The sequence below is a fragment of the Micrococcus sp. KRD128 genome (genome assembly GCF_017168395.1).
GTDB classification, from domain to species: Bacteria; Actinomycetota; Actinomycetes; order Actinomycetales; family Micrococcaceae; genus Micrococcus; species Micrococcus luteus.
The window spans coordinates 33,431-90,041 of the sequence record NZ_JABFAX010000016.1 but is presented as its reverse complement, the minus strand read 5'-3'; the positions used below and the strand labels follow the sequence as shown (position 1 = coordinate 90,041).

At 74.6% G+C, this 56,611-nt stretch carries 47 protein-coding genes and 1 pseudogene; 38 read left to right on the top strand and 10 right to left on the bottom strand.

What is annotated here, in order from left to right; translation table 11 throughout:
* A pseudogene (locus J1M44_RS11770) lies at window positions 1-276 on the bottom strand (hypothetical protein); the annotation flags it as partial.
* Between the two features lie 78 nt (window positions 277-354).
* On the opposite strand from J1M44_RS11770, the gene hisS reads away from it, so the two are divergent.
* Complete coding sequence (gene hisS / locus J1M44_RS08605; protein WP_060775688.1) at window positions 355-1,731, top strand: histidine--tRNA ligase; 1,377 nt, start codon at window positions 355-357, stop codon at window positions 1,729-1,731.
* A 59-nt stretch (window positions 1,732-1,790) separates the two neighbouring features.
* On the opposite strand, the gene J1M44_RS08600 is transcribed toward hisS, so the two are convergent.
* Window positions 1,791-3,080: an APC family permease gene (locus J1M44_RS08600; RefSeq protein ID WP_098471746.1), complete on the bottom strand. Its 1,290-nt coding sequence runs from the start codon at window positions 3,078-3,080 to the stop codon at window positions 1,791-1,793.
* Window positions 3,081-3,225: 145 nt separating this feature from the next.
* Between J1M44_RS08600 and aspS the strand changes: the two genes are divergently transcribed.
* Window positions 3,226-5,040 (top strand): aspartate--tRNA ligase, encoded by a 1,815-nt coding sequence (gene aspS / locus J1M44_RS08595; protein WP_144823954.1) that lies wholly within the window; start codon window positions 3,226-3,228, stop codon window positions 5,038-5,040.
* Window positions 5,041-5,179: 139 nt separating this feature from the next.
* Here the strand turns inward: aspS and dtd are convergent, their stop codons facing one another.
* The 3 genes from dtd to J1M44_RS08580 all read right to left on the bottom strand — a co-directional run bounded on the left by dtd (window position 5,180) and on the right by J1M44_RS08580 (window position 8,262).
* Window positions 5,180-5,632 carry a D-aminoacyl-tRNA deacylase gene (gene dtd / locus J1M44_RS08590; protein WP_002857049.1) on the bottom strand — a complete coding sequence of 151 codons (453 nt, stop codon included), beginning with the start codon at window positions 5,630-5,632 and terminating at the stop codon, window positions 5,180-5,182.
* A 159-nt stretch (window positions 5,633-5,791) separates the two neighbouring features.
* Window positions 5,792-7,531: a choice-of-anchor I family protein gene (locus J1M44_RS08585; protein ID WP_144823955.1), complete on the bottom strand. Its 1,740-nt coding sequence runs from the start codon at window positions 7,529-7,531 to the stop codon at window positions 5,792-5,794.
* 140 nt (window positions 7,532-7,671) lie between these two features.
* Window positions 7,672-8,262 (bottom strand): DUF1697 domain-containing protein, encoded by a 591-nt coding sequence (locus J1M44_RS08580; protein WP_206480847.1) that lies wholly within the window; start codon window positions 8,260-8,262, stop codon window positions 7,672-7,674.
* Between the two features lie 52 nt (window positions 8,263-8,314).
* On the opposite strand from J1M44_RS08580, the gene J1M44_RS08575 reads away from it, so the two are divergent.
* The 25 genes from J1M44_RS08575 to J1M44_RS08455 all read left to right on the top strand — a co-directional run bounded on the left by J1M44_RS08575 (window position 8,315) and on the right by J1M44_RS08455 (window position 36,524).
* On the top strand, window positions 8,315-9,712 hold the full coding sequence (locus J1M44_RS08575; RefSeq protein ID WP_144823957.1) for a replication-associated recombination protein A: 1,398 nt from the start codon (window positions 8,315-8,317) through the stop codon (window positions 9,710-9,712).
* 303 nt (window positions 9,713-10,015) lie between these two features.
* Window positions 10,016-10,642, top strand: coding sequence for a 30S ribosomal protein S4 (gene rpsD, locus J1M44_RS08570; RefSeq protein ID WP_002857042.1), 627 nt, complete (start codon window positions 10,016-10,018; stop codon window positions 10,640-10,642).
* A gap of 184 nt (window positions 10,643-10,826) precedes the next feature.
* Window positions 10,827-11,216 (top strand): hypothetical protein, encoded by a 390-nt coding sequence (locus tag J1M44_RS08565; RefSeq protein ID WP_002857041.1) that lies wholly within the window; start codon window positions 10,827-10,829, stop codon window positions 11,214-11,216.
* Window positions 11,213-13,924: an alanine--tRNA ligase gene (gene alaS / locus J1M44_RS08560; protein WP_144823958.1), complete on the top strand. Its 2,712-nt coding sequence runs from the start codon at window positions 11,213-11,215 to the stop codon at window positions 13,922-13,924. Before J1M44_RS08565 ends, alaS begins: the two co-directional genes overlap by 4 nt.
* Complete coding sequence (gene ruvX, locus J1M44_RS08555) at window positions 13,884-14,453, top strand: Holliday junction resolvase RuvX (protein WP_144823960.1); 570 nt, start codon at window positions 13,884-13,886, stop codon at window positions 14,451-14,453. Before alaS ends, ruvX begins: the two co-directional genes overlap by 41 nt.
* Window positions 14,450-15,718, top strand: a complete 1,269-nt coding sequence (mltG, locus tag J1M44_RS08550) for an endolytic transglycosylase MltG (protein ID WP_002857038.1) — start codon at window positions 14,450-14,452, stop codon at window positions 15,716-15,718. The genes ruvX and mltG overlap by 4 nt, the downstream gene beginning before the upstream one ends.
* A complete protein-coding gene (locus J1M44_RS08545; protein ID WP_206480881.1) occupies window positions 15,718-16,641 on the top strand; it encodes a shikimate dehydrogenase family protein in 924 nt (307 codons plus the stop codon). The genes mltG and J1M44_RS08545 overlap by 1 nt, the downstream gene beginning before the upstream one ends.
* Window positions 16,642-16,720: 79 nt before the next feature.
* Window positions 16,721-17,956 (top strand): chorismate synthase, encoded by a 1,236-nt coding sequence (gene aroC / locus J1M44_RS08540; protein WP_144824169.1) that lies wholly within the window; start codon window positions 16,721-16,723, stop codon window positions 17,954-17,956.
* On the top strand, window positions 17,953-18,657 hold the full coding sequence (locus J1M44_RS08535; RefSeq protein ID WP_144823961.1) for a shikimate kinase: 705 nt from the start codon (window positions 17,953-17,955) through the stop codon (window positions 18,655-18,657). Before aroC ends, J1M44_RS08535 begins: the two co-directional genes overlap by 4 nt.
* Window positions 18,654-19,823 (top strand): 3-dehydroquinate synthase, encoded by a 1,170-nt coding sequence (gene aroB, locus J1M44_RS08530; RefSeq protein ID WP_002857032.1) that lies wholly within the window; start codon window positions 18,654-18,656, stop codon window positions 19,821-19,823. The genes J1M44_RS08535 and aroB overlap by 4 nt, the downstream gene beginning before the upstream one ends.
* Window positions 19,824-19,941: 118 nt before the next feature.
* On the top strand, window positions 19,942-20,505 hold the full coding sequence (gene efp, locus J1M44_RS08525) for an elongation factor P (protein WP_002857030.1): 564 nt from the start codon (window positions 19,942-19,944) through the stop codon (window positions 20,503-20,505).
* The gene (gene nusB, locus J1M44_RS08520; RefSeq protein WP_049159157.1) at window positions 20,498-20,950 is read left to right on the top strand and encodes a transcription antitermination factor NusB; all 453 of its coding nucleotides are present in this window, start codon (window positions 20,498-20,500) and stop codon (window positions 20,948-20,950) included. The genes efp and nusB overlap by 8 nt, the downstream gene beginning before the upstream one ends.
* Window positions 20,951-21,119: 169 nt before the next feature.
* The gene (gene pyrR / locus J1M44_RS08515; RefSeq protein WP_002857026.1) at window positions 21,120-21,728 is read left to right on the top strand and encodes a bifunctional pyr operon transcriptional regulator/uracil phosphoribosyltransferase PyrR; all 609 of its coding nucleotides are present in this window, start codon (window positions 21,120-21,122) and stop codon (window positions 21,726-21,728) included.
* Between the two features lie 3 nt (window positions 21,729-21,731).
* Window positions 21,732-22,715 (top strand): aspartate carbamoyltransferase catalytic subunit, encoded by a 984-nt coding sequence (locus J1M44_RS08510; protein ID WP_002857024.1) that lies wholly within the window; start codon window positions 21,732-21,734, stop codon window positions 22,713-22,715.
* Window positions 22,712-24,091 (top strand): dihydroorotase, encoded by a 1,380-nt coding sequence (locus J1M44_RS08505; protein ID WP_144823963.1) that lies wholly within the window; start codon window positions 22,712-22,714, stop codon window positions 24,089-24,091. The genes J1M44_RS08510 and J1M44_RS08505 overlap by 4 nt, the downstream gene beginning before the upstream one ends.
* The gene (locus J1M44_RS08500) at window positions 24,088-24,714 is read left to right on the top strand and encodes a PH-like domain-containing protein (protein WP_002857020.1); all 627 of its coding nucleotides are present in this window, start codon (window positions 24,088-24,090) and stop codon (window positions 24,712-24,714) included. Before J1M44_RS08505 ends, J1M44_RS08500 begins: the two co-directional genes overlap by 4 nt.
* Window positions 24,711-25,895, top strand: a complete 1,185-nt coding sequence (gene carA / locus J1M44_RS08495; protein ID WP_144823965.1) for a glutamine-hydrolyzing carbamoyl-phosphate synthase small subunit — start codon at window positions 24,711-24,713, stop codon at window positions 25,893-25,895. The genes J1M44_RS08500 and carA overlap by 4 nt, the downstream gene beginning before the upstream one ends.
* A gap of 3 nt (window positions 25,896-25,898) precedes the next feature.
* Window positions 25,899-29,204, top strand: a complete 3,306-nt coding sequence (gene carB / locus J1M44_RS08490) for a carbamoyl-phosphate synthase large subunit (protein WP_144823966.1) — start codon at window positions 25,899-25,901, stop codon at window positions 29,202-29,204.
* A complete protein-coding gene (pyrF, locus tag J1M44_RS08485; protein WP_144823968.1) occupies window positions 29,201-30,088 on the top strand; it encodes an orotidine-5'-phosphate decarboxylase in 888 nt (295 codons plus the stop codon). Before carB ends, pyrF begins: the two co-directional genes overlap by 4 nt.
* A gap of 138 nt (window positions 30,089-30,226) precedes the next feature.
* Complete coding sequence (gene mihF / locus J1M44_RS08480) at window positions 30,227-30,541, top strand: integration host factor, actinobacterial type (RefSeq protein ID WP_036334906.1); 315 nt, start codon at window positions 30,227-30,229, stop codon at window positions 30,539-30,541.
* Between the two features lie 71 nt (window positions 30,542-30,612).
* Complete coding sequence (gene gmk, locus J1M44_RS08475) at window positions 30,613-31,263, top strand: guanylate kinase (protein ID WP_049159167.1); 651 nt, start codon at window positions 30,613-30,615, stop codon at window positions 31,261-31,263.
* A gap of 66 nt (window positions 31,264-31,329) precedes the next feature.
* A complete protein-coding gene (rpoZ, locus tag J1M44_RS11965) occupies window positions 31,330-31,770 on the top strand; it encodes a DNA-directed RNA polymerase subunit omega (RefSeq protein WP_049159169.1) in 441 nt (146 codons plus the stop codon).
* A gap of 7 nt (window positions 31,771-31,777) precedes the next feature.
* Entirely contained in the window at window positions 31,778-33,070 is a 1,293-nt protein-coding gene (coaBC, locus tag J1M44_RS08465) for a bifunctional phosphopantothenoylcysteine decarboxylase/phosphopantothenate--cysteine ligase CoaBC (protein ID WP_144823969.1), read from the top strand.
* Window positions 33,071-33,085: 15 nt separating this feature from the next.
* Complete coding sequence (gene metK / locus J1M44_RS08460; RefSeq protein ID WP_081091314.1) at window positions 33,086-34,348, top strand: methionine adenosyltransferase; 1,263 nt, start codon at window positions 33,086-33,088, stop codon at window positions 34,346-34,348.
* Between the two features lie 61 nt (window positions 34,349-34,409).
* The gene (locus tag J1M44_RS08455; protein WP_241252942.1) at window positions 34,410-36,524 is read left to right on the top strand and encodes a primosomal protein N' family DNA-binding protein; all 2,115 of its coding nucleotides are present in this window, start codon (window positions 34,410-34,412) and stop codon (window positions 36,522-36,524) included.
* An 8-nt stretch (window positions 36,525-36,532) separates the two neighbouring features.
* On the opposite strand, the gene J1M44_RS08450 is transcribed toward J1M44_RS08455, so the two are convergent.
* Complete coding sequence (locus J1M44_RS08450) at window positions 36,533-37,588, bottom strand: alpha/beta fold hydrolase (RefSeq protein WP_144823971.1); 1,056 nt, start codon at window positions 37,586-37,588, stop codon at window positions 36,533-36,535.
* A 292-nt stretch (window positions 37,589-37,880) separates the two neighbouring features.
* On the opposite strand from J1M44_RS08450, the gene J1M44_RS08445 reads away from it, so the two are divergent.
* The 6 genes from J1M44_RS08445 to holA all read left to right on the top strand — a co-directional run bounded on the left by J1M44_RS08445 (window position 37,881) and on the right by holA (window position 47,506).
* The gene (locus J1M44_RS08445; protein WP_144823972.1) at window positions 37,881-39,206 is read left to right on the top strand and encodes a YkvI family membrane protein; all 1,326 of its coding nucleotides are present in this window, start codon (window positions 37,881-37,883) and stop codon (window positions 39,204-39,206) included.
* 157 nt (window positions 39,207-39,363) lie between these two features.
* Complete coding sequence (gene leuS / locus J1M44_RS08440; RefSeq protein WP_041103717.1) at window positions 39,364-41,871, top strand: leucine--tRNA ligase; 2,508 nt, start codon at window positions 39,364-39,366, stop codon at window positions 41,869-41,871.
* A gap of 46 nt (window positions 41,872-41,917) precedes the next feature.
* Window positions 41,918-42,892 (top strand): DegV family protein, encoded by a 975-nt coding sequence (locus J1M44_RS08435; RefSeq protein WP_144823974.1) that lies wholly within the window; start codon window positions 41,918-41,920, stop codon window positions 42,890-42,892.
* A gap of 129 nt (window positions 42,893-43,021) precedes the next feature.
* Entirely contained in the window at window positions 43,022-43,879 is an 858-nt protein-coding gene (locus J1M44_RS08430; protein ID WP_144823975.1) for a ComEA family DNA-binding protein, read from the top strand.
* A 29-nt stretch (window positions 43,880-43,908) separates the two neighbouring features.
* Entirely contained in the window at window positions 43,909-46,476 is a 2,568-nt protein-coding gene (locus J1M44_RS08425) for a ComEC/Rec2 family competence protein (RefSeq protein ID WP_248072857.1), read from the top strand.
* A gap of 10 nt (window positions 46,477-46,486) precedes the next feature.
* Window positions 46,487-47,506, top strand: coding sequence for a DNA polymerase III subunit delta (gene holA, locus J1M44_RS08420; protein WP_002854701.1), 1,020 nt, complete (start codon window positions 46,487-46,489; stop codon window positions 47,504-47,506).
* 102 nt (window positions 47,507-47,608) lie between these two features.
* Here the strand turns inward: holA and rpsT are convergent, their stop codons facing one another.
* On the bottom strand, window positions 47,609-47,875 hold the full coding sequence (gene rpsT / locus J1M44_RS08415; protein WP_002854699.1) for a 30S ribosomal protein S20: 267 nt from the start codon (window positions 47,873-47,875) through the stop codon (window positions 47,609-47,611).
* 195 nt (window positions 47,876-48,070) lie between these two features.
* Window positions 48,071-48,733: a type II toxin-antitoxin system PemK/MazF family toxin gene (locus J1M44_RS08410; RefSeq protein WP_144823978.1), complete on the bottom strand. Its 663-nt coding sequence runs from the start codon at window positions 48,731-48,733 to the stop codon at window positions 48,071-48,073.
* A gap of 111 nt (window positions 48,734-48,844) precedes the next feature.
* Here J1M44_RS08410 and lepA point away from each other — a divergent pair, with 111 nt between their 5' ends.
* Both lepA and hemW read left to right on the top strand, forming a co-directional pair.
* Window positions 48,845-50,704 (top strand): translation elongation factor 4, encoded by a 1,860-nt coding sequence (gene lepA / locus J1M44_RS08405; RefSeq protein WP_144823979.1) that lies wholly within the window; start codon window positions 48,845-48,847, stop codon window positions 50,702-50,704.
* Window positions 50,705-51,985 (top strand): radical SAM family heme chaperone HemW, encoded by a 1,281-nt coding sequence (hemW, locus tag J1M44_RS08400; RefSeq protein WP_002854684.1) that lies wholly within the window; start codon window positions 50,705-50,707, stop codon window positions 51,983-51,985. It begins immediately after the preceding gene.
* A gap of 15 nt (window positions 51,986-52,000) precedes the next feature.
* Here the strand turns inward: hemW and J1M44_RS08395 are convergent, their stop codons facing one another.
* Both J1M44_RS08395 and J1M44_RS08390 read right to left on the bottom strand, forming a co-directional pair.
* Entirely contained in the window at window positions 52,001-52,420 is a 420-nt protein-coding gene (locus J1M44_RS08395) for a DUF4870 domain-containing protein (protein ID WP_002854682.1), read from the bottom strand.
* Window positions 52,421-52,514: 94 nt separating this feature from the next.
* The gene (locus tag J1M44_RS08390) at window positions 52,515-53,375 is read right to left on the bottom strand and encodes a DUF3097 family protein (RefSeq protein ID WP_126859983.1); all 861 of its coding nucleotides are present in this window, start codon (window positions 53,373-53,375) and stop codon (window positions 52,515-52,517) included.
* A 169-nt stretch (window positions 53,376-53,544) separates the two neighbouring features.
* Between J1M44_RS08390 and hrcA the strand changes: the two genes are divergently transcribed.
* From hrcA to J1M44_RS08375, 3 genes are all read left to right on the top strand, one after another.
* Window positions 53,545-54,558, top strand: coding sequence for a heat-inducible transcriptional repressor HrcA (hrcA, locus tag J1M44_RS08385; protein ID WP_144823981.1), 1,014 nt, complete (start codon window positions 53,545-53,547; stop codon window positions 54,556-54,558).
* A 75-nt stretch (window positions 54,559-54,633) separates the two neighbouring features.
* Window positions 54,634-55,767 carry a molecular chaperone DnaJ gene (gene dnaJ / locus J1M44_RS08380; RefSeq protein ID WP_144823983.1) on the top strand — a complete coding sequence of 378 codons (1,134 nt, stop codon included), beginning with the start codon at window positions 54,634-54,636 and terminating at the stop codon, window positions 55,765-55,767.
* Window positions 55,764-56,525, top strand: coding sequence for a 16S rRNA (uracil(1498)-N(3))-methyltransferase (locus J1M44_RS08375; RefSeq protein ID WP_144823985.1), 762 nt, complete (start codon window positions 55,764-55,766; stop codon window positions 56,523-56,525). Before dnaJ ends, J1M44_RS08375 begins: the two co-directional genes overlap by 4 nt.
* Window positions 56,526-56,611: the final 86 nt, after the last annotated feature.

Sequence of the window (56,611 nt, the reverse complement as noted above, 5' to 3'; positions counted from 1 at the left end):
GGCCGGGCTGGCCTTCTTCATGGCGGCCGGGGAGGGCGCGGCGGGCGCCTCGGCGGGCTGGGCGGAATCACCGTGCGCCGGCGCGTCGGGGACGGGCCGCGCCTCGGCGGCCTCGGCCGGCGCGGGGGTGGCCTCGGTGGTGGGGGACTGCTGGTCGTCGGGCTGCATGTGATTGGTCACCGCTGGAACTCTCCCTGACTGCGCCGGCGCGCAGTCGTCGAGGGATGCGGCCGGTCGGGATGGACACGAACAGGGCCAGCGTACCGGGCCGGACAGCGCCCGCGCCTAGACTGGGCCGGTGCGCCGGCGGGGGACCGTCGTGCGTCCCCGCCGTCGTCGTCTCGAAGGATCGCCATGTCCCGCAAGGCCTCCCTGTCCGGTTTCCACGAGTGGCTGCCCGCCGAGCGGCTCGTGGAGCAGCACGTGCTCGACACGCTGCGACGGACCTTCGAGCTGCACGGGTTCGCCGGCATCGAGACCCGTGCCGTGGAGACCCTGGGCCAGCTGCTGCGCAAGGGCGAGGTGGACAAGGAGGTCTACGCGGTCTCGCGCCTGGCCGAGGACGAGGAGGTCGCCGCGGGCCGGCGCGATCCCAGGGACCCGGCCGACCCCAAGCGCCTGGCCCTGCACTTCGACCTCACCGTGCCGTTCGCCCGCTACGTCGTGGAGAACGCCGGCCACCTCGCCTTCCCCTTCCGTCGCTACCAGATGCAGAAGGTCTGGCGCGGGGAGCGCCCCCAGGAGGGCCGCGCCCGCGAGTTCACCCAGGCGGACATCGACGTCGTCGGCGACGGCGCCCTCTCGCCCCGGTACGACGCCGACGTCGCACTGGTGATGGCCGAGGCGCTCGGCGCCCTGCCGATCGGCGACTTCCTCATCCGCGTGAACAACCGCAAGCTCGCCGAGGGCTTCTACCGGGGCATCGGCCTGGAGGACACCGCCGGCGTGCTGCGCAGCATCGACAAGCTGGAGAAGGTCGGCCCGGAGGAGGTCGCGCGGCTGCTCCAGGAGGAGGTCGGCGCGAGCCCCGAACAGGCTGCGCAGGCGCTGGCCCTGGCGGACATCCGTACGCCGGACGCCTCGTTCGTCGAGCGGGTCCGCGCCCTGGGGGTGACCCACGAGCTGCTCGAGGAGGGGCTGACCGAGCTGGCCGACGTCGTCGCCACCCTGCACCGCCGCGCCCCCGGGCGCGCCGTGGCGGACCTGTCCATCGCGCGCGGCCTGGACTACTACACGGGCACCGTCTACGAGACCGTCCTGGTGGGCCACGAGCAGCTCGGCTCGATCTGCTCGGGCGGCCGCTACGATGCGCTCGCGTCCAAGGGGAACCGCGTGTTCCCCGGTGTCGGACTGTCCATCGGCGTGACGCGGCTGGTGATGCGCATGCTGTCCCAGCAGATGGCCGTGGCCTCCCGCTCCGTGCCGACCGCGGTGTACGTGGCGCTGACGGCGGACGAGGACTGGTCCGAGGCCCAGGACGTCGCGGCCCTGCTGCGGGAGCGCGGCATCCCCGCGGAGGTCGCGGTGTCCGCGGAGAAGTTCGGCAAGCAGATCAAGTACGCGGACCGCCGCGGCATCCCGTTCGTGTGGTTCATGGGCCGGAACGACGCCGGCGCGCGGGTCCACGAGGTGAAGGACATCCGCTCCGGCGAGCAGCACGCCGCGGACCCGGCCGACTGGACCCCGCCGGCCGAGGACCTGCTGCCGCAGGTCGCCCGCGCGCAGGACTGAGCGGGCGGGCCGGTGCGTCGGCCCCGGCGCGCGACGCCGACACCCGTCCGCGCGTCGGGTCACCGGCGGCGGCGCCCAGCCCGCACGAACGCGCGCCCGCCCACCCCGATCAGGAACACGCCCGCCATCGCGGCCACGGACATCGGCGGCAGGCTGAAGGCGAGCAGCAGGCACAGGGCCAGGCCGAGCACGTTGACGGCGCGCGGGACGCGCAGCGGGCGCGGCCGGGCCGGGCGGCGGCCGTCGTCCCCGCGCAGGGTCAGGGCGGACAGGTTCGCCACCGCGTAGTAGACGAGCACGCCGAACGAGCTGAAGCCCACCACGGTGAGGATGTCCGTGGTGAGCAGGAGCAGGATCACGGCCACGGCCACCGTCAGCTGAGCCGTCCACGGCGTGCCGGTCCCCGCATGGACCCGTGCCAGGGGGCGGGGCAGGTCGGACTCGCGGGCCATGGCCAGGGCGGTGCGGGAGATGCCCGTCAGCAGGTTGAGCATGGCCCCGGCCGCGGCGAGGGCGGCGCCGGCCACGGCCACCCAGCCCCAGCCGGAGCCCAGGGCGGTCTCGAGCAGGTCGCGCACGGGCGCCGGGGACCGGGCCAGCCCGGAGGTCCCGAGGCCCGAGATCAGCGCCGTGGCGAGCAGCAGGTACAGCGCCACGGTCACGGCGAGGGCGATCAGGATGGCGCGCGGGATCGTGCGTGCGGGGTCGATGACCTCCTCGCCCATGGTGGCCACGCGCGCGTAGCCGGCGAACGCGAAGAACAGGACGCCCGCGCCCATGAGCACGCCCTGCACGGGGGAGCCGTCGCCGAGTGCCGCGGCCGAGCCCCCGGGGGCCTCGCGCGCCAGGCCCGCGCCGATGGCCAGGACGAGCACGGCGAGCACGGGCATGAGGATCGCCGTCGTCGCCTGCGCGGTCCGCGTCACGCCCGCCATCGCCACGCCGGTGAGCACGACGACGGCGGCCACGCCCGTCCACCGGGCCGCGGCGGCGTCGTCGGGGAAGAGGTACAGGCCGAGGGTGGCCGCCATCGCGGCCACCGACGCGGTCTTGCCCGTGACGAAGCCCCAGCCGGCGACGAAGCCGGCCCACGGGTGCAGCTGCCGCCGGCCGTAGACGTAGGCGCCGCCGGACTCGGGGTGGACGGTGGCCAGCTGCGCCGTGGACAGGGCGTTGCACAGGGCCGCGACGGCCGCGACCGCCAGGGCCGCGTACAGCAGGCCCGGGTGGCCGCCGGTGAGCGCGGCCGCCAGGCCGATCGCGGTGAACACGCCCGCGCCGATCATCGAGCCGAGGCCGATCGCGACGGCGTGGAGCAGGGTCAGGCGGCGCTGCAGGGCGGCGGTCATGACGGGGTCCTCCTGGGCTGGGGCAATGCGGGCGGGGCACTAGACTGACGGGAACGGCGCGCGCCCGCCCCGCAGGCGTATCACACGGCGTCGACCATCACATGAACCCCGCACATCGTCCGGCGAACGGACGGAGAGGATCCTCGTGCTGCGCACCCACTCCCTCGGCGAGCTCAACGCCTCGCTCATCGGCCAGACCGTCACCGTCACCGGCTGGGTGGCGCGGCGGCGCGACCACGGCGGCGTGGCCTTCGTGGACCTGCGCGACGCCTCGGGCTTCGCCCAGGTCGTGGTGCGGGACGAGGCGGACTTCGACCCGCTGCGCAACGAGTGGGTCCTGCAGGTCACCGGCACGGTCGAGCGCCGCCCCGAGGGCAATGAGAACCCGAACCTGCCCTCCGGTGAGATCGAGCTGATCGCGGAGACCGTGACGGTGCTCAACACCGCCGCCGCCCTGCCGTTCCAGGTGGACGAGCACGTGGAGGTCGGCGAGGAGGCCCGGCTGCGCCACCGCTACCTGGACCTGCGCCGCCCGCAGCCCTCGCGCATCATGCGCCTGCGCTCCGAGGTCAACCGGACGGCACGCGAGCTGCTGCACGGCGAGGGCTTCGTGGAGGTCGAGACCCCGACCCTCACGCGCTCGACGCCGGAGGGCGCCCGCGACTTCCTCGTCCCGGCCCGCCTGGCTCCCGGCTCCTGGTACGCCCTGCCGCAGTCGCCGCAGCTGTTCAAGCAGCTGCTGCAGGTGGGCGGGATCGAGAAGTACTACCAGATCGCCCGCTGCTACCGCGACGAGGACTTCCGTGCCGACCGTCAGCCCGAGTTCACCCAGCTGGACATCGAGGCCTCCTTCGTGGAGCAGGACGACGTGATCGCCCTCGGCGAGAAGATCGTCAAGGCCCTGTGGGCCCTCGTGGGCGTGGACGTGCCGACACCGATCCGCCGCATGACCTACGCCGAGGCGATGGAGAAGTACGGCTCGGACAAGCCGGACCTGCGCTTCGGCCTCGAGCTGACGGACCTGACCGAGTACTTCAAGGACACCCCGTTCCGCGTGTTCCAGAACGAGTACGTGGGCGCCGTCGTGATGCCGGGCGGCGCCTCCCAGGCCCGCCGCACCCTCGACGCGTGGCAGGAGTGGGCCAAGCAGCGCGGCGCCAAGGGCCTGGCCTACGTGCTCATCCAGGAGGACGGCGAGCTGACCGGCCCGGTGTCCAAGAACATCTCCGAGGAGGAGAAGGCCGGCCTGGCCGCCGCCGTGGGTGCGAACCCGGGCGACTGCGTGTTCTTCGCCGCCGGCAAGCCGAAGGAGTCCCGCGCGCTGCTGGGTGCGGCCCGCGTGGAGATCGGCCGTCGCTGCGGGCTGTTCACCGACGCCGGTGACGGCGTGGCCGCGAAGGACGCCGACTGGGCGTTCGTGTGGGTCGTGGACGCGCCGATGTTCGAGCCGGCGGCCGACGCCGTGGCCTCGGGCGACGTCGCCGTGGGCGCGGGCGCCTGGACCGCCGTGCACCACGCGTTCACCTCGCCCAAGCCGGAGTTCGCGGACACCTTCGACACCGACCCGGGCTCAGCCCTGGCCTACGCGTACGACATCGTGTGCAACGGCAACGAGATCGGCGGCGGCTCCATCCGCATCCACCGTCAGGACGTGCAGGAGCGTGTGTTCGAGGTCATGGGCCTGTCCTCGGAGGAGGCGAACGAGAAGTTCGGCTTCCTGCTCGAGGGCTTCAAGTACGGCGCCCCGCCGCACGGCGGCATCGCGTTCGGCTGGGACCGCGTGGTCGCCCTGCTGGCCGGCACCGACTCGATCCGCGAGGTCATCGCGTTCCCGAAGACCGGCGGCGGCTTCGACCCGCTGACGGCCGCCCCGGCGCCCATCACCGCCCAGCAGCGCAAGGAAGCCGGCGTCGACGCGCAGCCGGAGCCGACGAAGGCCGAGGCCGAGCCGGAGGCCTGATCCGGGCCCGCGGCGGGCCCGCCGTCGGAGCGGGCACGGGGGATCATCTGCGCAGACGACCCTTCCGGGCCTCACCCAAGGCGCCGGAAGGGTCGTTTCCGCAACAGATCGGTGGCAGAGGTCGTGCTGCGGCCCGGCCTCAGCCGTGCCGCGGGCCGGCCAGCTCGTCCGAGTCCACGATCAGCGTGAACGGCCCGGAGTTGGTGAGGGAGACGTCCATCATCGCGCCGAACACCCCGCGCTCCACGCGCACGCCCGAGGACTCCAGCTCGGCCATGAACCGCTCGTACAGCGGCTGCGCCTGCTCGCCCTTGGCGGAGCGGGTCCACGACGGGCGACGTCCCTTGCGGACGTCCCCGTAGAGGGTGAACTGGCTGACCACGAGCGCCGGGGCGCCGGCGTCGGTGAGGGACCGCTCGCCGTCGAGCATGCGGAGCCCGGCCACCTTGCGGGCCACCTGCTCTGCTACAGCCGCCGTGTCCGTGACCGACACTCCGAGCAGGATCACCAGTCCTTCACCCGCGAAGGAGCCGACGACCTCTCCGTCGACGGTCACGGACGCGGACTGGGCTCTCTGGCAGACGGCACGCATGCAGCCATCCTCACATGACCGCCCTCGTCCAGGGCGGGGCCTCTGACACGGACCGGGGAGGCGAGCGGTCGGAATGAGGACCGTGCCGGCGCTCATTCCGACCCCTCGGCTGCCCGGTCGGCCCGGGACCTCAGCTCAGCGTTCTCGCCGCCCGACGCCTCACTTCCACTTCGTGGGCTCCACCTCGTACACGGTGGTCGAACCGGAGACCTCGTTGGCCACGATCAGCAGGGCCGAGCCGGAGGGGGACTCGTGGGCCGGCACGAAGGCCAGGCCCTCGGCGCCCATGTCACCCAGGCCGACTGTGGCGTCGTCGCCCGCGGCATCCCCGTCACGGTCGTTGACGTAGTCCACGTAGGTGGCGTTCCGCGGGTCACTGATGTCAAAGACCATGACACCCCCCACGCGCTCCAGGCCCACGAACGCGTAGGTGCGGCCCTGGATCGTGCCCACCACCACGGACTCGGGCTCGGGGCCCTTGTCGTCCGAACGGGAGTCCCCGGACGGGGTCGCGTCGTTGTCCGCGTTGAACGCCCACTGCGGCAGCGCACCGGCGCCGACCATCCGGGCGATCTGCTCCTCGATCATGCCGGCGGAGTCGAACAGGCGGGTGCCGTCCGCGGTGTAGATGGAGAAGGATCGGCCGCCCAGCGTGGTCAGGGAGGAGTGGCAGCCGCGCACGGAGGCGTCGCCGAGGTCGGTGAGCACCTTCAGACGGCCCAGGGCGCCCTTCTTCTGCAGGGCCTGGGCGTCCGGGAACTCGGCGGCGCACAGGTCCAGGTCGCTGACGCGTTCGGAGTCGCTGTAGTCGCCCCACTCCCGCCCGTCACCCTCGTTGGCGGTGACGATCAGGTCCTGGCCGTGCCAGCGGTAGGTGTCGATGCCGTCGGGCATGGGCAGGCCGTAGACCGGCCAGTGGTGCAGCTCGATGCCGCCGTCCTTGTCCGAGACGTCCAGCACGCCCTCGGTGGACCAGTCGGTGGGCGTGAGCGCCCAGAGGTCCGTCAGGGTCGCGGACTTCAGGTCCACGACGGCGACGGCGTTGGCCTCCTGCACGGACACGTAGGCGGTGCGTCCAGTCGGGTCGATGCTGACGTACTCCGGCTCGAGGTTGCGAGCCACCCGGCCGGCCGGTTCGTGACCGGCGGGCACGGCCACATCGGGGCCGGAGACGCGCACGCCGGCGGGCAGGGCGGTGCCGGCGTCGTAGGCGCGGAAGTCCACGGTGCGCACCGCGTCCTGGGTCAGGCGGGAGAACTGCTGGGCGTTCTTCGGCACGGAGACCACGGAGATCGTGCCCTCCGGGTCCACCGAGAAGTCATCGGCCGGCTCGCCCTCGTTGGCGACCACCACGTGGGCACCGTTCGGGGAGAAGGCCAACGAGTCCGGCAGGGCGCCCACCCGCACGCCGCCGAGGTAGCGCAGGGTGGTGGTGTCGAAGAACACGACCCAGCCGTGGTCGGTCTTCTCGGCGGCCTCGACGGCGACGGCCATCACCCCGCCGGAGACGGCCACGGAGTTCACCGTGACGCCCTCGTCCGTGACGGATCCGTCCGCGGTGCGCAAGCCCTCGGTGGAGAGGGTCCGCTGGGCCACGGGGGCGGCGTCGGCGCCCAGGCGCATGATGTCGACGGCGCCGCGCTGCGCGTTCACCACGAACAGGCGGCCGGAGACCGCGTCGAAGGCCGGGATCTCGGCGGCGGACTCGCCGAACACGCCGGTCTCATGGGTGCCGGCGCGGGTGAGCTCGACGCCCTTGCCGGACGAGGCGTCGGCGACGGCGGCGCGCTGGGCCGCGGCCGAGTGCGGGGCGGGCGCGCTGAGGGAGGCCGGGGCCAGGAAGGCCGTGGACAGGGCCGCGGCCGTGACGGCCGTGGCGAGGCGTGCGAAGCGACGCATGGATGCTCCAGTCAGGGCAGGGAGGCGGAGGACGGGGTCACCCCATCGCACCGATGTGAACGGACCGTGACGTCCCGGCCAGCGCGCGGTGTCCCGCGGGTGTCGACGTCGCCGGACGCCCCGCGTGCTGTCCGCCGCGGTCAGGCCCCGGCCGGCAGCCCCGCGAGCACCCGCACCGTCGTGAGGTTCCGGGCCGTGCCGCGCACCCCGAGCGCCCGGTCGAGGCGGGCCGGGGTGAGCGGGGAGTCGGCGACCCCCGTGGCGCAGCGCGTCCACAGCAGCCGTCCCTCCAGCGCCGTGCGATCCGGCCCCGCGGGTCGGTCGTCCCCGTGGTCGAGCGCTGCCAGGGCGGCGGCCGCCTCGGGTGCGGGGTCGTCCTCGAGCACGGTGAGCTGGGTGCGCTTCGGCTCGCCGCCGGCCCAGGGGAGCGCGTCGTGCAGCTCCAGGGCGCGGCGGAGCGTGCCCACGTCCACGAGGACCACGGGGACGTCGAGGCCGCCCTCCTCACGCGCCCGTCGCGCGAACCCCTGCCGCACGCCCTCCGCGGCCGCGTCGGAGGACGCCCGGAACAGGACGTTGCCGCTGGCCAAGTGGGTGGTGACCGCCTCCCCGCCGGCTTCCTGGGCCCAGCGGATCAGCGTGTCCCTGCCGACACGGTTGCTCCGGCCCACGTTGATCCCGCGAAGCAGCAGGACGTGGGTGTGGTCGGTGCGCGGGGCGGCGGGGCTCATGCGGCCAGGATGCCACCCACGCCCCCGCGGGCCGAGGACTACCCTGGACCCGATGGACGACCTCTTCAGCGCCGCGCACACCGGGGCCGACGACGACGGCCCGGCCGGCACCGTGGCCGCCCCGCACCCCGGCGCACCGCTGGCCGTGCGCATGCGCCCGCGCACGCTGGATGACGTGCTGGGCCAGCGGCACCTGATGCGGCCGGGCTCCCCGCTGCGCAAGCTCGCCGAGCCCGATCCGGACTCCGCCGCGGGACCGAGCTCGGTTATCCTGTACGGGCCGCCGGGCATCGGGAAGACGACGCTCGCCCACGTGATCGCCCGCGCCCCCGGGCGCACGTTCACGGAACTGTCCGCCATCACGGCCGGCGTGAAGGACGTGCGGCAGGTGATGGAGCAGGCCCAGCGCGAACGCGACCTCTACGGCCGCACCACCGTCCTGTTCCTCGACGAGATCCACCGCTTCTCCAAGGCGCAGCAGGACGCGCTGCTGCCGGGCGTCGAGAACCGCTGGGTCGTGCTCGTGGCGGCGACCACGGAGAACCCGTCCTTCTCGGTGATCGCACCCCTGCTCTCCCGGTCGCTGCTGCTCACGCTGCGTCCGCTCACGGACGACGACATCGTCGGGCTGCTGGACCGTGCCGTGACCCAGGAGCGCGGGCTCAACGGGGCCGTGGTGCTCGAGGACGACGCGCGGGACTACCTGGTGCGGATGGCCGGCGGTGACGCGCGGCGGGCGCTCACGGTGCTGGAGGCCGCGGCCGGCGTCGCCCTGGACAAGGCGCGCGAGGCCGGCCGGGCGGGGGAGGGCGCCGTCGCGGTCACGGAGGAGGACGCCGCGCAGGCGATGGACCACCACGTCCAGCGCTACGACAAGGACGGCGACCAGCACTACGACGTGATCAGCGCCTTCATCAAGTCCATCCGCGGCTCGGACGTGGACGCGTCGATGCACTACCTCGCCCGGATGCTGGAGGCGGGGGAGGACCCCCGGTTCATCGCCCGGCGGCTGATCATCTCCGCGTCCGAGGACGTGGGCATGGCCGACCCGACCGCGCTGCAGACGGCCGTGGCCGCCGCCCAGGCCGTGCAGCTGATCGGCATGCCGGAGGGACGCATCATCCTGGCGCAGGCCGTGACGCATCTGGCCACCGCGCCGAAGTCCAATGCGAGCTACACCGCCGTGAACGAGGCGATCGCGGACGTGCGGGCCGGCCACACGGGCGCGGTGCCCGCGCACCTGCGGGACGCGCACTACCCCGGCGCGGCGGCCCTCGGCCACGGCCAGGGCTACGTCTACAGCCATGACGAGCCGCACGCCGTGGCGCGCCAGCAGTACGCCCCGGACCCGCTGGTGGGGAAGGACTACTACCGGCCCAAGGCCATCGGCCACGAGAAGCGGCTCGCCGAGCAGGTGGCCGCGCTGCGCCGGATCATCCGCGGTGAATGACGGCGGGCGCCCTCCCGCCCGCCAGAGTGTGGGCGCCGACCCGGCTCTGGTAGAGTGGTCCGCTGTCTGGCAGGCGCTGCGCCCCGGACGCATCCCCCTCGAACGGTTCACGGGACACCCGCGTGCCCGGGCGAGGGACGCGCAGCGCATCAGTGGATGACGGGCGGCGGCACGCCCCTCAGCTCTCCTCAGGATCGCGGGGAGGCCAGGTTCGAGTCCCCTTGACCCGTGCGCCCCGGCGCCCGGACGAGACCTCGAGACAAACCCGAACCGTGCCGCACGTCAAGGAAAGGCAGGTCCACCATGAGTGGCAACCTTCGCACCCGCCGCACCGTGCGGCACTCCCGCGCCCTGGGCATCGCGCTGACCCCCAAGGCCGAGAAGTACATGGAGCGTCGTCCGTACGGCCCCGGCCAGCACGGCCGCGCCCGCCGCAAGCAGGACTCGGACTACGCGGTGCGCCTCAAGGAGAAGCAGCGTCTGCGCGCCCAGTACAACATCCGCGAGGCCCAGATGCGCCGCTACTTCGAGGAGGCCAAGCGCACCGCCGGCCTGACCGGTGAGAACCTGGTCGAGCTCCTCGAGCAGCGCCTCGACGCCCTCGTGCTGCGCGCCGGCTTCGCCCGCACCATCCAGCAGGCCCGCCAGCTCGTCGTGCACCGCCACATCCTGGTGGACGGCAAGCGCGTGGACATCCCCTCGTTCCGCGTGAAGGAGGGCCAGATGATCCACGTGCACGAGCGCTCGGAGAAGATGGTCCCCTTCCAGCTGGCCGCCGCCGGCGCCCACCAGCAGGTCCTGCCCGCCACCCCGGGCTACCTGACCGTGGAGATCGACAAGCTGCGCGCCACCCTCACCCGTCGCCCGAAGCGCTCCGAGGTCCCCGTGACCTGCGAGGAGCAGCTCGTGGTCGAGTACTACGCGCGCTGATCCGCCCCGTCCGGGTCCCTCCCGGACGACGGCGCCCCGCGCGTCCCGCAGGCCCGGTCACCTCTCGGAGGTGACCGGGCCTGCGGCGTCCCCCGGGCCCGCCGCCGGGGATCGGCGCCGGGGATCGGCGCCGCGCCCGGTAAGGTGGGGCCGGAATCCCTGCCGTCCGAAGGAGGCCCCCGCCATGCTCCGCTCGCTGCTGCTCGTCGGCGCCGGCGCCGCATCCGGCTGGTTCGCACACCGCGCCCTCGGAGACCGTGCCCACCCGGCCACCGACGGGACCGACGCGCCGACGTCGGATCCCGGCTCCGCTGGGGGGCGCGCGGGGTTCTCCGCCCGCCTGGACCCGGAGCGTCTGGCCCGCCAGGCCGGTGAGGCCGCCGCCGACGCCGCCACGGCCGCCCTGCAGGACGGTGCGCGGCGCCTGGCCGACCGCGTGCGCGCCCAGGCCCCCTGGGCCGCCCCCTACCTGCCCCACACGGGGCCGATCATCGCCGGGGAGACCGTGGAGCCGCCGTCGCACGGCGCCGCCCGCCCCCAGACCACCACCACGCAGAAGGACACCCCCGCATGAAGTCCCAGGAGATCGCCCGCCGCTGGACCGCCTTCTTCGAGTCCAGGGGGCACCGCGTGGTGCCGTCGGCGTCGCTCGTCTCGCCGGATCCGTCGCTGCTGTTCACGGTGGCCGGCATGGTCCCGTTCATCCCGTACTTCCTGGGGGAGCAGACCCCGCCGAGCCCGCGCGTCGTCTCGGTGCAGAAGTGCATCCGCACCGCGGACATCGAGGAGGTCGGCAAGACCGTCCGCCACGGCACCTTCTTCCAGATGTGCGGCAACTTCTCCTTCGGCGACTACTTCAAGGAGACGGCCATCCCGATGGCCTGGGAGCTGCTGACGTCCTCGGTCGAGGACGGTGGCTTCGGCCTGGACCCCGAGCGCCTCTGGGTCACCGTGTACCGCGAGGACGACGAGGCCGAGCGCATCTGGCGCGAGGACGTGGGCGTCCGTCCCGAGCGCATCCAGCGCATGGGCAAGGACGACAACTACTGGAACACCGGCCAGCCCGGCCCGGGCGGCCCCTGCTCGGAGATCTTCTACGACCGCGGCCCCGCGTACGGCGTCGACGGCGGCCCGGCCGCGGACGACACCCGCTACATCGAGATCTGGAACCTCGTGTTCATGCAGTACCGCCTCTCCGCGGTGCGCTCGAAGGACGACTTCGACGTCGCCGGCGAGCTCGAGCACAAGAACATCGACACCGGTCTCGGCCTCGAGCGGCTCGCCATGATCCTCCAGGGTGTGGAGAACATGTACGAGACGGACCAGGTCCGCCCGGTGCTCGACCGCGCGGCGCAGCTGGCCGGCCGGGCCTACACCTCCACCGAGGACCCGGCCGACCCGCACTACGACGACGACGTCCGCCTGCGCATGGTGGCCGACCACGTGCGCTCGGCCCTGATGCTGATCAGCGACGGCGTGTGTCCCGGCAACGAGGGCCGCGGCTACGTGCTGCGCCGCCTCATCCGCCGCGTCGTCCGCGCCCTGCGCCTGATGGGCGTCACCGAGCCGGTGTTCCCCGAACTGCTGCCGGTCTCCCGGGACGCGATGAAGGGCACCTACCCGGTCGTGGCGGACGAGTTCGAGCGCATCTCCCGGATCGCCTACGCCGAGGAGAAGGCGTTCCTGCGGACCATCGCCGCGGGCACGGCCCGCCTCGACGCCGCGGTCGGCCAGGCTCGCTCGGCGGGCGGCGGCATCGCGGGCCCGGACGCGTTCGAGCTGCACGACACCTACGGCTTCCCGATCGAGCTGACGCTGGAGATCGCGGAGGAGGCCGGCGTCGCCGTGGACGAGGCCGGGTTCCGTGCCCTCATGGCCGAGCAGCGCGACCGCGCCCGCGCGGACGCCAAGGCCAAGAAGTCCGGCCACACGGACACGGCCGTGTACCAGCGCCTGCGCGCCGAGGGCCAGACCCATTTCACCGGCTACACCGAGCACACCACCGAGTCCGTGGTGCGCGGCCTGCTGCAGAACGGCGAGGAGGTCCCGTCCGCGGGCGCCGGCACGGAGCTCGAGCTCGTCCTGGACGCCACGCCGTTCTACGCGGAGTCCGGCGGCCAGGCCGCGGACACCGGCCTGATCACCGGCGACGGCTTCCGCCTCGAGGTGCTCGACGTGCAGGCCCCCGTGAAGGGGCTGTCCGTGCACAGGGTCAAGGTCCTCGACGGTGAGGTCGCCGCCGGCGCGCAGGCCCTCGGCGCGATCGACCTGCAGCGCCGCCTCGACGGCGAGAAGGCCCACTCCGGCACCCACCTGGTGCACGCCGCGCTGCACCAGATCCTCGGCCCCGAGGCCACCCAGTCCGGCTCCTTCAACAAGGAGGGCTACCTGCGCTTCGACTTCCGCTGGGCCGAGTCGCTGTCGGCCGGGGCCCGCTCCGAGGTCGAGGACGTGGTGAACATCGCCATCCGCGACGACCACACCGTGCTCACCCAGGAGATGAGCCTCGAGGAGGCGCGCGCACTCGGCGCGATGAGCCTGTTCGGCGAGAAGTACGGCGACCGGGTGCGCGTCGTGGAGATCGACGGCGCCTGGTCCCGCGAGCTGTGCGGCGGCACCCACGTGGGCCGCACCGCGCAGATCGGCTCGCTGACCCTGCTCGGCGAGCAGTCCGTGGGCTCGGGCAACCGCCGCGTCGAGGCGCTCGTCGGCCTGGACTCGTTCCGCCACCTCGCCGCGGAGCGCACCCTCGTCTCCGAGCTCTCGGAGATGTTCAAGGCCCCGGCCGAGGAGCTCAAGGACCGCATCGGCGCCACCCTGGACCGGCTCAAGGCGGCCGAGAAGCAGGTCGCGGAGCTGCGGGCCCAGGCGCTGCAGGCCCAGGCCGGCCAGCTCGCCGGGCAGGCCCAGGACGTCACGACCTCCGCCGGGACGGCGGTGCGGGTGCTGGCGCACCACGCCGGCGACGTGGCCGGGGACCAGCTGCGTTCCCTCGCGCTGGACCTGCGCGCCCGGATCGAGTCGGCCGGCGGCAACGCGGCGGGCACCCCCGTGCTCGTGGCCCTCACGGCCGAGGCCAAGGGCCGGCCCCTCGTGATCGTGGCGACCAACGAGGCCGCCCGCGCGGCCGGCCTCAAGGCGGGCGCCATGGTCAAGATCGCCACCGGCGTGCTCGGCGGCGGGGGCGGAGGCAAGGACGACGTCGCCCAGGGCGGCGGCCAGGACGTCACGCGCGTCGGGGATGCGCTCGACGCCGTCGTCGCCGCGGTGCGCGCGGCCTGAGGCGGACGTGAGCGCAGGTCAGGACGGGGCCGCCGTGGCGAGCGACGCCGTGCGCCGGGGGCGCACCCTCGGCGTCGACGTCGGCCGTGCCCGCGTGGGCGTCGCGTCGGCCGACCCCGACGGCCTGATCGCCACCCCCGTGGCCACCCTGCGGCGGGATGCGCGTCGACGTCGCGACGTGGACGAGCTCGTCGCCCACGCACGCGAGCTCGACGTCGTCGCCGTGTACGTCGGCCTGCCGGTGAATCTGCGGGGCGAGCACACGCCGTCCACGCAGGACGCCCTCGACTACGCGGACGCCGTCGCCGCCGCCCTGGTCGAGACGGGCCACCCCGTGCCGGTCCGGCTCGTCGACGAGCGGCTCAGCACGGTCTCCGCGCAGGCCGGACTGCGGGCCGCGGGCCGGTCCGTCAAGGACAGCCGCGGCGTGATCGACCAGGCGGCCGCCGTCGCGATCCTGCAGGCCGCCGTGGACGAGCAGCGCCGCACCGGACGCTGGGCCGGCCAGGACCGGGAGCAGATCCGGTGACCGGCGAGCACCAGCACGCTCGTGGTGAGGACCACTGGGACGATCTGCTCGGCGACGAGGCCGACGTCCACGACGACCTCGACGTGTTCGGCTTCGTCCACGACGAGGCGGACGAGGCCGATCTCGGCGCCCCGTCCCAGCCGGTCGACGCGGCCGGCCCACGCCGGCCTCGCAGGCTCCTGCGTCGCCGGGGCTCCGGGTCCCACCCGGCCCCGCGGGTCGACCGCGGCGCCGGTCGGCGGCGGACCGCGCTGGTGCTGGGCACCGTCCTCGTGGCGTTCGCCGTCGTGGTCGGGCTGATCGTGCGCGGCTTCCTGAGCGGCTCCGACCACACGGCCGTCGAGGGTGACGAGGTGACGTTCTCAGTGGAGCCGGGCGAGGACCTGGGCTCCGTGGCGGCCCGCCTGGACCGGGCCGGCATCGTCGGCTCCGCCCGTGCGTTCGAGCGCGCGGCCCGGGACACGCACAGCGGTCTCGTGCGTTCGGGGGACTTCGTGCTGCGCGAGCGGATGCCCGCGGCCGACGCCCTCGCGGTGCTCCAGGGCGCCACGGACGGCGCCGTCCACTACGTGCTCGTGGAGCGCGGCCGGCGACTCACCGAGGTGCTGGACGCGGTCGCCGAGGCCACGGGGCTGCCCCGCGAGGAGCTCGAGGCCGCCGCCCAGGACCCGACCCGCTACGGCGTCCCCGCGGAGGCGGGCACGCTCGAGGGCTGGCTCGACGCGGGGGAGTACCGCATCCCCGTCGACGCCACCGCCGAACAGGTGCTCGACGCCCTGATCCGGCCCACCCTCGCCGAGCTCGAGTCTCTCGACGTCCGCGACCCGGCCGAGCAGCGGCGCGTGCTCACGATCGCCTCCATCCTCGAGGCGGAGGCCCTGCCCCAGGACTACCGGCAGGTGGCCGGCGCCATCGAGAACCGCCTCGCCCCGGACAACACCGAGACGCACGGGCTCCTACAGATCGACGCGACCGTCACGTACGGCCTCGGCGTGCGCAGCCTCAGCTTCACCTCGGGCCAGCGCCAGGACGCCTCGAACCCCTACAACACGTACGTGCACCCGGGCCTGCCGCCGGGTCCGATCGGCATGCCCTCCGACGCGGCCGTCGAGGCCGCCCTCGACCCGGCCGAGACGGACGCCTACTACTGGGTGACCACGGACATCGGCACCGGCCACACCGAGTTCTCCCGCACCTATGAGGAGCACCAGCAGCACGTGCGCACCCTGCAGCGCTACTGCGCGTCCAATCCGGGGGTGTGCTGATGCGCCCCGTGCTGCACGCGGCGGTCCTGGGCCGGCCGATCGCCCACTCGCTCTCCCCGGTGCTGCACGCGGCCGCCTACCGGGTCCTGGGCCTCGACGTCGACTACGGCCGCCGGGACCTGGGCGAGGGCGAGGTGCTCGCCTTCGCGGCCGAGCACCTCGGCGCCCCGGGCGCGGCCGACGGCGGCGCGGCCGCGGCCCGCGGGCAGGACTGGCTCGGCTGCTCCGTCACCATGCCGCTGAAGCGGGCGGCCGTCGCCGCCGCCGGGCACGTCAGCGACCGCGTCCGGCTCCTGGGCACCGCGAACACCCTCGTGCGCGACCACCCCGCCGCCCCCGGGGTCGTCCACGCCGAGAACACGGACGTGGACGGCATCCTCGGCGCCCTCGCCGCGGCCGGCCTCGACCGTGCCGCCCGGGGCGGGACCGTCGGCGTCCTCGGGAACGGGGGGACCGCGACGGCGGCCGTCCTCGCCGCCGCCACGCTCGGCGCGGACTCGGTGTTCTTCGGCGTCCGCGCCGCCGCCCGCGCCGCCGAGGTGACGGCCCTGGCCGACGCGCTCGGGCTGCGCTGGGCGACCCTGACCCAGGCGGATCTGCTCCGGCGGGCGCCGGGGCTGCGTGCCGTCGTCGCCACCCTGCCGCCGCGCGCCGCGGACGCCCTGGCCGCACACGTGCCGGCCGAGGCCGCCCTGCCGCCCCTGCTGGACGCGGCCTACGACCCGTGGCCCTCCGTGCTGGCGGCGGCCTGGTCCCGGAAGGGCGGTCCGGTGGCGTCGGGGCTGTCCATGCTGCTGCATCAGGGCGTCGAGCAGGTCCGGCTGTTCACGGCCCGGCCCCGCGTCGCGGCCGGGATGCCCGAGCCGGACTGGGCGGCGGTGACGCGCGCCGCGGCGGACGCCCTGGGGCCGGCCGCCGGCTGAGCGCCGGACGGCGGATCCGGCGCGTCCCGTCCGGTCACACGTGGCGGCGCGGTGCCCCGTGCGTGAGAGACTGCACGCCATGGTGCGCTGGTTGACAGCGGGGGAGTCTCACGGCCCCGCGCTCACAGGAATCGTTGAGGGACTGCCGGCCGGGATCCCGGTCACGACGCAGGACGTGCAGGACGCGCTCGCGCGCCGCCGCCTGGGGTACGGCCGCGGCGCGCGCATGAAGTTCGAGCAGGACGCGGTGACGATCCTCGGCGGTGTCCGCCATGGCCGCACCCTCGGCTCGCCCGTGGCGATCCAGGTGGGCAACACGGAATGGCCCAAGTGGGAGAGGGTGATGGCCGCCGATCCCGTCCCCGCGGAGGAGCTCGACGGTCTGGCCCGCAACGCGGCGCTCACCCGCCCGCGGCCCGGCCACGCCGACCTGACCGGCATGCAGAAGTACGGCTTCGACGAGGCCCGCCCCCTCCTCGAGCGCGCCTCCGCCCGCGAGACCGCCGCACGCGTGGCCATGGGCACCGTCGCCCGCGCCTTCCTCGGTGAGCTCGGCGTGCGGATCGTCTCCCACACCGTGGCCTTCGGGGAGGCGGCCCTGCCGGCGGGCCACCCGTTCCCCGTCCCCGAGGACGAGGCCCGCCTCGACGCCGACCCGGTCCGCTGCATCGACCCGCAGACCTCGGCGGCGATGGTCGCCGAGGTCGACGACGCCCACCGCGCCGGGGAGACCCTCGGCGGCGTCGTGGAGGTGCTGGCGTACGGCGTGCCGATCGGCCTGGGCTCCCACGTGCACTGGGACCGCCGCCTCGACGCTCGGCTGGCCGGGGCGCTGATGGGCATCCAGGCGATCAAGGGCGTGCAGGTCGGCGACGGGTTCGCCACGGCCGCGCGACGCGGCTCCGCCGCCCACGACGGGATCGCCCGCGGCGCGGACGGTCGCCCCCGGCGCACGAGCGACCGGGCCGGCGGCATCGAGGCGGGCATGTCGACGGGCGAGCTGCTGCGCGTGAGCGCCGCGATGAAGCCGATCGCCACGGTGCCGCGCGCGCTGCCCACGGTCGACGTCGCCACGGGCGCGGAGGCCACGGCCCACCATCAGCGCTCCGACGTGGCGGCCGTGCCCGCCGCGGGCATCGTCGCCGAGGCCATGGTCGCCCTCGTCCTGGCCGACGCGATGCTCGAGAAGTTCGGCGGCGACTCCGTGGCCGAGACGCGCCGCAACCTCGAGGCGTTCCAGGCCGCGGTCCCCGCCCTGCCGGAGCCGGGCGCCGACGTCGTGACGGACGGCCCGATGGGCGACCCCCTGCCGTGACCGACACCCCCGGGACCGCGCCGGCCCCGGGACCGGACCCGAGCACGCGTCCCGTCCCCGGGCCCGTCACCGTGTGCCCGTGGGAGGGCATGACCGGCGCCCTCGAGGCGCGCCTGACGGCCGCGGTCACGGTGGCCGCCGCGGCCGACGAGGACCCGGATGCGCGCCCGGCCCGCCGGGTCGTCCTCGTCGGCCCGATGGGTGCCGGGAAGACGACGGTCGGCCGGGCCCTGGCCGCCGTGACCGGGCTGCCCTTCGTGGACTCCGACGAGCTGTTCACCCAGGTCCACGGCCCGATCCCCGAGTTCTTCGCCGAGCACGGCGAGGCCGCGTTCCGGGCGGAGGAGGCCCGCGTCATCGGCCACGTGCTCGGCCGTCCCGCCCCGTGCGTCCTCTCGTGCGGCGGCGGCGCCGTCCTGCATCCGGGCACCCGACGGGCGCTGGCCGAGTCGGATTCCGACGTCGTCTACCTCGCGGTCGGGGAGGCCGAGGCGCTGCGCCGCGTGGGCGGCGGCGCGGGCCGCCCCGTCCTGGCCGGCGACCCCGTGGGGACCTGGCGGCGCATCCTCGCCGAACGGGAGGGGCTGTACCGCGAGGTCGCCGACCTCGTGCTCGACACCACAGGCCTGACGGCCGCCGAGGCGGCCTGGCGTATCGTGGGGGACGCCCACCGCCCCCGAAGGAGTGAGTCACACCCATGACCGACAGTCAGCCGGACAGCACCGAGCAGGAGACCCCGGGGGCGGCGCCCGCGGCCGCTCCGGCCGCACCCGAGGACGTCACGGTCATCCCCGTGGCCGGCGGCCACGAGGCGGCCGTGCACGGCGGCTACGACGTGGTGGTGGGCCGGGGCCTGCTCGCGCGCCTGCCGGACATGCTCGGCCCGACCGTCCGACGCGTGCTGGTCATCCACCCGCGCGCCCTCCGGGCGACCGGCGACGTCGTCAAGAACGACCTCGAGGCCGTGGGCCTGACCGCCCTGACCGCCGAGATCCCGGACGCCGAGGAGGGCAAGCACCTGCAGGTGGCCGGGTTCTGCTGGCAGGTCCTCGGCCAGAACGACTTCACCCGGTCGGACGCGATCGTCTCCGTGGGCGGCGGCGCCGTGTCCGACCTGGCCGGCTTCGTGGCGGCCACGTGGCTGCGCGGCATCCGCGTCGTGCACATGCCCACCACCCTGCTGGGCATGGTGGACGCGGCGGTGGGCGGCAAGACCGGCATCAACACCGCCGAGGGCAAGAACCTGGTGGGGGCGTTCCACAATCCGGTCGGCGTGCTGGCCGACCTGGACACGCTGCTCACCCTGCCGGCCAACGAGCTGATCTCGGGCCTGGCCGAGGTCGTGAAGTGCGGCTTCATCGCCGACCCCGTGATCCTCGACCTCATCGAGGAGGACCCGGCCCAGGCCCAGAACCCGCACTCCGCGCGGCTGCGCGAGCTGATCGAGCGCTCGATCCGGGTGAAGGCGGACATCGTCTCCCGCGACCCCCGCGAGTCGGGCGCCCGCGAGGCGCTGAACTACGGCCACACGATGGGGCACGCGATCGAGCTCGCCGAGCGCTACCAGTGGCGCCACGGCGCCGCGGTGTCCGTGGGCCTGGTCTTCGCGGCCGAGCTGGCCCGGTCACTCGGCCGGCTCGACGACGCCACCGCGGACCGGCACTGGTCGGTGCTGACCGCCCTGGGCCTGCCCGTCTCCTACCGCGGGGACCGGTGGCAGACCCTGCTCGAGGGCATCCGCCGGGACAAGAAGAACCGCGGCGACCAGCTGCGCTTCGTCCTGCTGGACGGGCTCGCGCAGCCCACCACCGTGGACATCCCGGACGCGTCCCTGCTCTTCGCGGCGTACCAGGAGATCGCGGAGTGAGCCGCCGCTGACCCCGGCCCCGCGCGGGGCCTCCCGTAGACTGGCCCGCGCACATCCAAGACCCCACCCACTGCAGGCGGACCCGTGACGGTCCGCGAGACCGATCGGGAGCACACACGTGGCAACGAGCAACGACATCAAGAACGGCGCCGTCCTGAAGCTGGAGGGCCAGCTCTGGAACGTCACCGAGTTCCAGCACGTCAAGCCGGGCAAGGGCGGCGCGTTCGTCCGCACCAAGATGAAGAACATCACCACGGGCAAGGTCGTGGACAAGACCTTCAACGCCGGCGCCAAGGTCGAGTTCGCCACCGTGGACCGCTCCGACTACCAGTACCTCTACCAGGACGGCGCGGACTACGTGTTCATGGACGTCAAGGACTACGACCAGATCACCGTGCCCGGGGCCGTGGTCGGCGACGCCGCGAAGTACATGCTCGAGAACACCCAGGTGGTCATCGCCCTGCACGAGGGCACGCCCCTGTACCTGGAGATGCCGGCGTCCGTGGTCCTGGAGATCACCTACACCGAGCCGGGTCTGCAGGGGGACCGCTCGTCCGCCGGCACCAAGCCCGCCACCGTGGAGACCGGCGCCGAGATCCAGGTGCCGCTCTTCGTGGAGCAGGGCACCCGCGTCAAGGTCGACACCCGCACCGGCGACTACCTCGGCCGCGTCAATGACTGAGCGGGCCTCCGCCGGCTCCGCTGCCAAGCGGGGGACCACGGCGCGCAGCCGCTCCCGGCAGCGTGCGGTGGAGATCCTGTTCGAGGCCGAGCAGCGCGGCTCCACCGCGCTGGAGGGCATCCGCACCCGCCGCGAGAGCACCGATCTGCAGGTGAACGCCTACACCCAGCGGCTCGTGGAGGGCGTCATCGCGGACCAGGAGCGGCTCGACGAGGCCCTGAGCTCCTACTCCCGCGGCTGGTCCCTGGACCGCATGCCCGCCGTCGACCGGGCGATCCTGCGCGTGGGGGCCTGGGAGCTGCTGTTCCAGGACGATGTGCCGGACGCCGTCGCCATCTCGGAGGCCGTCGCCCTCGCCGCCCAGCTGTCCACGGACGACTCGCCCGAGTTCGTCAACGGTCTGCTCGGCCGCCTGCAGCAGGTCAAGCCGACACTGCTCGCCTGAGCCCCCGAGGGCTCCGTCACGAGGCCCGTCCCGCACCGCGTCATCCGCGCCGCGGGGCGGGCCTCGCTGGTAGAGTCGACGACGTCCCGCGCGGGGCCACAGCGGCGCCCGGGGACGAACCACGCATCCTTTAAGAGCCGTCCTGTGAGGCGGGGAAGGAGGCGCCGGCATGGGAACTGATCCCGCCGCACCTCGTGCTGCCCGGACCGTGCTGTCCGCGTCCGAGATCGACCGGGCGCTGACCCGGATCGCCCACGAGATCCTCGAGTCCAACAAGGGCGCCGAGGGTCTCGTCCTGATGGGGATCCCGCGCCGCGGGGCCCCCCTGGCCCGGCGACTCGGCGACCTGCTGGCCCGCATCGAACCGGCCTTCGACCCCACCGCCGCCGTCGGCGAGGTGGACGTCACCCTCTACCGGGACGACCTCCGCCGCGGCACGGCCCGCACCCCGATGCCCACCCGCCTGCCCGAGGTTCCCCTCGACGGCGCCGTCGTCGTGCTCGTGGACGACGTCCTCTTCTCCGGCCGCACCGTCCGGGCCGCCCTCGACGCGATCGCCGACCTGGGCCGCCCCGCCGCCGTGCGCCTGGCCGTCCTCGTGGACCGCGGGCACCGGGAGCTCCCCGTCCGCGCCGACTTCGTGGGCAAGAACCTGCCGACCTCCACCGCCGAGCGCGTCCAGGTCCGGCTCATGGAGGTCGACGGCCCCGAGGGCACCGGCGAGGTCACCGAGGACGCCGTGAGCATCGTCGACCGTGTCGCGACCCGGGAGGGCTGAGCCGTGCGCCACCTGCTGTCCACCGCCGACCTCTCCCGCGCCGACGCCCTCGCCGTCCTCGACACCGCCGAGGAGATGGCCGCCGTCAACCAGCGCGAGGTCAAGAAGCTGCCCGCCCTGCGCGGCCGCACCGTGGTGAACCTCTTCCTCGAGGACTCCACCCGCACCCGCATCTCCTTCGAGGCGGCCGCCAAGCGGCTCTCCGCGGACGTGATCAACTTCTCCGCGAAGGGATCGTCCGTCTCCAAGGGGGAGTCGCTCAAGGACACCGTCCAGACGCTCGAGGCCATCGGCGCGGACGCCATCGTGATGCGCCACTGGTCCTCCGGCGCGGCCCGCCAGCTGGCCGACTCCGGCTGGGTGCGCTCCGCCGTCGTGAACGCCGGCGACGGCACCCACGAGCACCCCACCCAGGCCCTCCTGGACGCCTTCACCCTGCGCCGGCGCCTCGCCGCGGCGACGGGAGAGGACCTGGTCGGCCGGGACCTGACCGGCATGCGCGTGGTGATCGTGGGCGACATCCTGCACTCGCGCGTGGCCCGGTCCAATGTGTGGCTGCTCAGCACGCTGGGCGCACAGGTCACCCTGGCCGCCCCGCCCACCCTGCTGCCCGTGGGCGTGGCCGCGTGGCCGTGCCAGGTCACCTACTCGCTCGACGAGGCCCTCGACGCCGGCCCCGACGCCGTCATGATGCTCCGCGTCCAGGCCGAGCGGATGGGCGGCGCCTTCTTCCCGTCCGCGGGGGAGTACACCCGGACCTGGGGGCTGACCGATGACCGCTTCGCCCGCCTCACCGCCGGCCGCGGTGCCCTGCTCGACGAGCCCGTGGTCATGCACCCCGGCCCGATGAACCGCGGCCTGGAGATCAGCCCGGCGGCGGCGGACTCGCCCCGCAACACCGCCCTCGAGCAGGTCGCCAACGGCGTGTCCGTCCGCATGGCGGTCCTGCACCTCGTCCTCAACCACGACCAGGAGGTCCGCCTGTGAGCGCCCCCAGCCCCGCCCCCCTGCTGCTGCGCAGCGCGCGCCTGACCACGGGCGAGACCGCCGACGTGCTCGTCGCCGAGGGCCGGATCGCCGCCCTCGGCCCGGACGCCGCGGCCCACGCCGCCGGCCTCGAGCCGAGCCCCGAGGAGGTCGACTGCGCCGGCCTGGTGCTGCTGCCCGGGCTCATCGACCTGCACACCCATCTGCGTCAGCCCGGCAAGGAGGATGCGGAGACGGTCGAGACCGGCACCCGCGCCGCCGCGATGGGCGGCTTCACCTCCGTCCACGCGATGGCCAACTCGACGCCGACGGCGGACACCGCGGGCGTGGTGGAGCAGGTGTGGCGGCTGGGCCGGGACGCGGGCTGGTGCGATGTGCACCCCGTGGGGGCGGTGACCGTGGGCCTGGCCGGCGAGGCCCTGGCCGACCTCGGCGCGATGGCCGACTCGCAGGCCCGCGTGCGCATGTTCTCGGACGACGGCATGTGCGTCCACGACGCCGTGCTGATGCGCCGGGCGCTCGAGTACGTGAAGTCCTTCGGCGGCTTCGTGGCCCAGCACGCGCAGGAGCCGAACCTCACCGCCGGCGCCCAGATGAACGAGTCCGAGCTCTCCGGCGTCCTCGGCCTGGCCGGCTGGCCCGCCGTGGCGGAGGAGGCCGTCATCGCCCGTGACGTGCTGCTGGCCCAGCATGTGGACTCCCGCCTGCACGTGTGCCACGTCTCCACGGCCGGCTCCGTCGAGCTGATCCGCTGGGCCAAGGCCCAGGGCGTGGCCGTGACCGCCGAGGTCACCCCGCACCACCTGCTGCTCACCGAGGAGCTCGTCCGCTCCTACGACCCCGTGTTCAAGGTCAACCCGCCGCTGCGCCGCGAGTCCGACGTCCTGGCCCTGCGCGCCGGCCTGGCCGACGGCACCATCGACACCGTGGGCACCGACCACGCCCCGCACACCGCCGAGACCAAGCAGTGCGAGTGGACGGTCGCGGCGATGGGCATGACGGGCCTCGAGACCGCCCTGTCCGTGGTGCAGCAGGCGATGGTGGACACCGGCCTGATGGACTGGGCCGGCGTCGCCCGCGTGATGTCCACGGCGCCGGCCCGGATCGCCGGCCTGACCGATCAGGGCCAGGCCGACGAGCGCGGTGTCCCACGCGTCGGTGCCGTGGCCAACCTCGTGCTCGTGGACCCGCAGGCCCGCCGCACGGTGGACCCCGAGCAGCACGTGACCAAGTCCCGCAACAGCCCGTACCGGGGCATGGAGCTGCCGGGCGCGGTGCGCCACACGGTCTATCGCGGTGCCCGCGTCGTCGCCGACGGCGCCCCCGCCCGGCCGTACCGCCACCCGGCCCTGACGGAGACGGGGGAGCGCGCGTGAGCATCACCCCTCTGGCCGCCGCCCTGGCGGCCCGACCCGTCCCGCCGCGGACCCCGACGAAGGACTACGCGGACGTGTGGCTGCCGGTGACCCTGGGCACCCTGGCCGTCGTCCTCGTGCTGCTCGGCCTGCTGGCCCTCGGGTGGCGGGCACGCCGCCGGGCGCAGGCCGGGATCCCGGCCCCGGCCCCCGTGCCGACGGCCCTCTACGACGCCGAGCCGACGCTGTCCGCGGAGGGCATGCACGTGGGCACGGTGCGCGGCGAGGACCGGCTGGATCGCGTGGCGGTGCACGGCCTGGGCCTGCGCTCGCGCGCGGTCCTCGAGGTCCACGACGCCGGCGCCCACCGCGGCCTGCTCGTGCTCCGCCCGCGGGCCGCCAACCTGTTCATCCCCGCGGACGACCTCGTCGAGGCCGGCCTGTCCGCCGGGATTGCCGGCAAGTTCGTCGAGCCGGGCGGGCTCGTCGCCTGGGGCTGGCGCCTCGGCGACGTCGAACTCACCTCCGCCTTCCGCCCCGACCGTCCCGAGGACCGCGACCGGCTCCTCGCCGCCCTGCAGACCATCATCGACCCCGCCCCGGCCGACCCGGCCGGCCGCGCAGGAGAAGGAGACCCCCGATGATCACCCCCACCGACGACCTGGCCCTGCTCGTCCTCGAGGACGGCACCGTCCACCGTGGCCGGGCCTACGGCGCCCGCGGCCGCACCCTGGGCGAGGCCGTGTTCACCACGGGCATGACCGGCTACCAGGAGACCCTCACCGACCCGTCCTACGCGGGGCAGATCATCGTGCAGACCTCCCCGCACATCGGCAACACCGGGGTCAACGACGCCGACCGCGAGTCGCGGGCGATCTTCGCCGCCGGCTACGTGGTCCGCGACGCGGCCCGGCGTCCGTCCAACTGGCGCGCCGAGCGCAGCCTCGACGAGGAGCTCGAGGCGTTCGGCGTCGTCGGGATCCGGGAGGTCGACACCCGGGCCATCACCCGTCGCCTGCGCACCGAGGGCTCGATGCGCGCCGGCGTGTTCTCCGGCGGGCACGCCGCCCGCCCGGAGGCCGAGCTGCTGGCGGAGGTGCGCGCCCAGGCGTCGATGGCCGGCGCCCGCCTCGCCGAGTCCGTCACCACGGAGGAGCCGTACGTCATCGAGCCGGCCGCGCACGGCTGGGAGGGCGAGCCGATCGCCGAGATCGCCGCCCTCGACCTCGGCATCAAGGCCGCCACGCCGCGGCACCTGGCCTCCCGCGGCATCCGCGTGCACGTGCTGCCCGCCGCCACGGACCTGGCCGGCATCCGCGCCGTGGACCCGGACGGCGTCTTCCTGTCCAACGGACCCGGCGACCCGGCCACCGCGGACGCCCAGGTGGAGCTGCTGCGCGAGGTCCTCGACGCCGGCCTGCCGTTCTTCGGCATCTGCTTCGGCAACCAGATCTTCGGCCGCGCGCTCGGCTTCGACACCTACAAGCTGAAGTTCGGCCACCGCGGCCCGAACCAGCCGGTGCTGGACAAGGCCACGGGCCGCGTGGCCATCACCTCCCAGAACCACGGCTTCGCCGTGGACGCCCCCCTCGGCGAGCCGATCGAGGCGCCGGAGTCGCGCTTCGGCCGCGTCGAGGTCTCCCACTGGTCCCTGAACGACCAGGTGGTCGAGGGCCTGCGCCTGCTCGACCGGCCCGCCTTCTCCGTGCAGTTCCACCCGGAGTCCGCGGCCGGCCCCAACGACACCCTCGACCTGTTCGACCGCTTCGTGCAGCTCCTCACCGAGCACCGCACCGCCACCACCCCCGCCACCGAAGGAGCCTGATCCATGCCCAAGCGCACCGACCTGAAGTCCGTCCTGGTCATCGGCTCCGGCCCCATCGTGATCGGTCAGGCGGCCGAGTTCGACTACTCCGGCACCCAGGCCATCCGCGTCCTCAAGGAGGAGGGCGTCCGCGTCGTCCTCGTCAACTCCAACCCGGCCACGATCATGACCGACCCGGAGCTGGCCGACGCCACCTACGTCGAGCCCATCACCCCGGCCGTGGTCGCCAAGATCATCGAGAAGGAGCGCCCGGACGCCCTGCTGCCCACCCTGGGCGGCCAGACGGCGCTGAACACCGCCATCGCCCTCGACAAGGACGGGGTGCTCGAGCGCTTCGGCGTCGAGCTGATCGGCGCGAACATCGAGGCCATCGAGCTCGGCGAGAACCGCGAGCTGTTCAAGGGCGTCGTGGAGCGCGCCGGCGGCGAGTCCGCCCGGTCCCACATCGTGCACACGATGGAGGAGGCCCTGGCCGCCGTCGAGGACCTGAAGTACCCCGTGGTGGTGCGCCCCTCGTTCACGATGGGCGGCCTCGGCTCCGGCATGGCCTACGACGAGGCCGACCTGTACCGCATCTGCGGCGCCGGCCTGCAGTACAGCCCGACCTCCGAGGTCCTGCTCGAGGAGTCCATCCTCGGCTGGAAGGAGTACGAGCTGGAGATGATGCGGGACAAGAACGACAACGTCGTCGTCGTCTGCTCCATCGAGAACGTGGACCCCGTGGGCGTGCACACCGGAGACTCCATCACCGTGGCCCCGGCCATGACGCTGACGGACCGCGAGTACCAGAAGCTGCGGGACATCTCGATCAACGTCATCCGCGAGGTCGGCGTGGACACCGGCGGCTGCAACATCCAGTTCGCGGTGAACCCCGTGGACGGCCGGGTCGTCGTGATCGAGATGAACCCGCGGGTGTCCCGCTCCTCGGCGCTGGCCTCGAAGGCCACCGGCTTCGCGATCGCCAAGATCGCCACCAAGCTGGCCCTGGGCTACACGATGGACGAGATCCCCAACGACATCACCCAGAAGACCCCGGCGTCCTTCGAGCCGGTCCTGGACTACGTGGTCGTGAAGGTCCCGCGCTTCGCGTTCGAGAAGTTCCCGGCGGCGGACCCCACGCTGACCACCACCATGAAGTCGGTCGGCGAGGCCATGGCCATCGGCCGCAACTTCACGGAGGCCCTGCAGAAGGCGCTGCGCTCGCTCGAGCAGAAGGGCTCGGAGCTCGCGTTCCCGCAGGACGCCGACTCGCAGGCCCTGCTCGCGGCGGCGCGCACGGCCACCACGGACCGGCTCTCCCAGACCCAGCAGGCGCTCTACGCCGGCGCCACGATCGAGGAGGCCTTCGACGCCACCGCGATCGACCCGTGGTTCCTGGACCAGTTCGTGCTCATCAACGAGGTCGCGGACGAGATCCGCGACGCCGAGGTCCTCGACGAGGCCCTGCTGCGCCGCGCCAAGCGGCACGGGTTCTCCGACGCCCAGATCGGCTCGCTGCGGCACATGGACGCGGCGGTGGTGCGCGGCGTGCGTCACGCCCTGGGTGTGCGCCCCGTCTACAAGACCGTGGACACCTGTGCCGCCGAGTTCGAGGCCTTCACCCCGTACCGGTACTCCAGCTACGACCTCGAGACCGAGGTAGCCCCGCACGAGGGCGAGTCGGTGATCATCCTCGGCTCGGGCCCGAACCGGATCGGCCAGGGCATCGAGTTCGACTACTCGTGCGTGCACGCCACCATGGCGCTGCGCGAGGCCGGCTACGAGACCGTGATGGTCAACTGCAACCCGGAGACCGTGTCCACGGACTACGACATCTCCGACCGCCTCTACTTCGAGCCGCTCACGCTCGAGGACGTCCTGGAGGTCATCGCGGCCGAGGAGGCCTCCGGCGGCGTGCGCGGCGTCTTCGTGCAGCTCGGCGGCCAGACCCCGCTCAAGCTGGCCCAGCAGCTCGCCGACGCCGGCGTGCCGATCCTGGGCACCTCGCCCGCGGCCATCGACCTGGCCGAGCACCGCGGCGAGTTCGCGCGCGTGCTCGAGCGCGCGGGCCTGGTGGCGCCGAAGAACGGCACGGCGGTCTCCTTCGACGACGCCAAGCGCGTGGCGGACGAGATCGGCTACCCCGTGCTCGTGCGCCCCTCCTACGTGCTCGGCGGCCGCGGCATGGAGATCGTGTACTCCGAGGAGGCGCTGGCCCACTACGTGGAGCACGCCACGGAGATCACCCCCGACCAGCCGATGCTCGTGGACCGCTTCCTCGAAGACGCGATCGAGATCGACGTCGACGCCCTCTACGACGGCACCGAGCTGTACCTCGGCGGTGTCATGGAGCACATCGAGGAGGCGGGCATCCACTCGGGTGACTCCGCGTGCGTGCTGCCCCCCGTCACCCTGGGCCCGGACGTGCTCGAGCGCGTGCACCGCGCCACCGAGCGCATCGCGGCCGGCGTCGGGGTGCGCGGCCTGATCAACATCCAGTTCGCGCTCGCCTCGGACGTGCTGTACGTGATCGAGGCGAACCCGCGCGCCTCGCGGACCGTGCCGTTCGTCTCGAAGGCCACGGGCGTCCAGCTGGCCAAGGCGGCCGCGCGGATCGGCGTCGGCGAGAGCATCGCCGACCTGCGCGCGGCGGGCATGCTGCCCACGGCGTACGACGGCGGCACCCTGCCGATCGGCGCGCCCGTGGCGGTGAAGGAGGCGGTGCTGCCGTTCACCCGCTTCCGCACCGCGGAGGGCCGCGTCGTGGACTCGCTGCTGGGCCCGGAGATGCGCTCGACGGGCGAGGTCATGGGCATCGACAAGCACTTCGACACCGCGTTCGCCAAGTCCCAATCCGCCGCCGGCGGCCCGCTGCCCACCTCGGGGCGCGTGTTCGTGTCGGTCGCGAACCGGGACAAGCGCACCCTCGTGGGCCAGGCCAAGCGCCTCGTCGACCTCGGCTTCCAGGTGGTCTCCACCGGCGGCACCGCCGAGGTGCTGCGGCGCAACGGCATCCCCGCGGAGGTCGTGGCGAAGATCGCCGACGCCGGGCACGAGGACGGCGCGGGCACCGTGCTGGAGCAGCTGCACGCCGGCACCGTCGATCTCGTGCTGAACACGCCCTCCGGCGGCGACGCACGCACGGACGGCTACGAGATCCGCGCGGCCGCGACCTCGCTCGGCGTGCCGGTGATCACGACCACGGCCGAGTTCGGGGCGTGCCTGCAGGCCATCGAGGCCATGCGGTCCTACGAGTGGTCCGTCACCTCACTGCAGGAGCACGACGCGCGCCTGCAGCAGGCCGTCGCCGGGCCGGAGGCCGCGGCGTGACCACGACGGCGACGGGCGGCGCGGGGCCCCGCGCCCCCTTCGGGCGGCGGCTGGCCCACGCTATGGAGACGGCCGGTCCGCTGTGCCTCGGCGTGGACCCCCATCCGACCCTGCTGCGGCAGTGGGGCCTGAGCGACACCCCGGCGGGCCTCGAGGCGTTCTCGCTGACCGCCCTCGAGGCGGCGGTGGGTCCCGAGGGGCCCCGCGTGGCGGCGATCAAGCCCCAGGTGGCGCTGTACGAGCGCCACGGCTCGGCCGGCCTGGCGGCCCTGGAGCGGCTGCTCGCGGCCGCCCGGGACGCCGGGGTGCTCACGATCGCGGACGCCAAGCGCGGTGACATCGGCTCCACCATGGACGGCTACGCCGCCGCGTGGACCTCCGACGCCTCGCCCCTGGCCGCGGATGCAGTGACGCTCAGCCCGTACCTGGGTTTCGGCACCCTCGTGCCGACCATCCGCGCCGCCCACGAGGCCGGCCGCGGCGTGTTCGTCCTCGCGCTGACCTCCAATCCGGAGGGCCGCGAGGTCCAGCACGTGGGCGAGGGGTCGGCCGAGGGATCGGTGGCCCGGCGCATCGCCGCGGCCGCGGCCGCTGAGAACGCGGCCCTGCGCGGCGACGACGCGTGGGGGCCGGTGGGACTCGTCCTGGGCGCCACGGTGGCCGCCGAGGCGGACCGCCTCGGCCTGGACCTGCCGGCCCTCGGCGGGTCCCTGCTGGCCCCCGGGTTCGGTGCCCAGGGCGCCACGGCCCCGGGCATGCGGGCCGACTTCGGCACGGCCTGGGCGCAGGTCTTGGCAACCTCGTCCCGCGGCATCCTGAGCGCGGGTCCCTCGGTGACCTCGCTGGTGGACACGATCGAGGAGAATCGCGCCGCTCTGCGGTGACGCCCGCGTCCTCCCGGCGCGCTGCGTGCCTTCTGCACGGGATGGTATCTTCCCTGTCGATCGGCTGTGCTCGTTGTCCTTGACCGTGGACGGGTCTCGACGGGGCCGGTGAGGAACACGAGGCATCGAGGTCAGACCATGGCGTTGCGGCAGCTCAGTGAGCAGGAGCGGGCGGAGGCCCGGAGGAAGGCCCTCCAGGCCCGCCAGGCGAGGGCGGAGCTCAAGGCGGCCTTCGCCGCCGGTGAGGTCGGCCTGGCCGACGTGTTCGCGCGCGCGGACGCCGAGGACGCCGTTGCCCGCCTGCGGGCCGTGGACCTGCTGTTGGCCCTGCCGGGCGTGGGCGAGGTCCGGGCCCGGGAGACGATGGCGGGGTGCGGCATCTCGCCGCGGCGTCGGCTGGGTGGCCTGGGGCGTCGTCAGCGCGAGGCGTTGATCGCCTATATTGGCCGGTGACCCCCACACCCCGGCGGGTCGGCGCCGGCCCGGGTGAAGGGCCTGCGAGGCCCGTCCCACCAGGAGGATGCGTGACCGACACGTTCGACCCCGGACCCGCCCCCGCCGTCCCGGTGGCCCGCACCGCCGTCCAGGAACGCCCCCCGGGCCCGGGCGTCACCGTCCTGGCCGGCCCCACCGCCGTCGGCAAGGGCACCGTCTCGGCCTATGTCCGCGAGCACTACCCCGAGGCCTGGCTGTCCGTCTCCGCCACCACCCGCCCGGCGCGCCCGGGCGAGGAGGACGGAGTGCACTACTACTTCACCGCGCCGGAGGAGTTCGACTCCCTCGTCGAGGCGGACGAGATGCTGGAATGGGCCGTCGTCCACGGCGTCCACCGCTACGGCACGCGGCGCGACCGTGTGATGGAGGCCGTGGCGCAGGGGCGCCACGTCCTGCTGGAGATCGACCTGCAGGGCGCGCGCCAGGTCCGCCGTGCGCTGCCGGAGGCCACCTTCGTGTTCCTGGCGCCCCCGAGCTGGGAGGAACTCGTGTCCCGACTGCTCGGCCGCGGCACCGAGAGCCCGGAGGAACAGCGCCGCCGGCTCGAAACGGCTAGACTGGAACTCGCCGCGGAACCCGAGTTCGACGCTGTCGTCGTGAACGACCGCGTGGAGCGGGCCGCCGAGGAACTGGTGAGACTCATGGGGCTGGACCCCGAGCGCCGTCCGACCGAGGCCTGAGGACCGGCCGCACCGACGCCGCACCCGGCGCCGACGTGACAGTGAGATGAAGACTTTGGAGACCCCGTGACCGAACAGTACGAAGGCATCGTCAACCCGCCCATCGACTCCCTGCTGGAGCGGGTCGACTCGAAGTACGCCCTGGTGCTCTTCGCCGCCAAGCGGGCCCGGCAGATCAACGCCTACTACTCGCAGCTGCACGAGGGGCTGTTCGAGTACGTCGGCCCGCTCGTGGACACCCAGCTGAACGAGAAGCCGCTGTCCATCGCCCTGCGCGAGATCGAGACCGACCTGCTCGAGTCCCACGAGGCCGTCGAGGCCACCCCGGAGGCCGAGCTGGCCGCCGAGGACTTCGGCGACTTCTCCCTGCCGGGCGAGGACGACCCGTTCGCCACCCTCGAGTCGTCCGACGCCCACCAGCCGATGGGCGATCCCGCCGCCATCGAGGAGGCCGCCGAGACGGTGCGCGCCGAGGAGGGCACCTCCGAGGACGCCCCGGAGGCCTGAGCCCGCCATGGAGATCGTCCTCGGGGTCGGCGGCGGCATCGCGGCCTACAAGGCGGCGCTGCTGCTGCGCCTGATGACCGAGGCCGGCCACGGCGTGACCGTGGTGCCCACCGCCAACGCCCTCGAGTTCGTGGGCGCGGCGACGTGGGAGGCCCTCTCGGGTCGCCCGGTCCGCACGGACACGTTCGAGGCGGTCGACGAGGTGAACCACGTCCGGCTCGGCCGGCGTGCGGACCTCGTGGTGGTCGCGCCGGCCACGGCCGACCTGCTCGCGCGCACCGCCGCGGGGATGGCGCCCGACCTGCTGGGCAACGTGCTGCTCACCGCCACGTGCCCCGTCGTCCTGGCCCCCGCCATGCACACCGAGATGTGGCACCACCCCGCCACGGTCGCCAACGTCGCCCTCCTGCGCGAGCGCGGGGTCACGGTCGTGGATCCCGCCGTGGGCCGCCTCACCGGGACCGACTCCGGCGCCGGACGTCTGCCCGAGCCCGCCGAGATCTGGGAGCGTGCGCAGGCCGCCGCGGCCGCGGGCGCCCCGCGCCGTCCCCGGGCCTCCGGTACCGGGCCCGACGCCGAGCCGACGCCCGGCCCCCTGGCCGGTCGCACCGTGGTGGTCACGGCCGGGGGCACCCGCGAGGCCCTGGACCCGGTCCGCTACCTGGGCAACCGCTCCTCCGGCAAGCAGGGGGCCGCCCTGGCGCGCGCCGCCCTCGACGCCGGCGCCACCGTGCGGTTCGTCGCCGGGTCCATGTCCGTCCCGGCGCCCGAGGGCGTCGAGCGCGTCGTGCAGGTGGAGTCCACGCAGGACCTGCTCGAGGCCGTGCTGGCGGAGGCCGCCGACGCCGACGCCCTCGTGATGGCGGCGGCCGTCGCGGACTTCCGGCCGGCCGAGGTCTCCGACGCCAAGATGAAGAAGGGCGACGACGACGGCGCGCCCGTCATCGTGCTCGAACGCACCCCGGACGTGCTCGCCACGGCCGTGCGGACCCGCTCCGAGGGCGGGCCCATGGCCCCGCTCATCGTCGGCTTCGCCGCGGAGACCGGCGACGCGACGTCCTCCGTGCTCGAGTACGGCCGGGCCAAACTGGCACGCAAGGGCTGCGAGATGCTCGTGGTCAACGAGGTCGGCACGGACAAGGTGTTCGGCCGGGACGAGACCGCCGTGACCATCCTGTTCGCCGACGGCCGCCCCGCCGTGGAGGCGGCGGGCTCCAAGGACCAGGCGGCGGCCGCCGTCGTGCGGGCGATCGTGGATGACCTCGTCGGTCGTGACCCCGCCGGCGCGTCGGGCCGCTGACCTAGACTGTGCGGCATGACCGATGCCGCCTCGCTGAGCCCCGCCCGCCACGCCGACCCGTATTCGGGGGTGGGCGGCGGAGAGCTCCGTCTCTTCACATCCGAGTCCGTCACGGCGGGCCACCCCGACAAGATCTGCGACCAGATCTCCGACGCCATCCTGGACGCGATCCTCGCCGCCGACCCGTCGGCGAAGGTGGCCGTGGAGACCCTGACCACCACGGGCCTGGTGCAGGTGGCCGGCGAGGTGAACACCTCGGCGTACGTGGAGATCCCCAAGATCGTGCGCGAGACCATCCTGGACATCGGCTACGACTCCTCGGCCAACGGCTTCGACGGCGCCCAGTGCGGCGTGAACATCTCCATCGGCCAGCAGTCCTCGGACATCTTCGCCGGCGTCTCCCGGTCCCTCGAGGCCCGCGAGTACGGCTCGGCGGACGAGGTGGACGAGCAGGGCGCGGGGGACCAGGGCATCATGTTCGGCTACGCCACGGACGAGACCCCGGCGTACATGCCCATGCCCATCTACCTCGCGCACCGGCTCTCCGAGCGGCTCACCGCGGTGCGCCGGGCGGAGAACACGCCCATGCCGTACCTGCTGCCGGACGGCAAGACGCAGGTCACCATCGGCTATGCGCCCGGCCACGTGCCCACCACGGTCGAGGCCGTGGTGGTCTCCACGCAGCACCACGAGTGGGTCACGCAGGAGCAGCTGCGGGCGGATGTGGAGAAGCACGTGATCCGGCCCGTCATCGAGCGCTCCGGCCTCGACACCTCCGGCATGCGGATCATCATCAACCCGGGCGGCAAGTTCGTCATCGGCGGGCCCGTGGGCGACGCCGGCCTCACCGGTCGCAAGATCATCGTGGACACCTACGGCGGCATGGCCCGGCACGGCGGCGGCGCCTTCTCCGGCAAGGACCCGTCCAAGGTGGACCGCTCCGCCGCCTACATGCTCCGCTGGGTCGCGAAGAACGTGGTGGCCGCCGGCCTCGCCTCGCGCGCCGAGTTCCAGGTGGCCTACGCGATCGGCTCGGCCCGGCCCGTGGGCCTGTACGTGGACACCTTCGGGACGGCCACAGTGCCGGAGGAGAAGATCATCGAGGCCGTGAACGCGGTGTTCGACCTGCGTCCGGCCGCCATCGTGAAGGAGCTGAACCTCCTGCGGCCCATCTACCGACGGACCGCAGCGAACGGCCACTTCGGCCGGGACGACGCCGACTTCACGTGGGAGCGCACGGACCGCGTCGAGCAGCTGCGCGCCGCGGCCGGCCTCTGACCCGGAGGCGGGCATCACGGACGCGCTGTTCGCCCTCCCGGAGCCGGAGGACGCACCCCGGTTGCCGGAGCGTGCCGAGGGGTGGCCGGAGCGGCCGATCGCACGCGTCCTGCTGGACTCGCCCGTGCCGCACCTGGACCGCGAGTTCGACTATCTCGTGCCCGTGGCCCTGGACGCCCGGGCGGTCCCCGGCTCCCGCGTGTCCGTCCGCTTCGGCGGACGGGCCATGACGGGCTGGCTCGTCTCGCGGGAGCAGGAGCCGGCCACCGGCGCCCAGCTCACCGAGCTCACCGGCGTGCTCACCGCCATCCCGCCGCTGACGGAGGAGGTCCTGGCGACCGCTCGCGCGGTGGCCCGCCGCCAGGCCGGTGTCGTCACGGACGTGCTGCGGGCCGCGGTGCCCCCGCGCGTGGCGCAGGTCGAGAAGGCCGCCCTGGCGGAGGACGCGGAGGCCGCGGCGGACCACCCCGTGACGCTGACCGGAACGGACGCCGAGCGTCCGGAGCCTCCCGCGGCGGAGGAGGGCCTCGTGCCCACGGTGTGGGAGTCCCTCGAGGGGGGCACCGCGTTCGTGTCCGCCGTGCTGGCCGGGGACGCCGCGCGGGCGGCCGCCGTCGTGCCCTCGCGCCTGTTCGAATGGGATGAGGCGGGCGCGCTGGCCGCCCTGGCGCGCACGGTGGCCGCCTCGGGCGGCGGCGTCCTGCTGCTGGTGCCCGACCACCGCGACCTCGACCGGCTCTGCGCCGCCCTCGACGAGCACGTGGGCGAGGACGCCTACGCGCGGATCGGCTCCGAGGACGGCAACACGCCCCGGTACCGCGCCCACCTGGCCGCGCTGCGCGGCACCCGGCGCATCGTGGCCGGCACCCGGGCCGCCGTGTGGTCGCCCGTGCGCGACCTGCGGCTGGTGGTGCTCTGGGACGACGGCGACGACGCGTGGGCCGAACCCCGCGCGCCCTACTTCCATGCCCGAGAGGTCGTGCTGGAGCGGGCCCGCGCGACCGGCGCGGCGCTGCTCTTCGCCGGGCCCTCCCGATCGGTCCCGGTGCAACGGCTCGTCGAGTCGGGCTGGCTGCTGCACCTGGGCCCCTCCCGCGCGGCCCAGCGCGAGCTCGGGCCACGGGTCGTCTCCACCGCCGACGCCTGGGAGACGGCGCGCGACCCGTTCGCGCAGCGGGCGCGGCTGCCGCAGGCGGCCTGGGCCGCCGCCCGCGCCGCGCTGCTCGGGCCACGGCCGGGCCCGGTGCTCGTGCAGGTGGCCCGGGCCGGCTTCATCCCCGCCCTGGTGTGCGAGCGGTGCCGCACGCCCGCCCGCTGCCGCGTCTGCGCGGGGCCGCTGGGCTTCCGCGACGTGCGGGCCGCCCGGCACGGGGAGGTGGCGTGCCGGTGGTGCGGCACCCGGGAGCGCGGCTTCCGGTGCACCGAGTGCGGCGGCACGACGCTGTGGGCCGGCGCCCGCGGCGTGGACCGCACGGCCGAGGAGCTGGGCCGGGCGTTCCCGCGCGTGCCCGTGCACGCCTCCTCGGCGCAGCACATGCTCGGCTCGGTGCCGCCCGGGCCCTCCCTGGTGGTGGCGACCGTGGGGGCCGAGCCGATGACGCCCGACGGCTACGCGGCCGCCCTGCTGCTCGACGGGGACAGCCAGCTCCAGCGCGAGGGCCTCGACGTGCCGGGCCGCGTGCTCGCCCGCTGGCTCGCGGCCGCCTGCCTGGTCCGCCCCGCCTCCGACGGGGGCGTCGTGGTGGTCACCGCGGACGCGGGGGAGGCGGTGAACGCGCTCGTCCGACGGGACCCCGACGGCTTCGCCGCGCGCCAGGTCACCGAGCGGCGCGAGCTGCACCTGCCTCCCGCCGGCCGCCTCGCAGAGGTCACGGGGGAGGCCGCCGCCGTCGCGGAGTACCTCGAGCTTGTGGAGGCCGCCCGCCGGGAACGGCCGGACGAGGACGTCCACGAGGATCCGCACTCGGCCCCGCTCGACGGCGGCCCGGCGCGGCTGCCCTGGATCGGGCCGGTGCCGGACCCCGCCGACGAGACCCGCTCCCGCGCCCTGCTGATCTTCCCGTACGCGGCGGCCGAGGCCACCGTCGGCGCCCTGCGCGCCGCCCGGTCCGCGGCGAGCGCCCGGCGCGAGACCGCCCCGGTGCGGGTGCGGCTCGACCCGGCCGGGGTGCTCTGAGGAGCCCGTCAACGGCCGGCGCGGCGGAGCCAGTCGCGGATCAGCGCCGCGCAGGCGGCCGGTCGCTCGTAGTGCAGCAGATGCCCGACGCCGTCGAGGACGTGCAGCTCCGCTGTGCCACCCGCGGCGTCGATCGCCGCGGCGAGCGCCTCCTGTGCCGGCACTGAGCCCAGCGGATCCTCCCGCCCCGCGACCAGCAGCACCGGCAGGCTGAGGCGGGCGGCGACGTCGGCCACGGAGCCCGTGCTCGAGGCGCGGTACGCCTCGGAGAGCATGCGCGCGGAGGCGAAGCCTGAGAAGTGGCACCGGTGCTGGTCATGGGTGTATGCAAGGACATCCCTGTCCCTGGTGCGGGTCATGGCGAGCGTGGTCACCCACACGACCGGCGGCGCGCCCAGCAGCAGCCGCGCCGAGCGCTCGGGCAGGCGGGCGGCGACCTCGTAGTACCCCTCGGCGACGGCCGCCAGCACCCGGCTCGTCACGGACGCGGACGCCTGCAGCGCGGGTTCGGCGATGGGGTTGAGCAGGACCAGCCGTCCCCACCGGGACGGCTCCCGGGCGACCAGCTCGGCCGCCACCGTCGTCCCGTAGGAGTGTGCGACCAGCACGGGGGCGGCCGGCAGCCCCAGGGCGGCGATGACGGCGGCCACCGCGTCCGCGTGATGGGCCACGGTGTGCTCGGCGTGGGGGAAGGGCTCCGAGGCCCCGAAGCCGGGCAGCTCGATCGAGTGGATCGGATGCTCCGGGAGCGCGTCGGCCAGCAGGGCAAGGCCGTGGTGGTCCCCGCGGAAGCCGTGCACGAACACGAGCGGCGCAGTGGCCGCGTCCCTCTTCAGCCCGGAGGGCGATCCCGGGGCGGCCTCCGGAACGGGGGCATACTCCCACACGGCCACGGACGACCGGGTCCCGCTGACGGGATCCGGGACGGTCAGGGTGCGCCGGCGGGGCGTCCGGGCCGGGTGGCCCGTGAGCACGCGGGGATCGGCGGGCGCCGCGGGCGGGCGCAGCAGATCGCGCAGGCGGACGGGCGGGCCCGGGGAGGCGGGCGGCGTCGGGACAGGCACGTCCCCACCCTAGCCAGGCCGGCCTGGAACCTCACCGACGTCACCCACGCCTCCCGCACGCTGCAGATGGACCTGGGCGCGGGGACGGGGTCCGCCGAGATGCTCGGCCTGATCACGGCCGCGGGCGTACCGGCGGGAGGGCGGCCCTGGGGTGGGCCTGAGGCCACGCTGCCCGGAACCCGGCGACGCCTGGTCCTGGCCACGATGGCGCGCGCGTGCCTACCGTACTCCGGCCCGTCCCCGGTCCCGGGGCCCGCACGGGCGCACCCCGTCCCCCACGAAAGGCCCATGCGTGCAGCACCCCGTCGCCCTCAGATCCCTGAAGATCGCCCTCGCCTTCGTCGGCCTGCTCGTCGGCGCCGGCTTCGCCACCGGCGCCGAAGTCATCCAGTACTTCGTGGGCTTCGGCTGGATCGGCATCGTGGGCGCGGGACTGGCCGGCCTGCTCGTCACCGCCGGCGGCGCCGTCATCCTCCAGCTGGGCAGCGTGTTCCTCGCGGCCGACCACAAGGTCGTCTTCCGCAGCGTCTCGCACCCCGTGATGGCCCGGATCCTGGACGTCGTGGTGACGGTGACGCTTTTCGCGATCGGCGTCGTCATGCTCGCCGGGGCGGGCTCGACGCTCGCCCAGCAGTTCGGCTGGCCGACGTGGGCGGGCTCCACCCTGATGACCCTGCTCGTGCTCGTGACGGGCATGCTGGACGTGGAGAAGGTCTCCGCGATCATCTCCCTGATCACGCCCCTGGTGGTCGTCGCGGTCGTGGCCGGGTTCGTCCACGTCCTGGTCACCCGCGACGGCGGCTTCACCGCCCACGAGTCCCTCGCCGTCCAGGCCACCACGCCGGTGGACCCGTGGTGGCTGTCCTCGGTCAACTACTTCGGCCTCGTCGTCGTGATGGCCGTGTCCATGTGCCTCGTGATCGGCGGGTCCATCACCCACCCCCGGGAGGCGTTCCTCGGCGGCCTCACCGGTGGCCTGATGTACACCGCCCTGCTCCTGATGGCCTCCACGCTGCTCTACCTCGGCTACGCCGAGATCGGCCGCGCCGACGTCCCCATGCTGCGGCTGTTCGCCTCGATCGCGCCCTGGCTGGGCTGGGCGATGGTCGTGGTGATCTACCTGATGATCTTCAACACCGCGATCGGCATGTTCTACGCGCTGGGACGCCGCCTCACGGCCGACCGCCCGGGCCGCTACCGGCCCGTGTTCGCCGGCGTCACGCTGCTGGCCTTCGCGGTGAGCTTCGTCGGCTTCGGCGACCTGATGAACGTCGTCTACCCGGCGCTGGGCCACCTGGGGATCGTGCTCGCGCTCGTGCTCCTCGTCTGGTGGCTCACCCACCGCCGGCAGATCTCCGCCGAGTCGGGGCTGCGTCTGCGCCTGCTCGCGCTGCTCCGCCTGCGTGAGCATCCGGAGAAGACCTTCACGGCCCAGCACGCCGTGCAGCTGCAGGAAGCGGTCGGGGACTCCGTGGCGGCCCCGGACGCGGTGACGGAGGCCCTCGAGGACGAGGTCGCCCAGGTGCTCGAGGAGGACGACGCGCTCACCTCCGAAGGGGCGCGCCCCGGTCCCGACGCCGGGCCCGAGCGTCCGGCAGGCGGCAGCCACTCCGCCTGAACGCGCCTGCCCGGCCGGGCACGGCGTCTCGGAGCGGCCCTGCGGCCGGGCCGGGGCGCCGTCGCCGTAGGATGGGGTGGCCGGCCGTGCCGCCGGCCCCGTCCGCGCCGCCCGAGGGCCGGCGCCCCATCCCGACTGCGTGAGGACTCGAACCGCCGTGAGCCAGACCCCCGACAGCGCCGTGCCGGCCACCCCCAGCATCCCCGCCGACGCGGAGTACTCGTTCCGTGACGTGGAGGCCCGCTGGGCCGGGTACTGGGAGCAGGCCGGGACGTTCGCCCCGCGCGAGGACGGCTCCGAGACCCGCACCGTGGTCGACATGTTCCCGTACCCGTCGGGCGACCTGCACATGGGGCACGCCGAGGCGTTCGCGATGGGCGACGTCGTCGCGCGCCACTGGATGCAGCGCGGCTTCGACGTGCTGCATCCCATCGGCTGGGACTCCTTCGGCCTGCCGGCCGAGAACGCCGCCATCAAGCGCGACGCCCACCCGGCCGAGTGGACCTACGCGAACATCGAGACGCAGAAGCGCTCCTTCCAGCGGTACGGCATCGCCGTGGACTGGTCCCGTGAGCTGCACACCTCGGACCCCGAGTACTACCGGTGGACCCAGTGGCTGTTCCAGCAGCTGTACCGCAGGGGCCTGGCGTACCGGAAGGACTCCCCGGTCAACTGGTGCCCCCAGGACCAGACGGTGCTCGCCAACGAGCAGGTCGTGGACGGCCGCTGCGAGCGCTGCGGCACCGAGGTCACCAAGCGGACCCTGAACCAGTGGTACTTCCGCATCACCGAGTACGCGGACGCGCTGCTGGACGACATGGACCAGCTCACCGGCCACTGGCCCGAGCGCGTGCTCGCCATGCAGCGCAACTGGATCGGCCGCTCCGAGGGCGCCCACGTCGACTTCCAGGTCGAGGACGGCCCCGTCGTCACGGTCTTCACCACCCGGCCGGACACGCTGTACGGCGCGACCTTCATGGTGGTCGCCGCCGACGCCCCGCTGGCCGCCGAGCTCGCCGGCGACGACGTGCGGGCCGAACTCGAGGCGTACCGCGAGGACCTGAAGAAGGTCTCGGACATCGACCGCCAGGCCACGGACCGCCCGAAGAGCGGCGTGTTCCTGGGCCGCCACGCCCTGAACCCGCTGACCGGTGAGCGCCTGCCGATCTGGGCCTCGGACTACGTGCTGGCCGACTACGGCACGGGCGCCATCATGGCCGTGCCGGCCCACGACCAGCGGGACCTCGACTTCGCCCGCGCCATGGGCCTGCCCGTGCGCACCGTGCTGGACACCGGCGAGGAGGACCCGGCCGTCTCCGGCGTCGCGACGACCGGTGAGGGCATCCTGGTGAACTCCGGGGAGCTCGACGGCCTGGACAAGACCGCCGCCATCGCGCGGGCCATCGAGATCGTGCAGGAGCGCGGCACCGGCCGAGGCACCACCACGTACCGCCTGCGCGACTGGCTGCTCTCCCGTCAGCGCTTCTGGGGCACCCCGATCCCCGTGGTCCACTGCCCGGACTGCGGCGAGGTCCTCGTGCCGGAGGACCAGCTGCCGGTCACCCTGCCGACCGACCTCAAGGGCGAGCAGCTCGCCCCCAAGGGCCAGTCGCCCCTGGCCGCGGCGACGTCGTGGGTCGAGGTGGACTGCCCGCAGTGCGGCGGCCCCGCGCGACGGGACACCGACACCATGGACACGTTCGTGGACTCGTCCTGGTACATGCTCCGCTACGCGTCCCCGGACGACGACGCCCGCGTCTTCGACCCCGAGGCCCTGCGCCGCTGGCTGCCCGTGGACCAGTACGTGGGCGGCGTGGAGCACGCGATCCTGCACCTGCTGTACGCCCGCTTCTTCACCAAGGCCCTGCACGACCTCGGCCTGGTGCCCTTCACCGAGCCGTTCCGCGCCCTGCTCAACCAGGGCCAGGTGCTCAACGACGGCAAGGCCATGTCCAAGTCGCTGGGCAACGGCGTGGACCTGGGCGACCAGCTGGACCAGTTCGGCGTCGACGCCGTGCGCCTGACCATGGTGTTCGCCTCGCCGCCCGAGGACGACGTGGACTGGGCCGACGTCGCCCCGGGGGCGGCCGGCAAGTTCCTGGCCCGCGCGTGGCGCCTGGCCCGCGACGTCCGCGCGACGGGCACCCCGGCCGGCACGGACCCGGCGGGCGGGGCCGTGGCCCTGCGCCGGGTGACGCACCGGACCGTGCACGAGGCCCAGCAGCTGCTGGACGACGGCAAGTTCAACGTGGTCGTCGCCAAGACGATGGAGCTGGTCAACGCGGCCCGCAAGGAGATCGACGCCGGCGCCGGCGCGGCCGACCCCGCCGTCCGCGAGGCCGCCGAGGCCGTGGCCGTGCTGCTCTCCCTCGTGGCGCCGTACACGGCCGAGGACATGTGGGTCCTCCTGGGCCACGAGCCCTCCGTGGTCCGCGCCGGCTGGCCCGCGGTGGACGAGGCGCTGCTGGTCGAGGACACCGTCACGGCCGTCGTCCAGGTCAAGGGCAAGGTCCGCGACACCCTCGAGGTGCCCGCGGACATCACCGCCGAGGACCTCGAGGCGCGCGCCCGCGCGTCGCAGAAGGTGCGGAACTTCATCGGGGACGCCGAGATCGTCAAGGTGATCGTGCGCGAGCCCAAGCTCGTGAACCTGGTGATCCGCTGACCGCGTGAGACCGGCCCCGACCAGGCCGGGGGAGAGGAGGCAGGCCGTGGCGAGCATCGAGCAGTGGCGCGACGACGCGCTCGTCCGCCTGCGCTCCCGCCGCTCCCAGCTGGCCGGGCGGGCACGCTACGGGCTGCGCCCGCCCCGCCGGGACCGCACGGCCGTCGTCACGGACTCGGCCGCGGCCCTGCCCGGCGCCGTCCTCGGACACGGTCTGGCCGCGGGGATCCGCCAGGTGGCGCTGCCCGTCATGGTGGGCGAGCAGATCCACACGGAGGGCACGGACGAGCTCGCGCTGGAGCTGCCGCTGGCCCTGGCCGCCGGCACCCCGGTGCGCACCTCACGGCCCTCGCCGGGCGCGTTCCGGACGGCCTACGCCGAGCTGGCCCGCGCCGGCTACGCACGCATCCTCTCCGTCCACCTGTCCGGCGAGCTCTCCGGCACCGTGGAGGCCGCGCGCCTGGCCGCCGCGGACGCCGAGCGCCCGGTGACCGTGGTGGACTCGCGCACCGTGGGCTTCGCGCTGGGCATGGCCGTGGTGGACGCCGCCGTGGACGCGGGGGTGGGCATGCCCGTGGCCCGCATCCGCGAGCGGCTCGAGGCCACCGTGGACTCCAGCCATGTGCTGTTCACGGTGCCCAGCCTCGAGCAGCTGCGCCGGGGCGGGCGGATCAGCGGGCTGGCCTCGCTGCTGGGCACGCTGCTGCAGGTGCGCCCCGTCATGGCCGTCGACGACGGCGCGATCGGCCTGGTCGACCGCCCGCGGTCCGCGGCCCGGGCCGTCGACCGGCTCGTGGAGCTCGCGACCGAGCGGGCCGGCGGGGACCCGGTGCGGATCGCCGTGCACGAGTACGGCGACCCCGAGACGGCCGTGCAGCTCGCGGAGCGGCTCCAGCCGGTCTCCACCACCCCCGTGCCCGTCGTCGAGCTGCCCGCCGTGCTCGCCGCGCACCTGGGCCTGGGCGCCCTGGGTGTGGTGATCTGCCCGCTGGAATCGCCCACGGGGGGCTCGGGGGACTGAGGCCGCCCGTGCGGGAGCGCCGAGGAGACGGGCGCGTCCGTTCCTGCACACCGCCCCGGACCGCGGTGGTGATCCCCAGGCCGGGTGCGGGACGCGCCCGACTCGGCGACGGGGACGCAGACTGCCCGCATGAGCCCCAGCCACCGCCTCTGCGACGATCCGCCCGCCTTCGCCCCGGACCCCGCGCCCGCGGCCGTCCCCGACGTCGACACGGCCAGCCCGCACGCCGCGTCCCGGTGGGAGCGCACCCCGCCCCGGGGCCCGGTGCTGCGGTGGCGGCCGGCCCTGCTGGCCGTCACCGTGCTGCTCGTCGCCGCCACGGCCTGGTGGGCGGTGGCCTGGCTGACCACCCCGGCGCCGCCCGCGGCGATCCCGGCGGCCGCGGCCGGTGCGGGCATCCCGCAGACCGACGCGCCCTCCGCCGCCCCGTCGGCGGCGGGCACCGACGCGCGGACGCCGGAGGCGGGGCCGTCGGGGGAGACGTCCGGGTCCGCCGGGCCCACCCCGCTGCGGGTGCACGTGGTGGGCGAGGTCGCCCGGCCGGGTGTGGTCAGCCTCGCGCCGGGCTCCCGGGTGGCCGACGCCGTGCGCGCCGCCGGCGGCCCGACCCGGCACGCCCGGGCGGAGCGCATCAACCTCGCGGCCCCGTTGGACGACGGCCAACAGGTCCTCGTCCCCTCCGCCCACACACCGCAGGACGCCCTGGACCGGGTGGCCGGGGCCGCGCAGGCGCAGCCCACGCCGACCACGGGCAGGGCCGGTGCCACAGGCGAGCCGGGCGGCGCCGAGTCCGGCGACACCGTGGACCTGAACACCGCCGACGCCACGGAGCTGCAGACCCTGCCCGGCGTCGGCCCCGCCACGGCGGAGAAGATCATCGGCCACCGCGAGACGGTCGGCCCGTTCACCGGCCTGCAGGACCTGGACGCGGTGCCCGGCATCGGCCCGGCCACGCTCGACCGGCTGCGTGACCACGTCTCGTGGTGAGCCCGGCCCCGGGTCCGTCCAGCGATCCCGTGGACCGCCGCGCCCGCCGCCGCGAGGTGCCCGGCCCGCTCGACGCCCGGTGGGTGCCCGCCCTGCTCGCCTGCCTGACCCTCGGGATCCTCGGCGTCGGCTGGGACGCCCCGGCCCGCTCGGCGGCGGCCCTCACCGGGTTGGCCGTCGCCGCGGCCGCCGTCCTGGGCGCCGCCCGCTCGACCGGTCGGATACGGGGCGTGGCCACCGCGACGGCGCTGGCCGGCGTGGCCGCGGCCCTGATGCTGCAGCACTCGGCCGGGCCAGCCGCCGCGGCCGAGGGCAGCGGCTGGACCGGCGCGGTGCACGCCGGCTCACCGCTGCGGCTCGAGCTGACCCTGGACGGGCCCGCCACCCGGAGCGAGGCGGCCTTCGGCCCGCGCTGGAGCGTGCCCGTGCGGGTCGAGACGTTCGGAAACCCGCCGCGGGCCACCGAGGCGCCCGTGACCGCTCGGCTCACGGGCGCGGGCCCACCGCCCGAGACGATCGCCGCGCCGTCGGACGGGACGACGGCCCCCGACGGCGGGCCGGGATCGCGGGTGTGCGTCGTGGCCCGGCCGTCGAGGTCCGGTTCCACCGTGTTCCTGGCCGCCGCGTCCGCCCCGCAGCCGGGACCCTGCCCCAGCGGGACGCAGACGGCAGGCGGGGCCACCGGCGGTGACCCGGGCCCCCCGCGGCGGGAGGCGCTGCGCGCCGCGTTCCGTCAGTCCGCGGAGGGCACGGTCGGCGCTGCGCCGGAACTCATCCCGGGGCTGGTGCTGGGCGACCGCTCCGCCCAGGGGGCCGCCCTCGACGACGCCATGAAGGCCTCGGGCCTGTCGCACCTGTCTGCCGTGTCCGGGGCCAACGTGGCCATGATCCTCGGCGCGGTCGCGATCACCCTGCGCTGCGCGCGGGTGCACCGGGCGGTGGTCCTCAGCGCCGGGCTGGCGGTCCTCGGGGTGTTCGTGGTCGTGGTGGGGCCGGAGCCGTCCGTGCTCCGGGCGGCCGTGATGGGCGCTCTCGGCGCCCTCGCGGTGTTCTTCGGCCGCGCGAGGGAGGCGTTCGGACTCCTGACGGTGGGCGGCACGGCCCTGCTCGTCGCGGTGCCGGCCCTCGCCGTGGAACCGGCCTTCCACCTCTCCCTGGCGGCGACCGCGGGCATCGTCCTGGGCGGCGCGCCCCTCGACCGTGCGCTGCACGCCGGGCTCGGCCGGGTGCTGCCCGACGTCGTGGCGCGGTGGCTCTCGGCGTCGCTCGCGGTGACCGTGGCCGCCCACCTGGCCTGCCAGCCGATCATCCTGGCCATGACGGGCGAGGTGTCGGCCTACGCGGTGCCGGCCAATCTGCTGGCCGCCCCGGCCGTGCCGCCCGTGACCGTCCTGGGCACCCTCGCCGCGGCCCTCGCCCTGCCCGCGCCGGGGATCGCCGCCGCCCTCGTGGCCGTGATCCAGTGGCCCGCGGCCTGGATCGGGTGGGTCGCCCACACCAGCGCCTCGCTGCCCGGGGCGCTGCGTCCGTGGCCGGCCGGGGCCCTCGGCGCCGGGCTGGGCGTCCTGCTGGTGGCCGCGACGCTCCTCGGATTCGCCGCCGTGCTCCTGCTCGAACGACGCCGGGCCGCCCCGGTGCGGCGTGTCGGCCGCAGCGCGCCGCGGACCCGCGAGCGCCTCCCCGCCCTGGTCGTGCTCGCCGCCGCGCTGGCCGCGGCCACCACGGGGGCGGTCGGGGCGGTCCTCGTGCCGCGGGCCTCGGGCGCGGCCCCGCCGGACTGGGCCGTGGCGTTCTGCGACGTCGGCCAGGGGGACATGGCCGTGTTCCGGTCCGGCCCGCGCGCGGGGGTCGTCGTCGACGTCGGGCCCGAGCCGGGGCTCGCTCGTCGCTGCCTCGACGACCTCGAGGTCGACCGGGTGGACGCCGTGCTGCTCACCCACCTGCACGCCGACCACGCCGGGGGGCTGGCCGGCGTGGTGGACCGCGCCGCCCCCGGGGCGGTGCACTACGCGACCCGGGATGCACCGGCCCAGGGCAGGGGAGACCGCGGCGGGGAGGCGGAGGGCGTCGACCCGCCCGCCGACGCGGCACGGCTCCGCACCGGCGCGATGGGCACGGCCGGTCCGGTGCGGTGGCACGTGCTGCTCGCCGACGCGCGGGCCCCCGAGGAGAACGACGCCTCCGCCCAGGTGCTGGTCACCGTCGAGAGCGAGGCCGGTCCGGTCACGACGCTGATCACCGGCGACATGGAGGAGGACGCCTCCGCGGCATGGGTCGCGGGGCGCCGGTCCGATGCCGCCGCACCGCCGCGCGTGGACGTGCTCAAGGTCGCCCACCACGGCGCGCGCAACGGTGGAACGGCCGTGCCGCGCGCCGTCGGCGCCCGCCTGCACGTGGTCTCCGTGGGCGCCGACAACCCGTACGGACACCCCCACCGGGCCACGGTGGACGCGCTCGGCCGCCTCGGGCCGGTGGCCCGCACGGACCTGCACGGCACGCTGGCCCTCACGGCCGCGGACGGCCCCGACCCCGACGGCGCGCCCGAGATCACGGCCCACACCGTCCGCCCGCCCTCGAGCGTCCGCACCGGACCCTAGGATGGGACGCATGTCCGCCGCCCGCAGCCCCCGTTCCGGCCGAGCCGGCCGCACCGACCCGCTGGCCTGGCGGCGAGCCGAGCCCGCCCCGCTCATGCTCCTCAAGGGACCCGAGGACCATGCCGCCCGCTGGGTGACGGACCGCGTGACCCAGGCTCTGCGCGAGCGACACGGCCAGCTGGAGATCCACCGGCTCCGCGCGGGGGAGTACCAGCCCGGCCAGCTGGCCACCGCGGCCAGCCCGTCCCTCTTCGCCGAGCCCACCCTCATCACGGTCGAGGGCCTCGAGGCCATGAACGACGCGTTCCTCGAGGACGCCCTGCGTCTCGTCCAGCAGGGCCCGGGCGCGGAGGACGTCACGCTCGTGCTGCGCCACACCGGCGGCACCCGCGGCAAGAAGCTGCTGGACGCCGTCGCCCAGGCCGGCACGGTGGTCGAGTGCGTGCCGCTGAAGAAGGACGAGGAGCGGCTGGCCTTCGTGCAGGCCGAGTTCCGCGACCGGCGTCGGCGCATCGACGAGGAGGCGGCCCGCGCGCTCATCCGCGCCACCGGCGCCTCGCTCACGGAGCTCGCGGCCGCGTGCGCCCAGCTCGTCGACGACACCGAGGGCGTCGTCACCGTCGAGACCGTGGACACGTACTACAGCGGCCGCGTGGAGGCCACGAGCTTCGCGGTGGCCGACGCGGCGCTCGAGGGGCAGGCGGCGAGGGCCGTCTCCCTCGTGCGGCACGCGATGGCCACCGGCGTCCACCCGGTGATGATCACCGCGGCGCTCGCCCTCAAGGCGCGGCAGGTGGCGCGGATGATCGACGCCCGCCGGCCCGCCGCCGAGCTGCCGTCCCTGCTCGGGGTGGCCCCGTTCCAGGTGCGCTACATCCAGCAGGCGGCGCGGCACTGGACGGCGGCCGGCATCGCGCAGGCCGTGGAGTGGATCGCCCAGGCCGACGCCGAGGCCAAGGGCGCCTCCCGCAACCCGGAGTTCGCCGTCGAGCGCGCGGTCATCCGCGTGGCCACCGCCGTCAGCCGCTGACGGCGCCGCCGGACGGCACGCGACGGGGGCAGCCCGGACACGACGCGGCCCCCGCACCGATCGCTCGGGGCGGGGGCCGCGGTCACAGCCGGGGCGCGTGGATCAGCCGAGGAGGGCCTTCACGCGGGCGGCGATGCCGGACTTGCGGTTCGCGGCCTGGTTCTTGTGGATGACGCCCTTCGAAGCGGCCTTGTCCAGCTTGCGGGAGGCGGTGCGCAGCGCGGCGGCGGCGGCCTCGGCCTCGCCGGCGGCGACGGCCTTGTCCACGGCGCGGATGGCGGTCTTCAGCTCGGACTTCACCGCGACGTTGCGCTGGCGCGCCTTCTCGTTGGTGAGGATGCGCTTCTTCTGGGACTTGATGTTAGCCAAATCGGGTCCTTCGTCGTCGGCGGCGCGGACGAGGGTCCGGGCGCCGCATGAACAGGGGGTCGTGGAGGGTGCCCGGATCCGTGGACTGAGCGGCGTGGGGAACACCGATGATGACCCGTTCCGGGGGTGCCCGTCGACCGGCGGACACAATGCGGACGATCCTACCACCCAGACCCTGCGATCCGCGCGGCGGACTCAGCGCCCCCGCCGCCGGGCGCGGGCCAGCGCGGCCGTGACCCCGTCGAACGCCGCCCGGTCCAGGACGCCGCCCTCCCGGCGCACCGCGGCCGGATCCACGCGGACCACCCGGTCCAGCTTCGCCTCCGAGGCGCGGCCGGACCGGTCCCAGGCGCCCGAGCCCACGTCGACGTAGTCCTCGTCCCGGGCCAGCGCGTTGTTCCGGTCCCGGCTGGTCAGCATGAGTCCGAGCAGGTGCGCCCCGTCCCGGCCGATCAGGAGCACGGGGCGGTCCTTGCCCCGGCCGTCCATCTCCTCGTACGGCACCCAGGTCCACACGACCTCGCCCGGCCCGGCCGTCGGCCCGGGCACGGGCGCGTACTCGACGCGGACGGGCCCGGTGAAGTCCGGCAGGGACACGTGGCGGCCGGCGTCCTGTCGCCGGGGCCGGCGCTCCTGCCCGGGCCCGGGCATCGGCCACGAGTCGGTGGGCTCCGTGGGGTCCCACGCGGGCCCGGCAGGCCCGGGCGGGCCCGGGAAGGGCGACGGGCCGCTCCGGTCGCCGGCCCGTCGACCTTCCTCGGAGGCGGCCCGACGCGGCCGGGCGTCGCCGCGGAGGGCGCCGATCAGGCGTGCCGTCCGGCGGCCGAGGGACAGGGCGCGATGCAGGTCGAAGGCCATGGGCGTGAATCTAGTGGACGCGCGGGCCCGGCGTCCGGGTCGGGTCGGCGGCGGGACATGAGAGACTAGGCGGTCAGAGTCCCGTCCCCGTCACCCGTAGAGGAAGTGCCCGTGTCGCCCCTGGCGTCGAACCCCCCGGTGCCCGCTGCCACCGACCCCTCGGTGATCCGCAACTTCTGCATCATCGCCCACATCGACCACGGCAAGTCCACGCTGGCGGACCGCATGCTGCAGTCCACCGGCGTCGTGCAGCCCCGCGACATGAAGGCCCAGTACCTGGACCGCATGGACATCGAGCGTGAGCGCGGCATCACCATCAAGTCCCAGGCCGTGCGCATGCCCTGGTCCGTGGACGGGGTGGACCACGCCCTGAACATGATCGACACCCCCGGGCACGTGGACTTCACCTACGAGGTCTCCCGCTCGCTGGCCGCGTGCGAGGGGGCGATCCTGCTGGTGGACGCCGCCCAGGGAATCGAGGCCCAGACCCTGGCGAACCTCTACCTCGCCATGGAGCACGAGCTGGAGATCATCCCCGTGCTCAACAAGATCGACCTGCCCGCCGCGGATCCGGACCGCTACGCGGCCGAGCTGGCCTCCCTGATCGGCTGCGAGCCCGAAAACGTGCTGCGCGTGTCCGGCAAGACGGGCGTCGGCGTCGAGGAGCTGCTGGACCGCGTGGTCCGCGCCGTCCCCAGCCCGGAGGGCGACGCGGACGCCCCGGCCCGCGCGATGATCTTCGACTCCGTGTACGACACCTACCGGGGCGTCGTCACGTACGTGCGCGTCGTGGACGGCCGGCTCTCCCCGCGGGAGAAGGTCCGCATGATGTCCACGGGCACCACCTACGAGCTCCTCGAGATCGGCGTCTCCTCCCCGGAGCCCGTGCCCACGAAGGGCCTGGCCGCGGGCGAGGTGGGCTACCTCATCACCGGCGTGAAGGACGTGCGGCAGTCCAAGGTGGGCGACACGGTCACCAACCACGCCCACCCGGCCGAGCAGTCCCTGGGTGGCTACGAGGACCCCAAGCCCATGGTGTTCTCAGGCCTCTACCCCATCGACGGCTCGGACTATCCCGTGCTGCGTGACGCCCTGGACAAGCTCAAGCTCAACGACGCCGCGCTCGTCTACGAGCCCGAGACCTCGGTCGCGCTGGGCTTCGGCTTCCGCGTCGGCTTCCTCGGTCTGCTGCATCTGGAGATCGTGCGCGAGCGCCTCGAGCGCGAGTTCGACCTCGACCTCATCTCCACCGCGCCCAACGTGGTCTACGAGGTCACCCGGGAGGACCGTGAGGTCGTCACCGTGACCAACCCCTCCGAGTTCCCCGAGGGCAAGATCCTCGAGGTGCGCGAGCCCATGGCCTCGGCCACGATCATCGTGCCGGCCGAGTTCATCGGCGCCGTCATGGAGCTGTGCCAGGCCAAGCGCGGCAACCTCAAGGGCATGGACTACCTCTCCGAGGAACGGGTGGAGATCCGCTACTGGATCCCGCTGGCCGAGATCGTGTTCGACTTCTTCGACCAGCTCAAGTCCCGCACCAAGGGGTACGCCTCGCTGGACTGGAAGGCCGACGGCGACCAGGCGGCCGACCTCGTCAAGGTGGACATCCTGCTCCAGGGCGAACAGGTGGACGCGTTCTCCTCCATCACCCACAAGGACAACGCCTATGCGTACGGCGTGATGATGACGGGCAAGCTCAAGGAGCTGATCCCGCGCCAGCAGTACGAGGTGCCGATCCAGGCCGCCATCGGCTCGCGCATCATCGCCCGCGAGAACATCCGCGCGATCCGCAAGGACGTGCTCTCCAAGTGCTACGGCGGCGACATCTCCCGCAAGCGCAAGCTGCTCGAGAAGCAGAAGGAGGGCAAGAAGCGCATGAAGATGGTCGGCCGGGTCGAGGTCCCGCAGGAGGCCTTCATCGCCGCCCTGTCCTCGGACGGCGCCGGCGCCGACCAGGCGGCGAAGAAGTAAGTGCCCGCCCTGCCCCTCGGCGAGCCCGTCCCCGACGACGGCCGGCTGCCGGCCGACGTCGGGCAGCGGGTGCGCGCGGCCGCCGGCGACGGCGCGGCGCGCACCTTCAGCCTGTACGTCCACGTGCCGTTCTGCACCGTGCGCTGCGGCTACTGCGACTTCAACACGTACACGGCCGTCGACCTCGGCCCCGGCGCGGGTCGTGGCGACTACTGGGAGTCGGCGGTCACGGAGCTGGACTTCGCCGCGGACGTGCTCGCGTCCTCGGACGTGCCCGCCCGCCCGCTGCACACGGTGTTCTTCGGCGGCGGCACGCCCACGCTCCTGCCGGCCGCGGACCTCGTGCGCATCCTCCAGGCGGCGGTGGACCGGTTCGGGATCGCGCCCGGCGCGGAGGTCACCACCGAGGCCAACCCGGACACCATCACCCCGGAGTACGCCCGTGAGCTCGCGGCCGGCGGCTTCACCCGCCTCTCCCTGGGCATGCAGTCCGCGGTGCCGCACGTGCTCGCCACGCTCGAGCGCACCCATCGGCCCGAGTCCGTCCCCGCCGCCGTCGCCGCGGCCCGGGAGGCCGGCCTGGAGGTGTCCCTGGACCTGATCTACGGGACCGCGGGAGAGTCCCTCGCCGACTGGCGGGCCACGCTCGAGGCCGCCGTCGCCCTGGCCCCGGACCACGTGAGCGCGTACTCGCTGATCGTGGAGGAGGGCACCAAGCTCGGGGCCCAGGTGGCCCGCGGCGAGGTGGCGGACGTGGACCCCGACGACCAGGCGGACAAGTACCTGCTCGCCGAGGAGCTGCTCAGCGCCGCCGGCTACCGCTGGTACGAGGTGTCCAACTGGGCGCGGGACCCGCAGGGGTCCGGGGTCCACCGCGCGCGGCACAACGTGGCGTACTGGGAGGACCAGGACTGGTGGGGGATCGGCCCGGGCGCGCACTCGCACCTCGCCGGCGTCCGGTTCTGGAACGCCAAGCACCCCGCCGCCTACGCGCAGCGGCTGGCCACGGGGGTCACCCCCGCCGTGGGCCGCGAGCGGCCCGACGCCGACGCGCGGCGACTCGAGCGCATCATGCTCGCGGTGCGCACGGTGGACGGGCTCCCGACCGCGGAGCTCGTCTCGGAGACGCCGGGGGAGGCCGCACGGATCCGCGGGGCGATCGCCGAACTCATCGCCGCGGGCCTGCTGGACGGGCGTGCCGCCGTCAACGGCAGCATCGTCCCGACGCTCGAGGGGCGGCTGCGCAACGACGCGATCGTCCGGGCTCTGGCCGGCTTCTGACCGGCCGGCCCCGGGTCAGCGCAGGATGCGCAGGTTGAACGGGTACCGGAACGGACGGCCCTTGGACACGTGCGAGGCGCCCATCACGCCGTAGACCGCCATGGCGGCCCACGTGAGCGCGCCGAGGATCGCGAAGATCGGGCCGACCACCGGCAGCAGGGACAGGAAGAAGAACAGGAGCGTGATGAGCGTGGGCGGCCCGGAGAAGTTCAGGGCCTCCCGCGACTCCTGCGAGGTGAACGGGCCGCGGTCGCGGTAGAGCAGCCACACGACCAGGGGGCCGAGCACGCCGAACGCCAAACTGAGGTGGGCCAGCGCCGCGCGGTCACGGTCCTGCTTCGCCGTGAGCGGGGCGCCGCGGCCGCCGGCCGAGACGAGCCAGGCGGGCGGGCCGTGGCCGGTGCGGCCGGCGTCGGGCTGCGCGCGGGTGTTCACGAGGGGCTCCTCCTGGATCGCGGGACCCGCGCGCCGGGGACCGGGCGCAGGGCATGGGCCAGCATAGCGCGGGCGGGCGGTGGCCGCGCCGAGATCAGTGCTCGGGTGCGGCGGTGAGGAAGTCGATGAGCTCCTCCACGCGGCCCAGCAGGGACGGCTCGAGGTCCGCGTACGTGGTGACGTGGGAGAGCAGCCGCTTCCACCCCAGCCCCGTGGCCTCCTTGCTCCCGTGCGGCCAGCCCAGTCCCCGCAGGATCCCCGTCTTCCAGTCCTGCCCCTTCGGCACGACGGGCCACGCGGGGATGCCGAGGACGGAGGGCTTGATGACCTGCCAGACGTCCACGTAGGGGTGGCCGAGGATGAGCACGTTGCCCGCGGCCCCTGGCACGCGCATGGCCTCGGCCGCGAGGCGCTCCTCCTTGGACCCGGTGACGAGGTGGTCCACGAGGATCCCGAGCCGGCGCCGCGGGCCGGGGGCGAACGTGCGGATCGCCCCGGCGAGGTCGTCCACCCCGTGCAGGGGCTCCACGACGATGCCCTCGAGACGCAGATCCTCGCCCCACACCTTCTCCACCAGCTCGGCGTCGTGCACGCCCTCCACCCAGATGCGTGAGGCGCGGGCGGTGCGGGCGCGCGCCCCCTCGACCCGTCGCGAGCCGGAGGCGGTGCGGGCCGGCGCCGCCGGGGCCGCGGCGGCCGGGGGGACCAGGGTCACGGGCTCGCCGTCGATCCAGAAGCCGCCGCCGAGGGGGAAGCCGCGGCGCACGCCGCGGCGGTCCTCCAGGACCACCACGTGCACGCCGCCGGAGCGCTCGATGCCGATCACGGCCCCGGTGAACCCGGAGGCCACGTCCTCGACCACCGTGCCGGGGGCGGCGGGCACATCGGGGACGGTCCGGGTGGGGCGGCGCGTCAGGTCGTCGTGGCCCGCGGGGCCCCAGCTGCTCCAGTCCATGGGAGATCACGGTAGCAACGGGGCGGGCGATCACCGTGAGCGAAGCCGTGCGGACCGGTCGGGCCGTCCCCCGGGTCGGACGGTAGCATTGGCACTTGACCCGCCGGAGTGCCAGTCAGGGGCACCTCCGGGGTCGCCCCGGATCCCGACGGACCAGAGGAGGACCGAGATGTCGGAGCAGCCCCGCCGCCTGCAGGTGCTCCAGGCGATCGTGGAGGACTACGTGGCGCTGCGCGAGCCCGTGGGCTCCAAGGCGCTCGTGGAACGGCACGCCCTGGGCGTGTCCTCCGCGACCGTGCGCAACGACATGGCTGCGCTCGAGGAGGAGGGCCTCATCGTGGCCCCGCACACCTCCGCCGGGCGCGTCCCCACGGACAAGGGCTACCGCGTGTTCGTCGACCGCCTCTCCGAGGTGAAGCCGCTGTCCCCGGCGGAGCGCCGGGCCGTGCGGACCCTGCTGGACCCGGAGACGGACACCGAGCACATGATGGAGTCCACGGTGCGCCTCCTGGCCCAGCTGACCCAGCAGGTCGCCGTCGCGCAGTTCCCCCACGAGGACGGCTCCACGATCCGCCACCTCGAACTGGTCTCCCTCACGCCCACGCGGGTGCTCGTGGTCCTCATCCTGTCCACGGGACGGGTGGACCAGCGGCACGCCGTGCTGGACCGGCCGGTCGACGAGGCGGAGCTGTCCGTGCTCCGCGGCCTCCTGCTGGACGCCCTGCTGGGGCTCGGTCCGGTGTCGGCGGCCACCGTGGTGGACGACGTCGTCACCCGGGTCCGCCCGGAGCACCGGCAGTCCGCCGCCCTCGTGGCCGCGGCCGTCCACGACCTGCTCGAGGCCGGCCGGCAGGACCGCATCGTCCTGGCCGGCACCGCCAACCTGGCCCGCTCCCCGGGGGACTTCGGCGCGTCCATCGGGCCGATCCTGGAGGCGCTCGAGGAGCAGGTGGTGCTGCTGCGCCTGCTCACGGAGATGGAGCAGGACGCCCACGGGGTGTCCGTGCGGATCGGGTCCGAGAACGCCGGATCGCTCGCGGACACCTCGGTGGTCGCGGCCGCCTACGGCCCCGGCGCCGTGGCGAAGGTCGGCGTCATCGGCCCGACCCGGATGGACTATCCGGGCACCATGGCCGCCGTCCGGGCGATCGCCCGCTATCTCTCCCGCATCCTGACCACCTGACGCGCCTCCGCGTGTCCCGGCGGGCCCCGTCCCGCATCGCCCCACGTCCCGCTCTCCCCGAGAGGAATCCCCACCGTGACCGACCACTACGAGACGCTCGGCGTCAGCCGTGACGCCAGCACTGAGGAGATCCGCCGCGCCTACCGCAAGCTCGCGCGCACCCACCACCCGGACGTCAACCCCGACCCGGAGGCGGCCGAGCAGTTCAAGCGCATCTCCCACGCCTACGAGGTGCTCTCGGACGAGGGCCGGCGCCGGGCCTACGACACGACGGGCAATGAGAACGGCCAGGCCGGCTTCCCGGGCGGCTTCGGCGGGGCGGGCGGCTTCGGGGGCTTCGCCGACATCTTCGAGACCTTCATGAACGCCGCCGGCCAGGGCGGCCGCGGCGGCCCCGCCAGCCGCGCCCGCCGCGGCCAGGACGCCCTGGTGACCGCGCGGATCGACCTGCGCGACGCCGTCTTCGGCGGCGAGCAGACGATCGAGCTGGACACGGCCGTGCGCTGCGAGCGGTGCGAGGGCTCATGCTGCGAGCCCGGCACCCAGCCGGAGACCTGCCAGACCTGCCACGGCCACGGCATGATCCAGCGCCCCGTGCGGTCGCTGCTGGGCACCGTCATGGCCACCGAGGCCTGCCCCGCCTGCCAGGGGTTCGGCACCGTCATCCCGACGCCCTGCCACGAGTGCGACGGGCAGGGCCGCGTCCGCACCCGGACGCCGCTGACCCTGCGCATCCCCGCGGGCGTGGACGACGGCACCCGCATCCACCTCGCCGGCCGCGGCGAGGCCGGCCCGGGCGGCGGCCCGAACGGCGACCTCTACGTGGAGATCGCGGTCCGCCCGGACGAGACCTTCCGCCGCGAGGGCGACCACCTGGCCACCACCGTGACCGTCCCCATGGCCGCCGCGGCCCTGGGGACCACCGTCACGCTGGACACCCTGGACGGCAAGCAGTCCGTCAGCCTGGACCCGGGCGTGCAGTCCGGTCACGTCGAGGTCCTCCACGGCCTGGGCGTCGGCCGCCTGCGCGGGCAGGGCCGTGGTGACCTCAAGGTGGACGTGGTGGTCACCACGCCCACCGACCTGGACGACGAGCAGCGCCAGCTCCTGGAGCGCCTGGCCGAGGTGCGCGGCGAGGAGGTCGTGCACGGCGCACCCCAGGCCAGGGGCATGTTCGCCCGGCTGCGGGAGAACCTGAGGAACCTGTGACCGCCCCCCTGTTCCACCTCGAGCCGGGGGCCCTGGCCGGCGCGAGCGCCGGCGTGGAGGTCGTCTTCGGTGGCCCCGAGGCCCGCCACGCCGCCGCGGCCATGCGCCTGGCCCCCGGGGAGGCCGTGATCCTGGCCGACGGGTCGGGCACGCTCGGCCACGGCACCGTGCTCGCGGCCGCCCCGGACGGGGTGTCCGTGCGGCTGGACGCGGTGGCGGAGGAGCCGGCACCCACCCCGGCGCTCGTGCTCGTCCAGGCCCTCGCCAAGGGCGATCGGGACCTCATGGCGGTCCAGGCCGCCGTCGAGCTCGGCGTGGACGCCGTGGTGCCCTGGGAGGCCGAGCGCTCGATCGTCCGCTGGAAGGGCCCCAAGGCCGCCAAGGCCCGCCAGAAGTGGGCGGACACGGCCCGCGCGGCCGCCAAGCAGGCGCGTCGCGCCCGGGTGCCCGCGGTCCGGGACCACGTCTCCGGGACGGCGGTCGCCGGGCTGGTCCGGGACGACGACGGCGGCCGGCTCGTCCTCGTGCTGCACGAGGACGCGGAGCGCGGGGTGTCCGCGGTGCCGACGGAACGACTCTCCGCGGCCGCCGAGATCGCCGTCGTCGTGGGCCCCGAGGGCGGGATCGGCCCGGCCGAGCTCGAGGCCTGCGTGGCCGCGGGGGCCGTGCCGGTGCGGCTCGGCCCGCACGTGCTGCGCGCCTCCACGGCCGGCCCCGCCGCCCTCGCCGTGCTCCAGCACCGGCTCGGCCGCTGGTGAGCCCCGGCAGGACCGCGCACCGACGCCTAGACTGGATTCGATGTCCCGCCCCCGCGACCCCGAGGTGATCCGCCCCATCGTGACCG

Coding starts and splice junctions, on each gene's coding strand:
- J1M44_RS08410 (WP_144823978.1), bottom strand. CDS start 48,733: ATGGCCTTCGACCTGCATCGCGCCCTGTCCCTCGGCCGCCGGACGGCA.
- aroC (WP_144824169.1), top strand. CDS start 16,721: ATGGTGCGCTGGTTGACAGCGGGGGAGTCTCACGGCCCCGCGCTCACA.
- ruvX (WP_144823960.1), top strand. CDS start 13,884: ATGCGCTCGACGCCGTCGTCGCCGCGGTGCGCGCGGCCTGAGGCGGAC.
- hisS (WP_060775688.1), top strand. CDS start 355: ATGTCCCGCAAGGCCTCCCTGTCCGGTTTCCACGAGTGGCTGCCCGCC.
- J1M44_RS08430 (WP_144823975.1), top strand. CDS start 43,022: ATGAGCCCCAGCCACCGCCTCTGCGACGATCCGCCCGCCTTCGCCCCG.
- hrcA (WP_144823981.1), top strand. CDS start 53,545: ATGTCGGAGCAGCCCCGCCGCCTGCAGGTGCTCCAGGCGATCGTGGAG.
- J1M44_RS08545 (WP_206480881.1), top strand. CDS start 15,718: ATGCGCCCCGTGCTGCACGCGGCGGTCCTGGGCCGGCCGATCGCCCAC.
- J1M44_RS08580 (WP_206480847.1), bottom strand. CDS start 8,262: ATGAGCCCCGCCGCCCCGCGCACCGACCACACCCACGTCCTGCTGCTT.
- mihF (WP_036334906.1), top strand. CDS start 30,227: ATGGCGTTGCGGCAGCTCAGTGAGCAGGAGCGGGCGGAGGCCCGGAGG.
- metK (WP_081091314.1), top strand. CDS start 33,086: ATGACCGATGCCGCCTCGCTGAGCCCCGCCCGCCACGCCGACCCGTAT.
- aroB (WP_002857032.1), top strand. CDS start 18,654: ATGACCGACAGTCAGCCGGACAGCACCGAGCAGGAGACCCCGGGGGCG.
- carB (WP_144823966.1), top strand. CDS start 25,899: ATGCCCAAGCGCACCGACCTGAAGTCCGTCCTGGTCATCGGCTCCGGC.
- rpsD (WP_002857042.1), top strand. CDS start 10,016: ATGAGTGGCAACCTTCGCACCCGCCGCACCGTGCGGCACTCCCGCGCC.
- carA (WP_144823965.1), top strand. CDS start 24,711: ATGATCACCCCCACCGACGACCTGGCCCTGCTCGTCCTCGAGGACGGC.
- J1M44_RS08600 (WP_098471746.1), bottom strand. CDS start 3,080: ATGACCGCCGCCCTGCAGCGCCGCCTGACCCTGCTCCACGCCGTCGCG.
- nusB (WP_049159157.1), top strand. CDS start 20,498: ATGACTGAGCGGGCCTCCGCCGGCTCCGCTGCCAAGCGGGGGACCACG.
- J1M44_RS08575 (WP_144823957.1), top strand. CDS start 8,315: ATGGACGACCTCTTCAGCGCCGCGCACACCGGGGCCGACGACGACGGC.
- pyrR (WP_002857026.1), top strand. CDS start 21,120: ATGGGAACTGATCCCGCCGCACCTCGTGCTGCCCGGACCGTGCTGTCC.
- J1M44_RS08585 (WP_144823955.1), bottom strand. CDS start 7,531: ATGCGTCGCTTCGCACGCCTCGCCACGGCCGTCACGGCCGCGGCCCTG.
- J1M44_RS08390 (WP_126859983.1), bottom strand. CDS start 53,375: ATGGACTGGAGCAGCTGGGGCCCCGCGGGCCACGACGACCTGACGCGC.
- alaS (WP_144823958.1), top strand. CDS start 11,213: ATGAAGTCCCAGGAGATCGCCCGCCGCTGGACCGCCTTCTTCGAGTCC.
- J1M44_RS08565 (WP_002857041.1), top strand. CDS start 10,827: ATGCTCCGCTCGCTGCTGCTCGTCGGCGCCGGCGCCGCATCCGGCTGG.
- holA (WP_002854701.1), top strand. CDS start 46,487: ATGTCCGCCGCCCGCAGCCCCCGTTCCGGCCGAGCCGGCCGCACCGAC.
- coaBC (WP_144823969.1), top strand. CDS start 31,778: ATGGAGATCGTCCTCGGGGTCGGCGGCGGCATCGCGGCCTACAAGGCG.
- dtd (WP_002857049.1), bottom strand. CDS start 5,632: ATGCGTGCCGTCTGCCAGAGAGCCCAGTCCGCGTCCGTGACCGTCGAC.